This window comes from Janthinobacterium svalbardense, from assembly GCF_002327145.1.
Taxonomy (GTDB): Bacteria; Pseudomonadota; Gammaproteobacteria; order Burkholderiales; family Burkholderiaceae_D; genus Janthinobacterium; species Janthinobacterium tructae.
In genome coordinates, this window is sequence record NZ_CP023422.1 from 6,184,709 (window position 1) to 6,242,379 (window position 57,671).

Genomic DNA, 57,671 nt, shown 5'->3' on the forward strand with positions numbered 1-57,671 from the left:
TGATGATGTATTTCCAGGCAGGATAGCGATTCATAGTGATTCAGCGTTCAGTGTTGAGCGTCGGAGGCGTCGCGAGGGGCGGCGGGTAGCCGCCCCGGTGCATCATTGCCTAGGCAATGACAGCGAGAAATTACAGCGCCTTCAGGGTGCCTTTAGGCAGCAAGGTGGTAATGGAGCTCTTTTGCACCGTGACTTCGGTGCCGGTCGCCACTTCGATGGTGACGTAAGCGTCCACTACCTTGACAACACGGCCCAGCATGCCGCCAGCGGTGACGACTTCGTCACCCTTGGCCAGCGCGTCCATCATCGCCCGTTGTTCTTTGGCGCGTTTTTGCTGTGGACGGATCATCAGGAAATACATGACCACGAACATCAATACCAGCGGCAGGAAGCTGGTCAGGTTGCCGCCGAAGCCCAGGGCGTCGGTTGGGGCTTGCGCATAAGCGTTGGAAATGAAAAACACGGTGACTCCAGTTCTAATCAGTTTGAAAAAATAGCGCTGTATTCTAGCATTGGCTATACGTCATAACCCGAATTGCAGGCATGGCAACTTTAAGTGGGGCTAAAAAGGCATTATGCAATGCTTTATCGCCCCAGTCCAAGCACCAATACACAAAACTTCCAGCGCTGCCGCCGCCAGGGCTCAAGCTAAGCTTTTCTTAAGTTCCGCGTGCGCGTTCCGCATGGAATTGCAGGGTAAACGCGTGGAAACGGTCTTCGTCGAGCGCTTCACGCATCTGGCGCATCAAGTCCAGGTAGTAATGCAGGTTGTGGATGGTGTTCAGGCGCGCGCCGAGGATTTCCTTGGAACGGTGCAAATGGTGCAGGTAGGCACGCGAAAAGTTGCGGCAGGCGTAGCAGCTGCAGGTCTCATCGAGTGGCGCCTGGTCTTCCTTGTACTTGGCATTCTTGATCTTGATGTCGCCAAAACGGGTGAACAGCCAACCATTGCGGGCATTACGCGTCGGCATGACGCAGTCGAACATGTCGATACCGTTCGACACGCCAGCCACCAGATCTTCCGGCGTGCCCACGCCCATCAGGTAATGCGGCTTGTTGGCCGGCAGGCGCGGGCCCACGTGGGCCAGCATGCGCATCATGTCTTCCTTCGGCTCGCCGACGGACAGGCCGCCGATGGCGATGCCGGGGAAATCGATCTCTTCGAGCTTGGCCAGGGACTCGTCGCGCAGCATTTCAAACATGCCACCCTGCACGATGCCGAACAGCGCGTTCGGATTTTCGCCGCGATGGAACTCGTCCTTCGAGCGCTGCGCCCAGCGCAAGGACATGCGCATCGACTTGGCCGCTTCTTCAAGCGTGGCCGGGCGGCCTTCGATTTCGTACGGCGTGCATTCGTCGAACTGCATGACGATGTCGGAATTCAAGACGCGCTGCACCTGCATCGATACTTCCGGCGAGAGGAACAGTTTATCGCCGTTGATGGGCGAACTGAAATGCACGCCCTCTTCCGTGATCTTGCGCATGGCGCCCAGCGAAAACACCTGGAAGCCGCCCGAATCGGTCAAGATCGGCTTGTTCCAACCCATGAAACCGTGCAAGCCGCCGAATTTCTCCATGACGGTGTTGCCAGGACGCAACCACAAGTGAAACGTGTTGCCCAGGATGATCTGCGCGTCGATTTCATTGAGTTCCAGCGGCGACATGGCTTTCACGGTGCCGTAAGTGCCCACTGGCATGAAGATCGGCGTCTGCACGACGCCATGGTTGAGTTTCAAGGTGCCGCGGCGTGCGCGGGTCAGGCCGCTCGTGTCGGTCTTGAGTAGTGTAAATTCCAGCATGGTCAGTCTTTCACGGGAGTATCAAGGTTCAGTGCAGCGCGCGATTGCGTGGTCAGCAGCATCGCATCGCCATAGCTGAAGAAACGGTAGTTCTGCGCGATCGCATGCGCGTAGGCGTTGCGGATCGGCGCATAGCCGGCAAAGGCCGACACCAGCATCAGCAGGGTCGACTTCGGCAAATGGAAATTGGTGATCAGCCGCGTCACCGTTTTAAACGCATAGCCGGGCGTGATGAACAGGGCCGTATCGGCGCTGCCCGCCACCAGCTGGCCGCTTTGCGAAGCCGATTCCAGCGCGCGCAAGCTGGTCGTGCCGACGGCGACCACGTCGCGCCCGGCAAGTTGCGTGGCGCGCACGGCGTCGACGGTGTCCTGCGGCATGGTGTACCACTCGGTATGCATCTTGTGTTCGGCCAGCACTTCCGTGCGTACGGGCTGGAAGGTGCCGGCGCCCACGTGCAGGGTTACATAGGCAAAGTTGACGCCCTTGGCTTTCAGTTGATCGAGCAGGGCCTGGTCGAAATGCAGGCCCGCCGTGGGCGCGGCGACAGCGCCGGGCACCTTGTTGAACACGGTCTGGTAGCGCGTTTCATCGAACTCGTCGGCATCGTGCTCGATGTAGGGCGGCAGCGGCAAGCGGCCATGCGCCTCGATCAGCTCGAACACGTCGGCCTCGAAATGCAAGGTAAAGAATTCGCCGGCGCGCTGGCCCACCGTCACGTCGAAGGCGTCGGCCAGGCGGATGCGGCAGCCGGGCGGCGGCGACTTCGAGGCGCGCACCTGGGCCAGCACGGTGCGGTCATCGAGCACGCGCTCGACCAGCGCCTCGATCTTGCCGCCGCTTTCCTTCACGCCAAAGAAGCGCGCCTTGAGTACGCGGGTATCGTTCATCACCAGCAGGTCGCCCGCCTGCAACAGCCCGACGATATCGGCAAAGCTGCGGTCAACCAGGGCGTCGCCGTCCAGATGCAACAGGCGCGAAGCGCTGCGCTGGGCCAACGGAGTTTGCGCAATGTTTTCTTGCGGCAAATTAAAATCGAAATCGGAAAGCGAATACATGCGTTTTGCTTCAAAAGTACGTCAAAAATGATTAGGAGTGCGCAATGGAACATCTGGCACTATACTGTGCGCCTATACAGGCATTACAATAATCCGCCGCAACAATTTCCGACTGCGGTACGCACAGGGTGTGCCGGACAACCCTCTATTTTACGCTAGCGGCACCAAAACCTTGCATATGTCCGATCCAAAGCCCGATCTTCCTCCCACAGCCAAGCCTGCCGCGAAGCCGAAATCCGCCAAAAAAGTGGTCAGCACGGAAAGCCGGCTGGCCAAACTGGGCTTGCGCACGGATATGGATCTGGTGCTGCACTTGCCGATGCGCTACGAGGATGAGACGAAGGTCTACACGATACGCGACGCCTGCCTGCGCGGCGGCGAGTCGTGGCAAGTGGAAGGCGTCGTCACCAAATGCGAAGTCAATTTCAAGCCGCGCAAGCAATTGCTGGTGACGATCGCCGACGAAACGGGCAATTTGCTGCTGCGTTTCATGAATTTCTACGGCAGCCAGGTCAAGCAGCTGGCCGAAGGCACGCGGGTACGTGCGCGAGCCGAACTCAAACACGGCTTTTTCGGCGCCGAGATGGTGCACCCGACGTATAAAGTCGTCAACGAGGGCGCGCCCCTGCCCACGGCGCTGACGCCCGTGTATCCGTCCGGCGAAGGCTTGTCGCAGCACGTGCTGCGGCGCGAGATCGCCGACGCCATGCGCCGCATCGACTGGCACGATACCTTGCCTGACGAGCTGTTGCACCAGATGCAGCTGTCGCCGTTCCGCGCCGCCGTGCACCTGCTGCACTATCCGCCGCAGGACATCGATGAAAGCGCGCTGATGGACCGCTCGCACCCGGCCTGGGTGCGCATGAAATTCGATGAGCTGCTGGCGCAGCAGCTGTCGCTGAAACGCGCCCAGCGCGCGCGCCGTTCGAAAGGCGCCGCACAGCTAGCAGTCGTCGGCACCCTGTCGCATGCCTTCGGCGCCGCCCTGCCCTTCAAGCTGACGGGCGCGCAGGCGCGCGTGCTCGAGGAAATCCGCGCCGACCTGCACCAGCCGTATCCGATGCAGCGCTTGCTGCAAGGCGACGTCGGCAGCGGCAAGACAGTCGTCGCCGCCTTGTCCGCCACGCAGGCCATCGACAGCGGCTACCAGGCAGCGCTGATGGCGCCCACGGAGATCCTGGCCGAGCAGCACTTCCGCAAGATCGCCGCCTGGATGGAGCCGCTGGGCGTGAAGGTGGCCTGGCTGACGGGCAGCCTGAAGAAAAAGGAAAAGACGGCCGCGCTGGCCCTGATCGAATCGGGCGAAGCGCAGCTGGTGATCGGCACGCATGCGCTGATCCAGGACAATGTGCTGTTTGCCAAACTGGGACTGGTGATCGTCGACGAGCAGCACCGCTTCGGCGTGGGCCAGCGCCTGACCCTGCGCAACAAGGGCGACAGCGCGGCCGTGCCGCACCAGTTGATGATGTCGGCCACGCCGATCCCGCGCACCCTGGCCATGACGTATTACGCCGACCTGGAAGTGTCGGTGATCGACGAGCTGCCGCCCGGACGCAGCCCCATCGTCACGCGCGCCATCGACCAGAACCGGCGCGACGAAGTCATCGCCCGCGTGTATGCGGCCGCGCTGGAAGGCCGGCAAGTGTACTGGGTCTGCCCGCTGATCGAGGAATCGGAAGCGCTGCAGCTGCAAACAGCGACCGACACCTACATGATGCTGGCAGAAGCCTTGCCCGCGCTGCAGGTGGGCCTGGTGCATGGTCGCCTGAAGCCGGCGGAAAAACAGGCAGTGATGGACGCCTTCATCGCCGGCCAGATCCACGTTCTGGTGGCCACCACCGTCATCGAGGTGGGCGTCGACGTACCGAACGCCTCGCTGATGGTGATCGAGCACGCCGAGCGTTTTGGCTTGTCGCAGCTGCACCAGTTGCGCGGCCGCGTGGGGCGCGGCACGGCGGCCAGCGTCTGCCTGCTGCTGTACCAGGGCCCGCTGGGCGGCGTGGCGCGCCAGCGTTTGATGACCATGCGCGAGACGACGGACGGTTTTGAAATCGCCCGCCGCGACCTGGAAATCCGCGGCCCCGGGGAGTTTCTTGGCGCGCGCCAGTCCGGCCAGGCCATGCTGCGCTTCGCCGACCTGGAGACGGATCAATGGTTGGTCGATCAGGCGCGCGACGTGGCGCACGATCTGCTGCACGCCACCACGGCGGCGGCGGCGGCCACCGTGGAAGCGCATCTGGCGCGCTGGCTGGGTGGCAAGGAAGAGTTTTTGAAGGTCTAAGCGCTGTTCAAGGGCGCAAAAATCGCCTGCAAGTCGTCTTGCGTGATCGCCAGTGCTTGCGCGGGACCCTGGGCCAATACGGCATCGGCCAGTTCGGCCTTGCGGCGCTGCATTTCCTGGATTTTCTCTTCCAGCGTGCCTTTGGCGATCAATTTGTAGACGAATACCGGCTTGTCCTGGCCAATGCGCCAGGCGCGGTCGGTGGCCTGGTTTTCCACCGCCGGATTCCACCACGGATCGTAGTGGATCACGGTATCGGCCGCCGTCAGGTTCAAGCCGACGCCGCCCGCCTTCAGGCTGATCAAAAATAGCGGCACGCTGCCTTGCTGGAAGATGTCGACCTGCGCGCTGCGATCCCGGGTCTCGCCGGTCAGCAAGGCATACGCGATGCCGCGCTCGCGCAACTGCTCTTCGATCAGCGCCAGCATGCTGGTAAATTGCGAGAACACCAGCACTTTGCGCCCTTCGGCCAGCAACGCTTCGAGCATCTGCATCAATTCCACCAACTTGGCCGACGGCGCCATGCCTTTCTTGCCGGCGCCGGCCACCAGGCGCGGGTCGCAACAGACCTGGCGCAGCTTGAGCAAGGCGTCCAGGATCACGATCTGGCTGCGCGCCAGGCCCTTGGCGGCGATCGCCACGCGCACTTTTTCGGCCATCGCCAGGCGCACCGTTTCGTACAGATCGCGCTGCGCGCCGGCCAGTTCGACTTCGCGCACCATTTCTGTCTTGGCCGGCAACTCCTTGGCCACCGTGTCCTTGGTACGGCGCAGCAGAAACGGCTTGATGCGCCGTACCAGGAAAGCGTTGCGCGCGCCATCGCCGAGCTTTTCTATCGGTTTGCGGAACTCGGCGTTGAAGGTTTTTGATCGCCAAGCAAGCCTGGCATCAGAAAGTGAAACTGCGCCCACAACTCGCCCAGGTGATTTTGCAGCGGCGTGCCGGTCAGGCACAAGCGGTGCGTGGCCGGTAGCAGCGCCGCCGTCTGCGCGGCCTTCGAATTGCTGTTCTTGATGTATTGCGACTCGTCCAGGATCAGCAAATGAAAGTGCTGGCGGCGCAAGGCTTCCTCGTCGCGCGGCAGCAGCGCATACGTGGTCAGCACCAGGTCGTATTGCCCCATCTGCTCGAAATGCTGCGCGCGTTGCGGTCCGTGCAGCAGCAGCACTCTCAGGGCGGGCGCGAAGCGCGCCGCTTCGGCCTGCCAATTGCCCATCAGGCTAGTCGGCGCGACCACCAGCGCCGGCGACGTCAGCCGGCCCGCCTCCTTTTCCAGCAGGATGTGGGACAGCGTCTGGATGGTTTTCCCCAGCCCCATATCATCGGCCAGGATGCCGGCGAACTGGTACTCGCGCAAGAACTGCATCCATGCCAGCCCTTCGCTCTGGTAGGGACGCAAACTTGCCTGCAGGCCGGCCGGCACGGCAACCGGCGCCACGCCATCGAAACCGCACAGCCGGGCGCCCAGCTGGCGTAGCCTCTCGCCGCCCGTCCAGCGCAACTGCGCGCTCGCTTCCAGTTCCGCCAGGCGCGCCGCATCGAGCACCGGCAAGCGCACGCGGGCGCCGATACGCTCCTTGAAATACAGCTCGCCCAGGGTATGCAGGATGGGCTTGATGCGGCTCCACGGCAGGGCCACCCGCATGCCGCCAGGCAGACTGGCGATCAGGTGTTCGGCATCGTCGCGCAGCGCCAGCGCGGCCGGATCGAAGTGATCGGGCGCCTCGCGTATCCATTGCAGCAGCACCGGCAACAAGGGGACGCGCTGCCCATTGACGACGATGCCCAGTTCCAGCTCGAACCAGGCGTTGCCACCCTCGCCGTCTTCCGCCACCTCGGCATACCAATCGTCGACCGATGCCAGATCGTAGCGGTAGCCGGGACCGTATTCGACCAGCCAGCCCTGCTGGCGCAAGGCTGGCAAGCCCTGCGCCACGAAGGCTATCCAGGCGGCTTGCTCCGGCAACTGTTGCGCGCCCGCCAGCGAACGCAATGGCGAATCCTGCCCTGCGGCATCGGCGAAGCCCAGTGCGCGCAGCACGGCGACGGCCTGCGCCTCCGCGGCGCTGTCGCGTTTAATCACCTCGGTGCCGCCGGCGCCATGGCGCATGGCCGCCTGCGCCGGATCGGCCGAGACGCGTACGCCATCGTAGTCGAAGGCCAGCAGAGCAAAATCGTGCCATGCCGATTCGGCAGCGCCGTTGTCAAGGCTGGCGAGCAGCAGGAAGGGCGTGGCTTTGATATCGCTGCGCACCGTTTGGCGCGGCAGCGGCGGTGGCGGAATCACTCGCACCAAACCATGCGCCGCCAATTGTGTCGCTACCTGCTCACGAGCCGGACCGGCCACGCGCGGCGCCATCGCTACCAGCGACCGCAAGTCGCGCGCCGGGATCATGGCCGCGCCATCAGGAATGCCCAGCTCGCCAATGTCAGCACCCTGCACGTACATGGGAGGCTCGGTCGGCAGCATGTACTCCAGCGCCGCGCCATCGGCCAATTCCCAGCGCAGGCGCACGCCGCCATCGACGTCATCGGGCACAGACCATCCCAGGCGAGAGGCGCGCGCAGGCGACAGATGCAATGGCTGCAACTGTCCCGTTTTGAGCGCGTCGCGCGTGGCAGCGAAGTACAGTTGCCCCGCCTGCGCCAAATCACGCAACAACTGCGCACCAACAGCGCCATGCGGTTCGGCCGAGACTTTGCCATAGCCCCCCAAGCCGCTCAGCAGTCCAAACCGATAGTTTGCGTAACGGTCGGCCGGCGTCACATAGGCAGGCGGCTTCATCATTAAATCATAGCTGTAAGGCAGCATTGTCGCCGCTGCGATCATCGCGTCAGCGCGCAGGCGCGCACGGCACAAATACAGATCGAGGCGACCGACATCATTGGGCATCAAGACATAGACTACGCGATAGATAATCTTATCGGCAACAAGGCTGCTCTTCACTGTGGGCGCTTCAGTCAAGGCCTTGGCCACGGCCCCCATCCAGGAAGCGAGCGCATCGGACGCGCCAGCGGGAGTATTTTTGTTCAACTCCAAATAACGCAGCAGCAGCGCCGCCACATGCTTGCAGTTGTAATCCATGGGACAACTGCAATCACCATCGAAACGCACGCCGCGCAGGCCTGGCTTGAGCCGCACCGTTTGCCGGTAACGTTGACCGCCACTGCCGCTGACCTTGCCTTTGATCGCATCGCCATCGGCCGTGACGGCCAGCACCTTGCCGCGGCGCGCATAGTCGCGGCCGCGATTCAAGGTGCCCGCATCAAAACTGGCGGCAACATCAGCCGCAGTAAAATGGAAACTCAAATCATTCATCCTTCAATGGGGCTACATGCACATCCAGAAGCGGTTCGCCAGGTCCAGCATGAAATCTGGACGCAGATAGGCCAGGAAGACGATGGCCAGCAGCGCGGCGCCAGCCAGGCGCCACAGCCATGTGCGCCAACTGGCCATTACGCGGCCACCGCCACGCGCTTGACGGCGCGCTCGTCGATGGGCAGGTTGATCAGCGCGGCCATGAGCCCCAAGCCGATGGTGATCATCCAGACGATGTGGTAACTGCCCTGGTGCTCGTACAGATAGCCGCCCAGCCACGCGCCCAGAAAACTGCCCACCTGGTGCGAGAAGAACACCATCCCGGCCAGCATCGACAGGTGCTTGACGCCGAAGATGCCGGCGATGATCCCGTTCGTCAGCGGCACCGTCGACAGCCACAGCACGCCCATGCCGGCGGCAAACAGGTACACCGACCACGCCGACAAGGGCGCCAGCAGGAACAGTGTGATGACCACGGCGCGCGTCACGTAGATGGCCGACAGCAGGTAGCGCTTGGCGATCTTGCCACCGAGTTTGCCCGCGTAGTAGGAGCCGACGATGTTGAACAGGCCGATCAGCGCCAGCGCCGTGACGGCGATGTTCGGATTCATCAGGCCCTGGTCCTTCAGGTAGGCCGGCAAATGCACGCCGATGAAGACCAGCTGGAAACCGCAGACAAAATATCCTGCCAGCAGCAGCCAGAACGAGCGGCTGGCGATGGCTTCGCTGAAGGCCGCGCCAACGCTTTGCTGCGGGCCGCTGGCGTGCGAGACGGGCGGCTCACGCAGGTAGAAGGCCATCGGGATCATCGCCAGCAGCACCAGCGCAGCCAGCACATAAAAGGCGTTCTGCCAGCCCACGGCGGATATCAGCTGCTGCTCCACCGGCATCATCAGGAACTGGCCGAACGAGCCGGCCGCCGACGAGATGCCGAAGGCCCACGAGCGCTGCTCGGGCGGCGCGCTGCGCCCGATGATGCCGCTGATGGCACCAAAGGCAGTGCAGGCCAGCGCCAGGCCGATGAAGATACCGGAACCGGCGATGAACAGGACCGGTTGCGTCACGAGCGCCATCCACACCAGGCCCGCCATGTAGCTGATGGCACCGACGATGACGACGCGCATGGTGCCGAAGCGGTCGGCCGCCATGCCGGCGAACGGGCCGAAGACGCCCCACATCAGGTTTTGCATGGCCAGCGCCAGCGAATACGTTTCGCGCGTCCAGCCATTCGCTTGCGAGATCGGCTGCATCCAGAAGCCCAGGCCGTGGCGCACGCCCATCGCCAGGGTCAGCACGACGCCGCTGGCGATGAGGACGGTTTTCAGGCTGGGGCGGGATGAGGGCAATGTCATGGAGGATTCCTGTTTAGGCCTGTTCACGCCCGGTCGGCGCTGAGATCGGAGCGATACACCAGACCGATCTGGCCACGCATGGTGTCAAGGTTGTGCATCAGCGCCACGCTGTCCGCGTGCGGCATGACGGGACTTTCCAGCAGGCCGGCGCGGATGCAGCGCATCGCTTCGATCGCCTCATGCGCGTAGCCATTGCCCAGGTGGGGCATGGCGACGACGCGGCGTTCGCCATCCATCGTTTCGACGATCAGATGATCGGGCTTGTAAAAACGGTTGGGCAGGCGAATCCGCCCCAGGCTACCGGAAATGGTCATTTCCGTCGGCGTTTGCGCGCGCAGGCTGCAAGCGCAGGACGAGGTGCCACCACCCGCGTGCAGCAGGGAAAACACGACCTGCTCATCGACACCGGTGGCGCCCATTTCAGCCAGCGCCTGCACCTGCGATACCGGGCCGAGGAAAAACGCCGCCATCGACAGCGGATAGATGCCCACGTCGAGCAGCGCGCCGCCCCCCAGTTCGGGATTGAACATGCGGTGCTCGGGCGGGAAATTGGCGACAAAGCCGATATCGGCCTGCACTTGCTGCAGCACGCCGATTTCGCCGCTGGCGATGATGCGCTGCGCTTCCTGCACGGCTGGCAGGAAACGGCTCCACATGGCTTCCATCAAAAACAGTTTTTTGTCGCGCGCCAGATCGACCACGGCCTGCGCTTCGCGCGCGTTCATGGTGAACGGTTTTTCGCACACGACGTGCTTGCCGGCGACCAGGCACAGCAAGGCGTTTTCCGCATGCAGGGTGTGCGGCGTGGCGATGTAGATCACGTCCACGCCGGGGTCCATGGCCAGCGCCTGGTAGGAACCGTGGCAACGTTCGATGCCGAATTCGGCACCGAAGGCCTGCGCGCCGACATCGCTGCGCGAAGCGACCGCCACCAGTTGCGCGCCGGGCGCATCGCGCAAACCCTGGGCCATCGCGCGGGCGATCTTGCCGGTGCCGAGGATGCCCCAGCGGACGGTGTTTTCCATGCTATTGATCTCTTTCTGCGCCAGCAGCCTTGCGCTTCGGGCGGAACACCGCCGCGTCATTGTAAAAATCGTCGTCCTGCCCCTCGCACCAGCCGGGTAAACCCAGCACGGGTAGCGGCGTGAAGTCGGCTGTCGTCAAGCCATCACGGGCCAGGTCTTGCGCCACGCGCTCGTCGAGCCAGGCGCGGCGTGCCGCATCATCGAGTGCGAAGTAGGCGTCGCCGGCAAAGATCACGCGCGTGTGCGCCGTGATGGCCTTGCGCGGCGCTACCAGTTTTTCCATCAGCGCGTGGCCGAACAGCCAGACTTCGGCATCGCCGCCGGTGCCAAATTTCTCGCGCTGCGCAATGAACGCGCTGCGCCAGTCGTGCCCGCGCAGCGCCGCTTCCAGCGCGCGTCCGGCATCGCTGTCGCGCAGCACCAGCAAGGCGGAATTCTCATCGAAAATCGTCGCACCATCGCGTGCCGGACCACGCGATTTGCCGACGCCGGACAGGGCGATCTGCGCCGCCTGCAGCGCGTTCAGCTGCCGCTTGATGCGCGGGAAGGTGAGCCACACGAGCGCGTTGAAAAAATCGTGCAGATTGTCGCGCGTGGGCACGCCGCCCGTCGCGCCGATGAACTCTTCATAGGCCACGCCTTCGGGCAAGTCCGCTTGCGGTACGAAGGCCAGCGGCAGGCCGGTGGGATTGCACAAGTCCAGCGCCCGCGCCCGTCCGTTCAGCGCCACAATCACCGTGTCGCGCTGCAGGTCCAGCTGCCGTCGCGCCGGCAGCACCGTGGCAAACCAGGGACGGGTCCAGTCTATCGATGGCAGCATGGAGCGCTTAGACCATTTTCCAGTTGATCTGCTCGCCCGCGTTGAGCGGAATCACGTGGCTGTCGCCCAGCGGCAGCGAGGCTGGCAAGGTCCAGCTTTCGCGCTTCAAGGTGATGCTGTCCGTGTTGCGCGGCACGCCGTAGAAGGCCGGGCCGTGGAAGCTGGCGAACGCTTCCAGTTTATCCAGCGCGCCGGCCCGTTCGAACGCTTCGGCATACATTTCCATCGCGTGCAGGGCCGTGTAGCAACCGGCGCAGCCACAAGCCATTTCCTTGGCGCCTTGCGCGTGCGGCGCCGAGTCGGTGCCGAGGAAGAAACGCTCGTCGCCGCTGGCGGCGGCCGTCATCAGCGCCAGGCGGTGCTCTTCGCGCTTGAGGATGGGCAGGCAGTAGTAATGTGGGCGGATGCCGCCCTTGAAAATCTCGTTGCGGTTGTACAGCAGATGATGCGCCGTGATGGTGGCGGCGATCGGGCCTTCCGCTTCGGCCACATACTGCGCCGCATCCTTGGTGGTGATGTGCTCGAACACCACGGACAGGGCCGGGAAGGCGCTGCGCAGCGGACGCATCACGCGCTCGATGAAGACGGCTTCGCGGTCGAAGATGTCGATTTCCGGGTCCGTCACTTCGCCGTGCACGAGGAAGGGCATGCCCACTTCCTGCATCACTTCGAGCACCTTGTAGCAATTCTTCAAATCCGTCACGCCCAGGTCGGAATTCGTCGTGGCACCGGCCGGATACAGCTTCACAGCCTGCACGATGCCGCTGTCCTGCGCGCGGCGGATTTCGTCGGGCGAAGTATTGTTCGTCAGGTACAGCACCATCAGCGGATCAAAGTTCACGCCTTGCGGCACAGCGGCCAGGATGCGCTCGCGGTAGGCGCTGGCATCGGCCGTGGTGGTGACGGGCGGCTTCAGGTTCGGCATGACGATGGCGCGGCCAAACTGGCGCGCGCTGTGCGGCAGCACGCTGGCCATGACGGCGCCATCGCGCAGGTGCAGATGCCAGTCGTCAGGACGGGTGATGGTGATGGAAGATGGGACGGCGGCTGGGGTGTGATCGAGTGTGGACATGGCGGCTGCTCTCAGGCGGTCATTGCGAATAACGCCATTTTACCAGCCGCAGGGCAGCAGCACAGGCCAGGGGACGCGAGTGAGGAAGCTCAGGCGACAGCCAGTTTCAGGTGGCCGATAGCGTTGGCGGCCGGCTTGACGCTGATCTCGATGTCGTAACCGAGGCGGTTCAGGCAATCCATCAGTTTGCGTTCGGACAGACCGGAAAAATCGCCACGCAACATGCCCGAGACCTTGGGTTGCGCGATCCCCATGCACCGCGCCGCTTCTTCCTGCGTCAATTCCAGCTTGCGCATGGCATTGCGGATTTCCCCCACCAGGCCGGACTTGATTTGCAGCTTGTCGGCGCCGGGCAGGCCCAGGTCGGCAAAGACGTTACCGCTGGACAGTTCAAACTCGGTCTCATCGACGATATGTTTTTTCATGGCGTAACTCCTCGATCCATTGTTGTGCACTCTGCAGGCGGGCGCGCACCAGATCCATTTCCTGCTTCGGCGTCGCGATACCGCTCTTGCTCTTCTTTTGGAAACAGTGCAGCACGAACACCGCCTCCTCGAACTTCACCGTGTAGACGGCGCGATAGGTGCCACCCACACCATCGTCGATGATTTCCAGCACGCCAGCACAGCCAAAACCGTGCAATACCTTGGCGCTGTCATGGCGGTCACCGCGCTGCGCCAGGTCCAGCGCATGGCCGAAGAATGAACGGATGTCCACAGGCAAGGCCATCAACTCTTTCTTGGTGGAAGCAACCCACACCAGCGGCTTGTGAGGCTTTGGAGTGATCTTCATGAATTATACCTTTACTAGTATAAATTGGAAGGATTTGACTGGTAAAGAATCAGCGTACGGCGGATTGACTGGAGATCGTTTGCGGCAAACCAAGCGCGAGCGGCTGACAGACGGCAAAACGGCCGGTATCAACCGGCCGTTTTTACTAAAAGAGAACGCAGAAGATCAGGACTCGGCCGGCGCCGTCTCCTGCTGCGCCACCCAGGCGCGAATATCGGCCAGCATCTGGTCCAGCGCGGCGCGGTCGTACACGTGGCCACGGCTGACCACCAGGCGGATCTGGCGCGTGGCTTTGATGTCCTGCAGCGGGTTCGCGTCGAGCACCAGCAAATCGGCCGCCTTGCCGGCCGCCACGCTGCCGTAGCGCTCCAGCTTGCCCAGGAAGCGGGGACCGTTGATGACAGCCGACTGCAAGGCTTGCTGCGGCGTCAGGCCGTACTGCACGTACAGGCCGATTTCATCGTGCAGGGCCTGGCCCGGATAATCGAAGGAATTCAAAAAGCCCGCATCGGTGCCGGCGATGATGCTCACGCCCTGCTGCTGCAAAATCGGCAGCAGCTTTGCCGATTGCTCGAACTGCGCATGGCGCTGGACGATCGCGTCCGGGCCATCCTTGGCGGCGCGCTGCACGCGCCAGTCGTAGGTGGCGCGCAAGCCCTTGCCGATGTATTGCAGGGCGGGATCGTGCGTGTGGTCTTCGCGGTCCAGGTACGCCGTCACGCGCGAACCCCACAGGGTCGGCACGATGGCCGTGCCGCGTGCAGCCAGATAGCTGAAGGCCTTGCGCGCCGTCGGCTCGTCGTAGCTTTGCACGCTGGCGTGCATGGCTTCCTTGCCCGTCATCGCGCCGGCGGCCACCTTGGCCGTCAGCTCCTGTTCACGCGGCGTGGTGGCGCGCAGCAGGTACGATTGATGTTCGATCGTGCCCAGGCCCGCATCGGCCATCTGCTCCAGGGTCAGCTGCACAGGGATATGGCCCGAAGTGCGCATGCCCCGCTCGCGCGCCTGGCGCAGCGCTTCCAGGTACAGCTCCGGCTTCAGGGTATTTTCCGTGATTTTCACGAAGTCGACCTGCTGCGCCTGCAGGCCATCCAACGCGCGCGTGACCTCCTGCGGCGTGCCCACTTCGATGGTGCCCTTCCACAGCGGCTTGATGCCTTCGAGCTTGGCGCCGGAAGTAAAAATCGTCGGGCCTTGCAGCTGGCCCGCGTTGATCTGCTGGCGCCATGCCAGCACCGTGTCGGGCAAGTCGCCCGAGCAGTCGCGCACCGTGGTAATCCCATGCGCCAGGTACAAGGGCAGCAGCTGCTTGTTCTCGTCGATCAGCTCGGGGCCGCCGCCGAAATGCACGTGCGTATCCCACAGGCCCGGCATCAGGTATTTTCCGGGCAGGCGGATGGTCCGCTTCGGCGCGTAGCCGCGCAGCTGCGCGTCATCGACGACGGCGACGATGCTGTCGCCCTTGAGCAGCACGTTCTTGCCCTTGACGGTGCTACCGGCGGCAACGTCGATCAGGGTGGCGTCGCGCAGGGCGATGTCGACGGCGATCCTGTCGGCCGCGTGGGCATGCGCGAGCAGGCCCAGCGCCAGCATGGCACCGGCTATGTGTTTCATGTCAGGCATCCGTACTCTACTTCAAAAAATGAAAAATTAATGGATGATCTTGGCCAGGAAATCGCGCGCACGGTCAGAGCGCGTGGTGTTGAAGAAGTCATCCTTGCTGCAATCCTCGATGATCTTGCCCTGGTCCATGAAGACGATGCGGTTGGCCACGCGCCTGGCAAAGCCCATTTCATGGGTGACGACCATCATCGTCATGCCTTCCTGCGCCAGGCCCACCATCACGTCGAGCACCTCGTTGATCATCTCCGGGTCGAGGGCCGAAGTGGGCTCGTCGAACAGCATGGCGATCGGGTCCATCGACAGCGCACGCGCGATCGCCACGCGCTGCTGCTGGCCGCCCGACAGCTGGCCGGGGAATTTATCCTGCTGCGACAGCAGGCCCACGCGGTCCAGGTATTTCAAGCCCTTGGCATTGGCTTCGTCGGCGCTGCGACCGAGCACCTTGATCTGGCCGATGGTCAGGTTTTCGCGGATCGACAGATGCGGGAACAGCTCGAAATTCTGGAACACCATGCCGATGCGCGCGCGCAATTTCGACAAATTCGTCTTCGGGTCGTTGACGGTGATACCGTCGACGATGATCTGCCCCTGCTGTATCGGTTCGAGGCCGTTGACGGTCTTGATCAGGGTCGACTTGCCGGAGCCGGACGGGCCGCAAATGACCATCACGTCGCCCTTGGCGACCTCGGTGGTGCAGTCGGTCAGTACCTGGAACTGGCCATACCATTTGCTGACGTTATTGAGTTCGATCATCTTGTTCTTTCTTTTACGGTTAGCGAATGATGGCGACGCGTTTCTGCAGGCGTTTTACCAGGAACGACAAGGCATAGCACAGCACGAAATACACGACGGCGACAAACACATACATTTCCACCAGGCGGCCATCGCGCTGCGCGATTTTCGAGGCGGCGCCGACGAAATCGGGGATCGACAACACGTACACGAGCGACACGTCCTGGAACAGCACGATGGTCTGTGTCAGCAGCACGGGGATCATGTTGCGAAAGGCCTGCGGCAGCACGATGCTGCCCATGGTCTGCAGGTAATTCATGCCCAGCGCCTGCCCGGCCCATACCTGGCCACGGGGAATCGACTGTATGCCACTGCGCATGATCTCGCAATAGTAGGCCGCCTCGAACATGATGAAGGTGATCAGCGCGGAAGAAAACGCGCCCACTTTCACAGGCTCCTCGGCGCCGATGACCCAGGCGGCGATGTACGGCACCAGGAAATAGAACCAGAAGATCACCAGCACCAGCGGGATCGAGCGTATCAGGTTGACGTAGCTCGATGCCACGCCCGAGATGAGGCGGTTGCTGGACAGGCGCATCAGCGCCAGCAGTGTGCCCAGCACGATGCCGCCCACCATGGCCAGCGCCGTCAGTTTCAGGGTGAAGACCATGCCGGTCTGGAACAGGTAAACCCACGAGCGGGAGATGACATCGAAATCGAAGTTACCTAACATGTCAATGTCCTCCCGTCTTGGCGCCGGCGACGATGAAGCCCGGGATGGCGACCTTTTTCTCGATCAGGTGCATCAGTACCACCACCAGCAGATTGACGACAACGTAAATGATGGTGGCAGCCGAAAACGCCTCGAACACCTGGAAGGAAAACTCCTGGATGGCGCGCGCACTGGCCGTCAGTTCGATCAGGCCGATGGTCAATGCCACGGAACTGTTCTTGATGATGTTCAAGAATTCGCTGGTCAGCGGCGGCATGATGACGCGCGCGGCCATCGGCAGCAAGATGAAACGATAGGTTTGCGGCAGGGTCAGACCCAGCGCCGTGCCGGCCAGTTTCTGACCGCGCGGCAGCGCCTCGATACCCGTCGTGACCTGCACGGCCACGCGCGAGGAGGTAAAGAATCCCAGGCATAAAACGGCCGTGATGAATGGCGCGTTCGGCAGCGACTTGACCCACGCGCCCAGGTCCGGAGGCAGCAATTCCGGCATGACGAAGTACCACAGGAACATCTGCACCAGCAGCGGCACATTGCGGAACAGTTCAACGTAGGCATTGGCCACGCCCACCAGCCATTTGTTCGGCAGGGTACGGACGGTGCCGATCACCAGGCCCAGGATCAAGGCCATGATCCAGGCCGCACCGGCCGTCGCCAGGGTCCACACCAGGCCGGACCACAGGGTATCCATATACGTGCCCACGCCATCAGGGGACATCTCCCAGAAGATGCGCCAATTCCAGTTGTAATTCATGATCATCCTTCCCATGCAGCTCGAGGAAAGCGGCCAGCCGCCTACCCCGCAAATAAAACCGGGAGGCTTGCGCCCCCCGATTTGTTACGCACTCTTGTTACTTTTTCCGTTTATCCGAAGTCTTCTGCGCTTCGGGCACGGCCGCATACGCGGCCGGGTCACCGGAATCGGTCGGATTCGCAAACACGGCCTTCAATTGCGCCGGCATGGGGAATTTCAGGTTGATATTTTTCGGCGGGATAGGCGAGGTAAACCATTTCGCATAAATGCGGTTGATGTCGTCGCTCTTGTACAAGCGGATCAGCGCGTCGTCGACCACTTTCTTGAAGGCTGGATCGTTCTTGCGCAGCATGATGCCGTATGGCTCGACCGACAGCGCTTCCTTGGTGATTTCGTAGTCGTTCGGGTTTTTCGAGTTGGCCACTTGCGACGCCAGCAAGATGTCGTCGTTGGCTTCGGCCACCGCACGGCCCGTTTCCAGCATCAGGAACGATTCAGGATGATCCTTGCCGACGGCAATGGTCATGCCCAGGTTCTTTTCCTTGTTCAAAATCGTCATCTGCTTGATGGTCGACGTGCCGGCCGTGGCGACCAGGGTCTTGCCGCGCAAGTCTTCCAGCGTCTTGATGTTCGAGGTTTTTTTCGACAGCACGCGGTTGCCGATGACAAACATGGTGGGCGCGAATGCCACCTGCTGCTGGCGCTCCAGGTTGTTCGTGGTCGAGCCGCATTCGAGGTCAATGGTGCCGTTGGCCATCAGCGGAATGCGGTTGGCCGAGGTGACGGGGCTCATCACTACTTTCAGTTCGGTCAGGCCCAGGTGCTTTTGCAGGGCCGTGACGACTTTCATGCACAGGTCGATCGAATAACCCTGGTATTGCTGCTTGTCATCGAGATAGGAGAAGGGAACGGAGCCGTCGCGCACGCCGAGGGTGACGGAACCGGCTTTCTTGATCTTGGCCAAGGTGCCGGTCAATTCCTGAGCCTGGACTGGCGACATGCTGCTGATGACGCCGACGCTGAGCAGCGTGGCGATGATTTTGGTCAATTTCATAAATTCTCCTGGACGGACAAACCGGATACAAAGCCGGACGAAACAACTGTGGTGCAAACGCCACCAATGGAATTAATTTTATTTCATTTTCAGCGCCGAACCAGCCGTTTTCTGCGATTGCCGTCAAATAGGCGCTATACGCGCGCCGGAATCAGCGCGGCTGTAGCATTTTTCCTACTGATTTCGCCTCGCCGATTTATTTTGCCGGCGCCAGGCCCGCCAGCGCGTCGTCCTCTTCCGCCTCATCGTCCCGATTCGCCTGCTGGCGTTGCCACATCTGCGCATACAAGCCGTCAAGCGCCAGCAACTGCGGATGCGTGCCCCGCTCGACGATGCGGCCATGGTCGAGCACCAGGATTTGCTGGGCGTCGGCCACCGTCGACAGCCGGTGCGCAATCACCAGAGTGGTGCGGTTTTTGGCGATTTCCTTCAGTTGCGACTGGATCGCCTGCTCGGCCTTGGAGTCGAGCGCCGACGTCGCTTCGTCGAAGATCAGGATGGCCGGGTCCTTCAGCAAGGTGCGGGCAATGGCCACGCGCTGCTTTTCGCCGCCCGACAGCTTCAAGCCCCGCTCGCCCACCATGGAATTGTAGCCATCCGGCAAGCTTTCAATAAAATCATGGATCGACGCCGCTTTCGCCGCCGCCACGATGGCGTCCTTGCTGGCGCCCGGCTTGCCATAGGCGATGTTGTATTCGATGGTGTCGTTGAACAGCACCGTGTCCTGCGGCACGATGCCGATGGCGGCGCGCAAGGAATCCTGCGTGATACTGCGCAAATCCTGGCCATCGATGGTGATGCTGCCGCCATCGACTTCATAAAAACGGAACAGCAAACGCGACAGGGTTGACTTGCCCGAGCCGCTGTGACCCACCACGGCCGTCGTGGTGCCGGCCGGAATCTGGAAATCCACGTCGAACAAGATTTGCCGCTTGGCTTCATAGCTGAAATTCACATGCGCAAAGCGCACGGCCGCGCCCCGCGTGACGAGCGGCTTCGCGTCCTGCGTATCGGCGATTTCGCGGTTTTCGTTCAGCAGGGAAAACAGGCGTTCCATGTCGGCCAGGCTTTGCTTGATTTCGCGGTAAATAACCCCTAAAAAATTGAGAGGGATGTACAACTGGATCATGAAGGCGTTCACCAGCACCAGGTCGCCCAAGGTCATGCTGCCGTTGATCACGCCCACGGTGGCACGCCACAGGATCAAGGTGACGGCCGTGGCGATGATCAAGGACTGGCCCGTATTGAGCAGGGATAATGAAGTCTGCGATTTGACGGCCGCCGATTCATAGCGCTGCAAGCCTTCGTCGTAGCGCTTCGCCTCGTAATCCTCGTTGCCGAAATATTTCACGGTTTCATAGTTGATCAGCGAATCGATGGCCTTGGTATTCGCCTTGGAGTCGAGGTCGTTCATGGTGCGGCGGAAATGCGTGCGCCAGTTCGTCACCAAGACGGTAAACGCAATGTAGGACACCAGCGCCACCGCCGTGATCACGCTGAACCATATGTCGTAATGCAAGACCAGATAGCCGAGCACGAGGGTGATTTCCACCAGGGTCGGCAAGATGTTGAACAAAGTATAGGAAATGAGCGAGCCGACGCTGCGCGTGCCCCGTTCGATATCGCGCGTCATGCCGCCCGTCTGGCGATTCAAATGAAAACGCAGGGACAAGGCATGCAGGTGGCGGAACACTTGCAGCGCGATGGTGCGCACGGCCCGCTGCGTGACCCTGGCAAACAGGAATTCGCGCAATTCCGTAAACAAGGTGGTCGACAGGCGCAGCAAGCCATACGCCACCAGCAAGCCGACCGGTAACACCAGCAGCGCTTGCGGATGGGCCGCCGTGATCGTCATGGCGTCGACGAGTTTTTTCAGGATCAGGGGCACGCCCACGTTGGCCAGCTTGGCGCCCACCAGGCATAGCAGCGCCAGCAATACTCTCCATTTGTAGACCCATAGATACGGCAGCAAGGTCTTGATGGTGGCGAAATCGCTGTGGCTGGCGGAGGCTGGCGAGCGGGGCGGAGGAGGAGTCTGGGAACGGCGCATGGCGAAGGTCGGCTTTTTATGGTTCAATCGGGGCAATTGTAGCCTTTCATGAGAATAAAAGATGAGCACCTCCCCCGACCGTCCTGATAACTGCCTCGCCTCCGGCCTGCCCGCCGGAAAAATGCCGGAATTGCGCATGATGCCCGCGCCGTCCGACGCCAATGTGTACGGCGACGTGTTCGGCGGCTGGATCATGGCGCAAGTCGATATCGCCGGTTCCCTGCCGGCCACGCGGCGCGCCAATGGCCGTGTCGCCACCATCGCCGTCAATTCCTTCGTCTTCAAAAACCCCGTCTTCGTCGGCGATCTTCTCTCCTTCTACGCCGAAATCGTCAAGGTTGGCAATACCTCGATCACCGTCAATGTCGAGGTGTATGCCGAGCGCAACCGCCTGCAGGCGTGCATCGTGAAAGTCACGGAAGCGACCCTGATCTATGTGGCGACGGACTCCGACCGCAAGCCGCGCAAGGTGCCACCGATCGAGACCTTATTGTCGTCTTGATTGTCGCAATAATTCCACACTATGGATAGCCAGCGCCGCATCTTCTTGCTGAGCGCTGCGCGCATCACGGCGCTGGCCGCCGCCGGCAGCGTGCTGTCCGGCTCCAGCGCGAGCGCCGCCACGCGCAGCAATGGCAACGGCTATCCGTTTGCGCTCGGTGTCGCCTCCGGCTCGCCCTTGCCGGACGCCGTCGTGCTGTGGACGCGCATCTGCTACGACCCGCTGCAGGCAAGCGCCACGCCCGCCATCGCCCTGAACGTACGCTGGGAAGTGGCCGCCGATGAGGTTTTTCGGCGCGTCGTCGCCAAGGGGCAAGCCACGGCCACGCCCGCCCTCGCGCACAGCGTGCACGTCGACGTGGGCGGCCTGGCGCCCGGGCGCTGGTACTGGTACCGCTTTATGCTGGGCGACGCCGTCAGCCCCGTGGGCCGCACGCGCACGGCGCCCGCCGCCGACAGCCTGCCCTCCTCGCTGAAGCTGGCCGTGGCTTCGTGCCAGCACTGGGAATTCGGCGCGTATGCGGCGCACCGGCACATCGCAGCAGCCGCGCCCGATCTGGTGGCCTTCCTCGGCGATTACATTTATGAGTGGGGACCGTACCAGCTGCAGCACCCGAGCCGCGCCATGCGCACGCACGAAAGCTTTAGCCTGGACGAGTACCGCGCCCGCTACGCGCAATACAAGAGCGACCAGGATTTGCAGGGCGCCCACCTGGCTGCGCCGTGGATCGTCACCTGGGATGACCATGAAGTGGCCAACGATTACGGCAACGACCGCGACGAATTGCTCACACCCACCTTTTTGCAGCGCCGCGCGGCAGCCTATCAGGCGTTTTATGAACACATGCCGCTGCGTCTGTTGCCGCTGGGGCGACGCGGCTTTGTCGACATGCGCATCTACCAGCGCTATGACTGGGGTCGGCTGGCGCGCTTCCACGTACTGGACGACCGGCAATACCGCGCCTATCACGCGTGCGCCTGGCCGGGCCGCGGCGGCTCCAATTCCGTCACCACGCGCAACTGCCCCGACTTGCGCAAACCCGGCCGCAGCATGCTGGGTGAGGAGCAGCAGCGCTGGCTGCAAACCGGTCTCGATACATCCCCGGCGCACTGGAATATCCTGGCCCAGCAAACGCTGATGGCGCAATCGAGCCAGGTGCCCATCCTGCGCCCCGGCGACGAGCGCGTCTGGACCGATGGCTGGGACGGTTACCCGCTGGCGCGCCAGCACCTGCTCGACGCCCTGCACAGCAGCAAGGCCCGCAACCCGCTGGTGCTGTCGGGCGACGTACACACCTTTTATGCCACGGAACTGAGCCGCAACGCCATGCGCCCCACCGGCAAGAGCAATCCCGTGCTGGCAACCGAGTTTTGCGGTACCTCCATCACGTCCAGCTCCCGCCCGCAGGCGCGCACCGAGCAATATGTGGCGATGAACCCGCACATCCGCTACGGACGCAGCGACAAGCGCGGCTATATGTTAATGGAGATCACGCCAGAGAAAACCACGACCCTGTTCCAGGGCCTGGAGAATGTGCGCGACAGCGCATCGGGCATCGCGACACTGGCCCGCTTTACCGTCCAGGACGGCAAGGCGGGCTTGCAGCCCACTTAGCAGGTACTTTTCAAGGCATCGCGGTAGCGCCGGCTGACGGGTACTTCCCCGCCCGTGGATAGCACGGCGCGCGCATCGCCCGATTCCAGCGGCGTGATCGTCTGCACAAAATCGAGGTTGACGATATAGCTGCGGTGCACGCGCACAAAGCGCTTGCCGTCGAGGCGGCGCTCGATGGCGGCCATGGTCGAGCGCAGCGGATAATCGTGTCCGCGCACATGCAGGTTCACATAATTTCCCCAGGCCTGTATCCACTCGATATCGGCAGCCAGCAACAGAAAATCCTTGCCCAGCTTGCGCACCAGGAAGCGTTCCGGCTGCTGCACCGGCTCCACGGCTGGGCCTTCATCGGGTTCGCCCAGCAGTGTCGCCTCGCCTTGCCAGCGCATCAGCAACAACTGGTAAAAGCCCACGGCCAGCAGGACGAGGAAGTAAGCACGCACATCTTTCAGGTATTCATACGGCAACTCGCGCCACCAGTCGCCAAAATCATAGTGGCTGCCCTGGCTCCAATAAGCAATTTTGCGCAAGGCCACCATGGCCGCCACATGCACCAGGCTGTAGACGACTGACGCAGCCAGGTGCCAGCGCAGGTTCTGGCGCTGGAACACCAGGTGCAGCGGCCGGTACTGTCCCGCCAGCACGACCACGGGCACCAGCGCCAGCAACACCAGATTGCTGCTCCACTCCCACACGGCCACTTCCCAGAATGGCGTATTGACGCCGGCGCGCCGCAGGTCGAGCCACACGAGCCAGCTGTTAACGCTGGCCTGCAGCAGAGTCAGCACGATCCAGAATCCTGGCTCGGCCACGCGGCGCCAGCGTTGATAACGTTGCAACATGTCGGTGGAAGAGACGCGCATGGCTTCAGCAGGTAAATTAGTTGCACGATTGTAACGTCCCACACCCGTCCCAGGCGATCCATTCGTCACAAGCAGCCGTCCGCTGGTCACTTCGCGCTGGCTGCCAGCCCCGCCGCTGCCTATGCTGGGCCTTCCTTCACCACTCGCCTCCGATCATGAACCACGATTCCCGCCGTCACGATATTGATGCCCTGCGCTTTCTCGTCTTCAGCCTGCTGATCTTCTTTCACACGGCCCTGATGTACGTGGAAGGGACGGACTTTCATATGCGCAGCAGCTATGCCACCGATGCCCTGAACATGCCGCTGGTCTTCATCAACCGCTGGCGCATGGAAATCGTCTTTCTCATCTCCGGCGTGTCGTGCGCCATGATGACGCAGACCTCGCGCGGCGCCTTCCTCTGGCGCAGGACCAAGCGGCTGCTGTTGCCGCTGCTGTTCGGCATGGCCGTCATCATCCCCCTCCAGCCGTATTGCGAAGGCGTCAGCAACGGCCTGGTCGAACCCGGCTATGGACAGTTCTTGCTGCATTACTTTGGCGGCCATGCCTGGCCTGCCGGCGCCTTTGCAGGCTGGCAATATGGTTTTACGTGGAATCACTTGTGGTATCTGGTGTACTTGCTGCTGTACATCACCGTGCTGGTAGCGCTGCAGCCGCTGCTGGCGGCGCTGCGCCCCCTGTTCCAGCACTTGCGCGGCTGGCGCTTGCTGGTCTTGCCTGCGCTGCCCACCCTTGCCGCCACGGTGTTCCTGAAAATGCGCTATCCGGAAACCCATGCGGTGGTGCACGACTGGTATGCGCACAGCATCTATTTCACCATGTTCGTGTATGGCTGGTGGCTGGGTAATGACAAGGGATTGTGGGCAGAACTGACGCGCCTGCGCTGGCAGACGCTATGGCTGGGTCTGGGGGCGTTTGCCGTGTACATGGTATTTGACCAGATTTATTCGGAAAACCTGCTGACCTGGGCCTCGGCCGGCTCCTGGCCCATGCGCAACCTGTACATGTGGCTGGCCATCTGCGCCATCCTGGGCTGGTCGCATACGCTATTGAACCGCCCGTTTGCCTGGCTGCCTTGGGCCCGCCAGGCCGTCTTTCCCTGGTACATACTGCACCAGAGCGCGATCGTGCTGCTGGCCTACTGGCTGGTGCCCCTGAAGCTGGGCCCCGTGCTCGAACCGCTGCTGATATTGGCTGGCACGGTGGCGACCTGCTGGCTGGGAACCTCGCTGCTGATCAGCAAGGTGAACTGGCTGCGCCCCTGCTTCGGCTTGCCCGCCCGCCCAGGGAGGAACCTGGCGGCGGACACGGCCCTGGCGGCGAATTAGGCAACCTTCTTTTCGTCGCGCAATTGACGGCGCAAGATCTTGCCGACGTTGGTTTTCGGCAATTCATCGCGGAACTCGATGTATTTCGGTTTCTTGTAGGCCGTCAATTCATGCTTGCAATGCTCGCGGATCTGTTCCACCGTCAGGTTCGGATCCTTGCGCACGACAAACACTTTCACGGCTTCGCCCGCGTTGGCGTCCGGCACGCCGATGCACGCGCATTCCAGCACGCCCGGGCACGATGAAACCACGTCTTCCACTTCATTCGGATACACGTTGAAGCCGGAGACGATGATCATGTCTTTCTTGCGGTCCACGATCTTCACGTAGCCGCGCTCGTCCATGACGCCCACGTCGCCCGTCTTGAAGTAGCCGTCGGCCGTCATCGACTTGGCCGTTTCGTCCGGACGCTGCCAGTAGCCGGCCATCACTTGCGGGCCGCGCACGGCGATTTCGCCCGGTTCACCCAGCGGTACTTCCACGCCATCATCGTTCAAGATCGCCACTTCCGTCGACGGGAAAGGCAAGCCGATGGTACCCGTGAATTCCGTGATGTCGACGCGGTTGCCCGTCACCACGGGCGATGTTTCCGACATGCCATAGCCTTCGATCAGCGGGCAGCCCGTCAGTTTCAGCCAGCGTTCGGCCACGTTGCGCTGCAGGGCCATGCCGCCGCCATTGCACACCTTGTAGCTGGAGAAATCGAGCTTGGCAAACTCGGCATTGTTCAGCAGCGCGTTGTACAGGGTATTGACGGCCGGAAAGACGACGATCTTGTGCTTGGCCAATTCCTTGACGAAACCGGGGATGTCGCGCGGATTGGGAATCAGCACGCTCATGCCGCCCAGGCGCATGCCCATCAGGGCGCTGACCGTCAGCGAATAGATGTGATACAGGGGCAAGGCGCACATGAAGCCCATCGAGGTGGCGCGCATTTCAGGCGTCATCACGGGCGACATCCACGCCTCGTTCTGCAGCACGTTGGCGATCACGTTACGGTGCAACAGCATCGCGCCTTTTGAGACGCCCGTCGTGCCTCCCGTGTATTGCAGGAAGACGATATCGTCATGCCCCTGCTGCACCGGCTGCAAGGTCAGGCGCGTACCTTCGGCCAGCATCTTGTTGAAACTGATGGCGCCCGGCAAGGAAAACGCGGGTACCATTTTCTTGATCTTGCGCACGACGAAATTAACAATCGTGCCCTTCAAGCCACCCAGCAAATCGCCCATGGTGGCGACGATCACATGTTTGACCTGGGTATGCGGCAACACCTGCTCCACCGTGGTGGCGAAGTTTTCCAGCACGATGATCGCTTCGCTGCCCGAATCGATCAGCTGGTGCTGCAATTCACGCGGCGTGTACAGCGGGTTGACGTTCACCACCGTGTAGCCGGCGCGCAAAATCGCCGCCATGGCCACCGGATATTGCAGCACGTTCGGCAGCATGATCGCCACGCGCGCACCCCGTTGCAGGCCCTTGCTTTGCAGCCAGGCCCCCATCTGCTGCGACAACTGGTCGAGCTCGCGGTAGGTAAGGAATTTATCCATGCACACGAAAGCGTTGCGGTCCGCATATTTCTGGAATGACTCTTCCAGCAAATGTGTCACGGAACGGTATTGCGTGCAATCTATCTCTGCGGGAACGCTGTCCGGGTATGACTTCAACCAAATCTTGTCCATCTCGCCTCATCTTTATCTGTAAAAGGGATGCGCCTCCTGGCGCATCCACATTGTTTATGCTGCTATCTTTTTCTCGTCACGCAGGGCGCGACGCAAAATCTTGCCGACGTTGGTTTTCGGCAGTTCATCGCGGAACTCGATGTATTTCGGCCGCTTGTAGCCCGTGAATTGTTCCTTGCAATACGCGGCCAGCACGGCCTGGGTCAGGTCCGGGTCCTTGCGCACGACAAACACTTTCACGGCTTCACCCGAATGCTCATCGGGCACGCCCACGCAGGCGCACTCGAGCACGCCCGGATGGGCTGCGATAACGGCTTCGACTTCGTTCGGATACACGTTGAAGCCGGAGACGAGGATCATGTCTTTCTTGCGATCCACGATTTTCACGTAGCCGCGCTCATCCATGATGCCCACGTCGCCCGATTTGAAATAGCCGTCGGCCGTCATGACCTTCGCAGTTTCATCGGGACGGTTCCAGTAGCCCGTCATCACTTGCGGGCCACGGATGGCGATCTCGCCCGTCTGCCCCAGCGGCACTTCCTTGCCGTCATCGTCGAGAATCGCGATTTCGGTCGACGGAATCGGCAAGCCGATGGTGCCGGAAAACACCGTGCTGTCGGCGCGGTTGCACGTGGCGACGGGCGACGTTTCCGACAGGCCATAACCCTCGATGATGGACACGCCCGTCGCTTGCAGCCATTTGTCATTAACGGCTTGCTGCACCGCCATGCCGCCGCCATTGGCAATCTTCAAGCCCGAGAAATCGAGCCTGGCGAAGTCGGGGTGATTCACCAGCGCGTTATACAGCGTATTGACCGCCGGCAACAAGTTGAACTTGTACTTGCCCAGCTCCTTGATCAGGCCCGGGATATCGCGCGGATTCGGGATCAGGATATTCAGGGCGCCCACGCGCGTGCCCCACATTGCGCACGCCGTCAGGGCAAAGATATGGTACAGCGGCAAGGCGCAGACGATGATCAGCTGCTCGCGGCTGTTCGGATCGAGCGCCGCGCCCGACCAGGCTTCGCTCTGCAGCACATTCGCGATCACATTGCGGTGGCTCAAGGTCGCACCTTTTGACACGCCCGTCGTGCCACCCGTGTATTGCAGGAAGGCGGCGTCGTTGATGCTCAGCTCGACGGGCGTGAGTTTCATGCGGCTGCCCAGCGCCAGCGCCTGCTTGAAACGCATGGCGTTCGGCAAGGAATACGCAGGCACCATCTTCTTGACGTTGCGCACGACAAAATTGACGAGCATGCCCTTCAAACCGCCCAGCATCTCGCCCATGCTGGCGACGACGATGTGCTTGATGGCCGTCTTGCTCAACACTTGTTCCAGCGTATGGGCGAAGTTTTCCAGCACGATGATGGCTTCGCTGCCCGAATCGTTGAGCTGATGCTCTAGTTCGCGCGGCGTGTACAGCGGGTTGACGTTGACCACCGTGTAACCGGCGCGCAGCACGGCGGCGATGGCCACCGGATACTGCAGCACGTTTGGCATCATCAGGGCGACACGCGCACCCTTCTTAAGGCCACGGCTTTGCAGCCAGGCACCGAGCTGGCGCGAATAGGTGTCGAGTTCGGCATAGGTGAGAAATTTGTCCATGCAGACATAGGCATTGCGGTCTGCATATTTTTGAAACGCTTCTTCCAGCAAATGCACCAGCGAACGATATTGATCAGGATCGATGTCGGCGGGAACGCCGGGAGGATACGACTTCAGCCAAATTTTTTCCATCCTGTGCCTCTTGTCTCGAATAATCGTGGGGGAGCCGGCGCAGCCTGCCGGCGCGGATCATTGCTGCGGATTCTGTCGTCCTGCAGTCAGTTTGAGCATTTTGACGAGCAATTGCTCTATGCTACTAATGCGATGCTATCGGGCGCCGCGCTTCCATGCAAGCGCTTTCAACAGTATTCGAGCAGCAACTCTAAGGGCATTTTGTGCTGCACTGCAGCATGATAAATACACTGTTACCGAATCGCTTGCCTCGCCGTATGGGACAATCTTTACGGGTCAGGGGCTGGACAATTGTTCCAGCGCATGCCTGCGCTCAGGCTTCTTGATCTGGGCCATTGTGTGCACTGCAGCATAAAAAGCACGAAAGTTCTTTTTTTCTTCCAGCAATTTTTTGAAGGCAGGCAAAAATTCATTGTAGGTCGACACCGAAGCGAGGTGCGCATTGCTCAATGGCTGCTCGAACCAGCGGTCGTAACCGGCAAAACCACCCCAGTCTTGCTTCAATACCTGATACGCGTCTTGCAATGCCGCAAACACCTGCGCCTTGCGCGCGCGCTTGTCCGCCTCGCTGGCGCCGCTCGCATACACGGCCTCCAGCTTGCCCCGGTATGTCAGCAGCAAGGCCAGGAAATCCTGGCGCCGCGCCGCATACTGGGCGTATGACGCGCGCATGGCGTCATTGCCCTCGCGCGCCAGCCAGCGCTGCACGCCCGCCTCTTCCACCGCACTGGCAAACGACTCGTTGAAGGCCGAATCGCCGGGCACGTACACCACCTGGTGCGCCAGCTCATGGAAGATCAGGCGCGCCAGTTCCGCATCGTTGTAATTGATAAAGGTCGACAGCAGGGGATCATCGAACCAGCCCAGGGTGGAATACGCGGGCACGCCGCTCACCTGCACGTCGTAATGCTGGGCGCGCAACTCCTCGACATACGCGAGTGCCTCTTCCTTGCTGTAATAGCCACGATAGCTGACGCAGCCGGCGATGGGAAAACACCATTGCAGCGGCTGCAGCGACAATTCCGGCGTGGCCACCACGTTCCACAGCACAAATGGACGCCGCAGGGTAGCGTAGTTCTTGTAACTGCCATTGTCGGGCAAGTCCAGCTCGCTGACCGCAAAGCGGCGGATCTGCTGCGCCTTGGCCAGACGCACTTTCAGGCGCGGCTCGGTGGCCGGGTCGTCCAGCCAGGCATCGATGGGGCGCGCGCCGGACCACAAGGCATATTGTCCTTGCGCCGCTTGCGTGTAGTAACGCAGCTGCGTGCAGCCGCTCAGCAGCAGGCACACCGTGCCGACAAACAAGCAGGCCGGCCAGCGCAGCATGTCAGGCAACCTTTTCCACTTCGACCAGCGTATCGTAGAAGGTCGGCGCGCGGCCCATGTCCGTCAGGCGCTGGCTGGTCACTTCATTGGCGTTTTTGCCATCGCTGGCGAGTTTCTTCCACCACACGGACAAGCCCACCACCAGGCCCCGTCTCGCCTTGTCCGTGACCCTGGCCTTGGCAACAAAGCTGCCACGGTCATTGAAGATGCGCACCATGTCACCGGCGGCGATACCGCGTGCGGCAGCATCATCGGGATGAATATCGAGGTGCGGCTCGCCTTCGGCTGCGCGCAGGCTTTTCACGTTGACGAACGTGGAATTGAGGAAATTGCGCGCCGGCGGGGAAATCATGGCCAGCGGGAAACGCGCCGCCAGCGCGGGATTGCTGGCCAACGATTCGTGCGGCGCGATATACGTCGGCAAGGGATCGAGTCCCGCCTGCGCCATGGCGCTGGAATAAAACTCGCATTTGCCCGATGGCGTGGGGAAACCACCCTCGGCAAATGGCGCCTCGGGCATGGCCAGCTTTTGCCAGCCCGTGCGTTTCAGCGATTCCCAGTCGAAATGCACGGCGCGCGCATCCGTCGCATCGAAGGCCTTGGCCGCCAGCGCATCGTCGCTTTCCTGGAAGCACGGATCATCAAAGCCCATGTATCGGGCCAGCAGGCGGAAGATTTCCGTATTCGCCTTCGCTTCGCCCAGCGGCGCCACGGCCGCATTGTTCGCCATCATGTACAGGTGGCCGTAGGTGGAGTGCGCATCGACGTGTTCGAGCTGCGTGGTGGCGGGCAGCACGATGTCGGCGTAATCGACGGTGTCCGTCTGGAAATGTTCGAGCACGACCGTAAATAAGTCTTCACGGGCAAAGCCCTGCGCCACTTTCGAGGAATCGGGCGCCACCGCCAGGGGATTCGAGTTGTAGACGATCACGGCTTCCACTTGCGGGCCAAACTCGGGCGAGCTGGTTTTCAGCAGATCGTCGCCGATGGTGCTCATGTTGATGGTGCGCGGCGTGCCCTTGAGCAAATCCGGGCGCTGCAAGGCCTTGCGGTTGACGGGAAAGGAACCCGAGCTCGACAGCTGCATGCCGCCGGCAGGATGGCGCCAGGCGCCCGTCAGAGCCGGCAGGCAGGCGATATTGCGCACCGCCATGCCGCCGCCATGCACGCGCTGCACGCCGTAGTTGGTACGGATGGCGGCACCCTCGCCAGAGCGGCACGCCTGACCGTACAGGCGCGCCAGTTCCACCACTTCCGTAGCCGTGATGCCGCACACCTCGGCCACGCGCTCGGGCGGCCATGCCAGCGCGCGCTGTTTCAGTTCCGCATAGCCCACGGTGTAGCGGTCGATATAGTCCTGGTCAACCAGGTTTTCCGTGATCAAGACATGCATCAAGCCCAGCGCCAGGGCCGCATCGGTACCGGGCAGCAAGGCGATATGCTGGTGGCATTTTTCGGCCGTCAGCGAGCGATACGGGTCGATGGCGATCAAGGTCGCGCCGTTGCGCTTGGCCTCTTGCGCACGCATCCAGAAGTGCAGGTTAGAGGCGATCGGATTGCCGCCCCAGATGATGATCAATTTTGCGTTCTGGAATTGTTCCAGGTCCGTGCCGATGCTGGCGCCCACCGTGTAGCGGTAGCCGGTGGCGCCGGCCGAGGCGCAGATGGTGCGGTCCAGCAGGGAGGCACCGAGCTGGTTGAAAAAGCGCGACGACATCGACTCGCCTTGCACCAGGCCCATGGTACCGCAGTAGCTGTACGGCAAGATTGCCTGCGGATCGCGCGCGGCGATCGGTTTCAAGCGGGCCGCGATGGTCTGCAATGCTTCTTCCCAACTGATGCGTTCGAACTTGCCCTCCCCCTTCTTGCCCACGCGGCGCAGCGGATGCAGCAGCCGGTCCGCATGGTAGGTGCGTTCCGTGAAGCGCGACACCTTGGTGCACAGCACGCCAGCCGTGGTCGGGTGATCAGGATCGCCCTTGACGGCTGTTGCCACGCCATCGGTCACGGTGACCAGCAAGGCGCAAGTATCGGGGCAGTCGAGCGGGCAGGCGGCGCGCACTTGGGTGGTGGTCATGGTGCATTCCAAAAACGTTGGGGGAAGGCGATACTGTAAACCATTCCGCGCGCTTGCTGTTGGCGCCATGGCAAGCTGGTCCGTGCGCTGGATTTACACGGCAAACAAGGGCTACAATGCATGATTAGCCGAGCCTGTTTTTGATCAAACAGCGCGGTCCGGCGCGCCATACATTGCTGCGTGCCAGCATCCACAGGAGAGTTCCATGAAACTAGTTGATCCCATCTTGGCGTTTCAATCCGAGCTGCAAGGTATCCGCCGCGACCTGCATGCGCACCCCGAGCTGTGCTACGAAGAACAGCGCACCTCGGACGTGGTTGCCGCCAAACTGACGGAATGGGGCATTCCCGTGGTACGCGGCCTGGGCCGCACTGGCGTGGTCGGCATCATCCAGCATGGCACCTCGACACGCGCCATCGGCCTGCGCGCCGACATGGATGCCTTGCCGATGCAGGAAATGAATACTTTCGAGCATGCTTCACGCCACCCGGGGAAAATGCACGCCTGCGGCCACGACGGCCACACGGCCATGCTGCTCGGTGCCGCCCATTACCTGGCGCAACACCGCCATTTCGACGGCACCGTGTACCTGATCTTCCAGCCGGCCGAAGAGGGCGGCGCCGGCGCGCGCGAAATGATAGCAGACGGCTTGTTCAGCAAGTTTCCCATGGATGCCATCTACGGCATGCATAACTGGCCAGGCGCCGAAACAGGCACCCTGAGCGTGGTAGAAGGGCCGATGATGGCGTCGAGCAATGAATTCCACGTCACCGTCAAAGGCAAGGGCGCGCACGCGGCCCAGCCCCACAAGGGCATCGATCCCGTGATGGTGGCCGTGCAAATCGCGCAAAGCTGGCAAACCGTCATCACGCGCAACAAGAGCCCGCTCGATACGGCCGTGCTGTCCATCACGCAAATCCATGCGGGCAGCGCCACCAATGTCATTCCCGACGATGCCAGCCTGGTCGGCACCGTGCGCACCTTCACCACGCCCGTGCTGGACCTGATCGAAGAGCGCATGCGCCAGATCGCCGTGCACACGGCCGCCGCCTTTGGCGCCGAAGTCGAGTTCCACTTCAAGCGCAACTATCCGCCGCTGGTCAACCATGCGAAAGAAACGGCGTTTGCCGTCGAGGTGATGAAAAGCGTGGTGGGGGCCGACAAGGTCAACGCGAATGTTGAACCGACCATGGGCGCGGAAGATTTCGCCTTCTTCCTGCAAGAAAAAGCCGGCTGCTACATCTTCATCGGCAATGGCGATGGCGAGCACCGCGATGGCGGTCACGGCCTGGGGCCATGCGTTCTGCACAATGGCAGCTACGACTTCAATGACCAATTACTGCCGATTGGCGCCAGTTTCTGGGTCAAACTGGCCGAAGCGAGCCTGCCCATCGCTTAACTGAGCTTGTCCGGGCCGTCACCGAGGCGCTGGCCCGGATTCAACGCTTCCAGGGCCAGCAAGGCCGCCGCATGGTCGGCTGTCGGGTGGCTCGTGGCGAGGGTTTCATAGCGCTGCGTCACCAGTTGCGTCACCGGCAAGGTGACGTGCGCCGCTTCGGCCGCCGCGAGGATGTTGTGCATATCCTTGATCTGGCTCTTCACCTGCCCACCGGCAACAAAATTGCGCTCCAACATGCGCTGGCCATGTACCTCCAAAATCTTGCTCTCAGCAAAACCGCCGCGGATGGCTGCCCGTACGGCGCTCACATCGGCGCCGGCCGCCTGGGCCAGCAACAGCGCTTCGGCAACGATGGTCAAGGTGGCACCGACGATCAGCTGATTGCACAGCTTGGCCACCTGTCCGCTGCCGGGCGGGCCCACCAGAGCCGGTCGGCCCATGGCCGCCAGAATCGCCTCAACCCGCGCGTAATCGCTGGTGCTGGCGCCGGCCATGATGGCCAAGGTGCCCGCCTGCGCCCCGCCGACGCCGCCCGACACGGGCGCATCGATGAAGGCATGGCCTGCCGCCTGCAAGGTGGCATGAAATTGCTGGGCTTCCGATTGCTTGGTGGAACTCATATCGATCCACAACGCACCATCGGACAAGGCCGGTAACGCCTCTTGCAGCACCTGCGCCACGATGGGACCGGCTTCCAGCATCGAGATGACCACGTCCGCACCGCTGACCGCCTCAGCTATGGAAATGGCTGGCTGCGCCCCTGCCGCACGCAGGACTTCGGCCTTGCTGTGCGTGCGATTCCAAATTGTGACAAAATATCCAGCGCGTAGCAGGCACCGAACCATCGGATCCCCCATCAGACCGATACCGAGAAATGCGATTTTTGTAGAGAATGTCAATTGAACCCCTGATATCAACAAGTGGCGAGAGCGGCATGCAAAGCAAGGTGCCTGTACAACAATAGCCTATCGGCCAATTTTACGATGAAAGCCTCTATGTTCTTCAAGAAGAATCTCCTCAAATCCATCGCCGCCGTTACCGCGCTGATGGCGGCCAACGCCGGCTTTGCCGCCGACGACAAACTGATCGACTCCGTCTACGGCGAATATGCCAAGGGCGTGAAGGTACAAATGGTACGCGCCGGCGTGACCTCGAACTGGGATAAGGCCTGGTTTGTATCGAATGGTACGCAGCTGAGCGGTTACTGGGATGCCAGCATCGGCGGTTGGGATGGCAAGAGCTATCGCAACGTCCCTGGCCAGCATCAAAAACTGTGGGATCTGGGCTTTACTCCCGTGTTCCGCTTTGAAAACACAAACAAGCTGGGTTTCTATGCGGAAGGCGGTATTGGCGTACACATGCTGTCCAAGCTGTACGACAACGACGATAACCGTCTGTCGACCCACTTCCAGTTCGGCGACCATATCGGCGTCGGCTATATCTTCAATAACAAATGGGAAGTCGCTGCGAAGATCCAGCATTTCTCGAATGGCGGCTACAAAAAGCCTAACAGTGGCGTCAATTATATGAATGTCAAAGTCGCTTATCACTTTTAATGGGTTTGATAAATGACAAAGGCAGCGCGTAGCGCTGCCTTTTTTTACGCCTGTACGCTGTAAAACCTGCGCTTTTATAGTGACAAACGCGCCAGACGAAAAAAAACCCGACCATTGCTGATCGGGTTTTTCTCTACTGCGAATAACAAGCCTGACGATAACCTACTTTCACACTGGTTGCAGCACTATCATCGGCGCAAAGTTGTTTCACGGTCCTGTTCGGGATGGGAAGGGGTGGGACCAACTTGCTATGGTCATCAGGCATAACTTGTACTGGCATTTGTCCTCAATGGAGCGACAAAGCCTGAATCTGGAAGAAGCAAAGATTGGGGTAATGAATAGTAGTATCAACAAACGCACAACGTTGTACCGTCTTATCCTCTGTACCTGCTAAGGTTATAGGGACAAGCCGTACGGGCAATTAGTACTGGTTAGCTTAATGCATTACTGCACTTCCACACCCAGCCTATCAACGTCCTGGTCTCGAACGACCCTTCAAAGAGCTCAAGGCTCTGGGAAATCTCATCTCAAGGCAAGTTTCCCGCTTAGATGCTTTCAGCGGTTATCTCTTCCGTATTTAGCTACCCGGCAATGCCACTGGCGTGACAACCGGTACACCAGAGATACGTCCACTCCGGTCCTCTCGTACTAGGAGCAGCCCCCTTCAAATTTCCAACGCCCACGGCAGATAGGGACCAAACTGTCTCACGACGTTTTAAACCCAGCTCACGTACCACTTTAAATGGCGAACAGCCATACCCTTGGGACCGGCTACAGCCCCAGGATGTGATGAGCCGACATCGAGGTGCCAAACTCCCCCGTCGATATGAACTCTTGGGAGGAATCAGCCTGTTATCCCCAGAGTACCTTTTATCCGTTGAGCGATGGCCCTTCCATACAGAACCACCGGATCACTATGTCCTACTTTCGTACCTGCTCGACTTGTCAGTCTCGCAGTTAAGCACGCTTATGCCATTGCACTATCAACACGATGTCCGACCGTATCTAGCGTACCTTCGAACTCCTCCGTTACACTTTAGGAGGAGACCGCCCCAGTCAAACTGCCTACCATGCACTGTCCCCGATCCGGATAACGGACCAAGGTTAGAACCTCAAACAAACCAGGGTGGTATTTCAAGGTTGGCTCCACGAGAACTAGCGTCCCCGCTTCAAAGCCTCCCACCTATCCTACACAGATTGGTTCAAAGTCCAATGCAAAGCTACAGTAAAGGTTCATGGGGTCTTTCCGTCTAGCCGCGGGTAGATTGCATCATCACAAACATTTCAACTTCGCTGAGTCTCGGGAGGAGACAGTGTGGCCATCGTTACGCCATTCGTGCAGGTCGGAACTTACCCGACAAGGAATTTCGCTACCTTAGGACCGTTATAGTTACGGCCGCCGTTTACTGGGACTTCAATCAAGAGCTTGCACCCCATCATTTAATCTTCCAGCACCGGGCAGGCGTCACACCCTATACGTCCACTTTCGTGTTTGCAGAGTGCTGTGTTTTTATTAAACAGTCGCAGCCACCAGTTTATTGCAACCCTTTCACCCTCATGGAGTAAACCAATCAAGCTACCGGGGCGTACCTTTTCCCGAAGTTACGGTACCAATTTGCCGAGTTCCTTCTCCCGAGTTCTCTCAAGCGCCTTAGAATACTCATCTCGCCCACCTGTGTCGGTTTGCGGTACGGTCTCGTATGACTGAAGCTTAGAGGCTTTTCTTGGAACCACTTCCGATTGCTTCGTGCACAAGTGCACTCGTCTCAACCCCTTGAATTACGCACCCGGATTTGCCTAAGTGCCTTCTATGAGCCAAAAACCAACTATTCCAACAGTTGGACAACCTTCCGCGATCCGTCCCCCCATCGCATCATACGACGGTGCAGGAATATTAACCTGCTTCCCATCAGCTACGCATCTCTGCCTCGCCTTAGGGGCCGACTCACCCTGCTCCGATGAACGTTGAACAGGAAACCTTGGGCTTACGGCGTGGAGGCTTTTCACCCCCATTATCGCTACTCATGTCAGCATTCGCACTTCTGATACCTCCAGCATCCTTTACAAGACACCTTCGCAGGCTTACAGAACGCTCTCCTACCATATCCAATAAAGGATATCCGCAGCTTCGGTGACTGGCTTAGCCCCGTTACATCTTCCGCGCAGGACGACTCGATCAGTGAGCTATTACGCTTTCTTTAAATGATGGCTGCTTCTAAGCCAACATCCTGACTGTTTTAGCCTTCCCACTTCGTTTTCCACTTAGCCAATCTTTGGGACCTTAGCTGGCGGTCTGGGTTGTTTCCCTCTTGACGCCGGACGTTAGCACCCGACGTCTGTCTCCCAAGCTCGCACTCATCGGTATTCGGAGTTTGCAATGGTTTGGTAAGTCGCAATGACCCCCTAGCCATAACAGTGCTCTACCCCCGATGGTGATACTTGAGGCACTACCTAAATAGTTTTCGGAGAGAACCAGCTATTTCCAAGTTTGTTTAGCCTTTCACCCCTACCCACAGCTCATCCCCTAATTTTTCAACATTAGTGGGTTCGGACCTCCAGGGCGTGTTACCGCACCTTCATCCTGGCCATGAGTAGATCACTTGGTTTCGGGTCTACACCCAGCGACTGATCGCCCTATTCGGACTCGATTTCTCTACGGCTTCCCTATATGGTTAACCTTGCCACTGAATGTAAGTCGCTGACCCATTATACAAAAGGTACGCAGTCACGGAACAAGTCCGCTCCTACTGTTTGTATGCACACGGTTTCAGGATCTATTTCACTCCCCTTCCGGGGTTCTTTTCGCCTTTCCCTCACGGTACTGGTTCACTATCGGTCGATTACGAGTATTTAGCCTTGGAGGATGGTCCCCCCATATTCAGACAGGATGTCACGTGTCCCGCCCTACTTGTCGCATGCTTAGTTCCACACATCGCATTTCACGTACCGGGCTATCACCGTCTATGGCTCCTATTTCCAGAGGATTCTGTTATGCGTCATGCTAAAACATGCAGGCTCTTCCCATTTCGCTCGCCGCTACTTTGGGAATCTCGGTTGATTTCTTTTCCTGCAGCTACTTAGATGTTTCAGTTCGCCGCGTTCGCCTTGCATACCTATGTATTCAGTATGCAATCCCCTAAAAGGGTGGGTTGCCCCATTCGGAAATCTGCGGATCAAAGTGTGTTTGCTCACTCCCCGCAGCTTATCGCAAGCTACTACGTCCTTCATCGCCTGTAATCGCCAAGGCATCCACCATGTGCACTTATTCGCTTGTCCCTATAACGTTAGCCTCTCATCATTTGCATGAGGAAAGAGCGCTACAGGGATAAGAAAGTACAACGTTGTTGCTTGTTTGTTGATACATACAATCATTACCCATCGATTTGCTTTTTACGGCAAACCAATCAATAAATAATCTTTACTTCTTCCAGATTGTTAAAGAACATACAGCACTTGGTCTCGAAAAGACCAAACCTAAATTCAATCACCGATGTGATCAACTTACGTTTGAACTTTTGGTGGAGGATGACGGGATCGAACCGACGACCCCCTGCTTGCAAAGCAGGTGCTCTCCCAGCTGAGCTAATCCCCCTAGGGTATTTCCAGACTACAGAAACTGGTAGGGCTGGTTGGACTCGAACCAACGACCCCGCGTTATCAACACGGTGCTCTAACCAGCTGAGCTACAGCCCCAAATGCTGTTCTTTATTTTAACAGCCGATAAGTGTGAACATTTGATGCGTGAATCATTTCTGATTCGTGCAAACTCTAGAAAGGAGGTGATCCAGCCGCACCTTCCGATACGGCTACCTTGTTACGACTTCACCCCAGTCACGAATCCTACCGTGGTAAGCGCCCTCCTTACGGTTAAGCTACCTACTTCTGGTAAAACCCGCTCCCATGGTGTGACGGGCGGTGTGTACAAGACCCGGGAACGTATTCACCGCGACATGCTGATCCGCGATTACTAGCGATTCCAACTTCATGCAGTCGAGTTGCAGACTACAATCCGGACTACGATACACTTTCTGCGATTAGCTCCCCCTCGCGGGTTGGCGGCGCTCTGTATGTACCATTGTATGACGTGTGAAGCCCTACCCATAAGGGCCATGAGGACTTGACGTCATCCCCACCTTCCTCCGGTTTGTCACCGGCAGTCTCATTAGAGTGCCCTTTCGTAGCAACTAATGACAAGGGTTGCGCTCGTTGCGGGACTTAACCCAACATCTCACGACACGAGCTGACGACAGCCATGCAGCACCTGTGTACTGGTTCTCTTTCGAGCACTCCCTGATCTCTCAAGGATTCCAGCCATGTCAAGGGTAGGTAAGGTTTTTCGCGTTGCATCGAATTAATCCACATCATCCACCGCTTGTGCGGGTCCCCGTCAATTCCTTTGAGTTTTAATCTTGCGACCGTACTCCCCAGGCGGTCTACTTCACGCGTTAGCTGCGTTACCAAGTCAATTAAGACCCGACAACTAGTAGACATCGTTTAGGGCGTGGACTACCAGGGTATCTAATCCTGTTTGCTCCCCACGCTTTCGTGCATGAGCGTCAATCTTGACCCAGGGGGCTGCCTTCGCCATCGGTGTTCCTCCACATATCTACGCATTTCACTGCTACACGTGGAATTCTACCCCCTCTGCCAGATTCTAGCCTTGCAGTCTCCAATGCAATTCCCAGGTTGAGCCCGGGGATTTCACATCAGACTTACAAAACCGCCTGCGCACGCTTTACGCCCAGTAATTCCGATTAACGCTTGCACCCTACGTATTACCGCGGCTGCTGGCACGTAGTTAGCCGGTGCTTATTCTTCAGGTACCGTCATTAGCAAGAGATATTAGCTCTCACCGTTTCTTCCCTGACAAAAGAGCTTTACAACCCGAAGGCCTTCTTCACTCACGCGGCATTGCTGGATCAGGCTTTCGCCCATTGTCCAAAATTCCCCACTGCTGCCTCCCGTAGGAGTCTGGACCGTGTCTCAGTTCCAGTGTGGCTGGTCGTCCTCTCAGACCAGCTACTGATCGATGCCTTGGTAGGCTTTTACCCTACCAACTAGCTAATCAGATATCGGCCGCTCCACGAGCATGAGGTCTTGCGATCCCCCACTTTCATCCTTAGATCGTATGCGGTATTAGCGTAACTTTCGCTACGTTATCCCCCACTCTAGGGTACGTTCCGATATATTACTCACCCGTTCGCCACTCGCCACCAGAGCAAGCTCCGTGCTGCCGTTCGACTTGCATGTGTAAGGCATGCCGCCAGCGTTCAATCTGAGCCAGGATCAAACTCTTCAGTTTAATCTCTGTTTAATGTCATTTCTGACAGGTCGGACAGTATTACTACCATCCAAATCTTTTACATTGCAAAAGATTTGCTCACTCAAAAAACTGACAGGCTACTTCCGAAGAAGTATCCTATTTCATTATTTCTTGTGAACATTTGATATTTTAAGTTAGACGCCAATCCTAAGATTGGCGCTGCACTTACATCAAATGCCCACACTTATCGACTGTTAATTGTTAAAGAACGGTATTCGGTACTGCTTTCGCGCTATCGACAAAGCGTTGTGTTTGTCAGCTGCGAAGAAGGAAGATTATGAAGCTTTTTCAGCATTTCGTCAACCTTCTTTTTTTCCCACTTCACTCAGCATTTGCATGCATCGTTCAGCGAGGGGGCGAATTATAGCCCTGCCCCGCACACCCTGCAAGGGCTATTTTTCAGCTCCGAGAAACAGCCCTGGCACCGCACTTGCTTATACAGACATATGCACTACGCACTGATGGCAGCAACTCTGGGCCTCGCAGCAACACTGGGGACAGCCCGGTTCGCTTTGCTTTGCTCCCATCTGTGACAGGTGCTACATTATGGAACACTCTCGATATTCAAAAGAGCGCCGCAGTACAGGGCCCAACGGAGGCAACGAGATCATGTATCAACCGTCAGCTACTTACCGTAGCGCACCGTTTTCGTCCATCGCGGACGCGAACATTTTGCCGGCAGGACAAGACAACGTCCCCGTCATCATCGAAACGTCCCATCAGCGTTCAGTCGCCTTTGGCCTGTCGCCCACGGCCACGCCCGACTTTACGCCGGCCGGCAAATCCGATCTGTCCTTGCTGATCGAGCAAAACCGCATGCTGCACACGCACGCAGTGCCCGCCATGGAAACGCTGTACCAGCAAATCGTCAATACGCACAATATGGTGATCTTGACGGATGCCAACGGCGTCATCGTGCATTCGCTGGGCGACGATGATTTCCTGGAGAAAGCCAACCGCGTGGCCCTGCAGCCGGGCGTGGCATGGTCGGAACAAAGCCGCGGCACGAATGCCATCGGCACGGCCATCACGGAAAAAGTACCGACGTTGGTCCATGCGGACCAGCATTACCTGGCCGCCAATCATTTCCTGACGTGCTCCGCGGCACCGATCACCGACCACCGCGGTAATGTCATCGGCGTGCTGGACGTGTCCAGCGACCAGCGCAGCTTTCACAAGCATACGATGGCCTTGGTGCGCATGTCGGCGCTGATGATTGAGAATCAGCTGTTTTCCGCCACCTTCGAAGACGCCATCACCGTGCACTTCCACGCGCGGCCCGAATTCATCGGCACCTTGATGGAAGGCATCGCCTCATTCACGCCGGGCGGACGGTTTTTATCCGCCAATAAAAACGGTTTGTTCCAGCTGGGCCTGTCATTCGCCGCGCTGCAATCCCATACCTTCAGCTCCCTGTTCGGCTTGCCCGTGTCTGCCCTGTACGAACATTACCGCACGGCCTCACCCGGCTTGCTGAACCTGTGCATGCACAGCGGCGTGCGCGTGTATGGGCGCGCGCAGTTGCGCTTGTCCAATAGCGTCTTCCAGCACGGCTTTACTGCCAGCACCGACCATAGCGATATCAACGCCGTGCCGGCCCAGGTTCCCGCGCCAGCCAGCCATGCGGCCAACGCGGCGCGCCGCCTGTCGGGCCTGCGTTATCTGCGCACGGGCGATCCGCAACTGGAACTGGTGATAGAAAAGGTCAACAAGGTATTGGGACGCGATATTCCCATCCTCGTCATGGGCGAAACGGGCACCGGCAAGGAATTGCTGGCGCAAGCCATCCATAACGACTCGCCGCGCGCCATGGGACCGTTTATCGCCGTCAATTGCGCGTCGATCCCGGAAACCCTGATCGAGTCTGAACTGTTCGGCTATGAAGACGGGGCATTTACGGGCGCGCGCAAGAAGGGGGCCATCGGCAAGATCCTGCAAGCCAATGGTGGCACCCTGTTCCTCGATGAAATCGGCGACATGCCCTTTGGCTTGCAGGCGCGGCTGTTGCGCGTGCTGCAGGAACGCATGGTCACCCCGCTGGGCAGCAGCAAATCAATCACCGTCAATGTGGAACTCATTTGCGCCACGAATCACAACTTGCGCGAACGCATGGCCAAGGGACTGTTTCGCGAAGACTTGTATTACCGCCTGAATGGCCTGGTGGTCAAACTGCCGCCGCTGCGCGAGCGCACCGACCTGGACACGGTCGTGAAAAAAATCCTCGCAACGGAAGCACCCGATACGCGCTACACGGTGGCGCCGGACATCCTGCGCTTGTTCCACCAGCATAAATGGCCAGGCAACTTCCGCCAGTTGACCAATCTCTTGCGCACGGCCATCGTCATGGCAGGCGACGAGCATGAAATCTGTTTGCGCCACATGCCTGATGATTTCCTCGACGATATAGAGATGACGCAAGCGACTGCCGCCAGCGCCAGCACGGACCGCATGATCGCCGCCGGCGCCAACCTGGAAGAAATGGAACAAAGCGCGATCCTCAAGTCGCTCGATGCGCATGGCGGCAACGTCTCGGCCACGGCGCGGGCCCTGGGCGTGTCGCGCAACACGATCTATCGCAAGGTGCCGCATCTGAAATAGCCTAGAGCAGACGGGCAAAGCCAGGCGACATCTTGCGCTGGCCCGACTTGTCGATGGTCATCAGGTCGACGCCCTGCATGTGTGCGGCCATCGCATGCGCACGCGCGGCCCCCATCACCATGAAGGTCGTCGACAAGCCATCGGCCAGCAAGCCCGAGGGGGCCAGCACGGTCACGCTGGCCAGTTCGCCCGGCGAATCACCGTTCGCGGGGTCGAAGATGTGGTGATGCACGAAGTCGGGCGTAAACGTGCATTCGTAATCGCCTGACGTGGCCACGCTGCGCCCCTCCACTTTCAAGGTGGCCGCCAGGATTTCCCTGTCGCGCGGGTCCTGGATGCCCAAGGTCCACGGGCGGCGCAGAGAACGCTGTCCGCGCGCAATGAACTCGCCCGTGTCGAGCAGCGCGTGCCGTATGCCGCGCGCCTGTACGGCCGCCAGCGCCATGTCCGCCGCGTAGCCTTGCGCCAGGCCATTCAAGGTCAGCGCCATGCCGGGCTGAAGAAAATGCACTTCGCGGCTATCCCACGCCAGTTGCCGCCAGCCTACCCGCGCCTGCACCGCGCGACGCAATGTGTCCGTCGGCAAGCTTGCCTGCTCTGCCGCCGCGCGAAACAGCTGCCACAAGGGTTGCACGGTGATATCAAACGCCCCATCGCTCCATTGCGACAAGGCTTGCGCCTGCGCCAGCACGGCCAGCAGATGCGCGTCCGGCCGGGCCAGACGGCCATCACGGTTCAGCTGGAAGACTTGGCTGGCCGGGCTGTAAATACTCATCAGGCGGTCGATATTCCTGGCCGCATGCAAGGCGTCTTCAATCGCCAGTTCGGCCTGGTGCTGATCGTGGTGCAACACGGTGACGGCGATCGTCGTGCCAAACGCCAACGCGGCGCCTTGATAAGGCCGAACGCCGGACGCCGTGGCCGTGCCGCGCGCCATGCTGCCAGGCAAGGACAAGCCCGCCATGCCGGCCACGCTGCCGATCGCTGCGGAAATAAAGGTTCTACGCTGCATTGCTGCTCTCCTCTGCCGTGGCCCGGACGATGGGAATGGTACGGGCACGCTTGATTTCCAGCATCAAGGGTGCGCATTTTTCATCGCTGGCGTAAATCACCACGCAATCCATGCACTGGAAACACTCGCCGTAATCGACCTTCCCGCTGGGCGCGATGGCGTGATACTCGCAACGGTGGCGGCAAGTCTGGCAAGGCGTGCCGCATTCCTTGCGGCGGGGAATCCAGTTGAACAGGCGAAAGCGCCCCAGCAGCGCCAGCGCCGCGCCAAACGGACACAGGTAGCGGCAAAAGAATTTGTAGGAAACACTGCTGAGCAGCAGCAAACCCACGGCATACGCGACGAAGGGCCAGGCGCGCACGAAGTTCAGGGTGATGGCCGTCTTGAACGGCTCCAGCTCCACCAGCTTGTCCGTGATCTGGCTGGAAAACATGCTGCTGCCAAGAATGGCCGCCAGCAAGCCATACTTGATCCATTTCAAGCGCCCGTCCAGACGCGGCTTGATCTTCCACTGCGGCAAGCGCAGCCACTGGCCCAGCTTGCCCGTGAATTCCTGCAGCGCGCCAAACGGACACAGCCAGCCGCAAAACGTGCCGCGCCCCCAGATAAACAGACTGAGCAGCACAAAAGCCCACAGGATCACCGTCATCGGATCGAACAGGAAGAAGCCCAGACTGCGGCCCGCCAGCAGCGCCTGGATGACGCCCGTGATATTGACAATCGATAACTGCCCCTGCGCGTAGTAACCGATGAAAGCGCTGGTAAACACCAGGAACAGGCGGCGGAACCAGGTAAATTGCCGCCCCTCGCGCACCAGGCGTTTTTGCCAGGCCAAAGCGCCGGCCAGCAGCGCCAGCCCGGCCAGCAAGGTCAATAGCTCGGCCTTGCGGTTCTTCCAGGTGCCGCGCCATGTGGCATCGTCGCCTTGCGGTGCGCTATAAAAATCAGCCGGCAGGCGGAAGCTGAAATCCACGTTGCGGGCGATGCGTTCCGGATACACGATACCCTTGTTGCGCGTAATGGGGAGAGAAAACGCCAGCGGGCTGGCCGCATCGAGTCCCGCCTGGCTGATGATGCGAAACACGGCGATATTTTCCGTCGGCAACGCAGTCTCTTCCGACAAGCGCAATTCCAGGTTCAGGTCGCGCATGTCGATGGGCAAGCCATCCTGCTTCAGCAACAGCCTATCCGGCACGGTGCCGCGCACGAAATCGTCGCCCAGCACGCTGTAGCGCCCGCGCGACATGACGAGGATGGCGTGATCGCCCTCGTCGAGCCGGTTGCGCAATTTGTTCCAGCTGCGCTCCGTCAACAGATTGCGTCCCACCGTGGGCACGGACACATACGCCAGGTACAGGTCGATGAACACGCCGTCCGGCGCGCGCGTGGCTTCCACATCGAGTCCGGCGCCGGGACTGCCGGCAAACAGGGTTTCCACATCCTTGTTGCTCAGGCGTACATGCTGGATCAAGCCTTGTTTGAGCATCTGCGCCGCGCTGAGTTTCTCGAACACGTCCATGCGGATGCGGGCGATCTGGTCGGGGTCGCGGCCTTGCGCAAAACCCAGTTTTTTGCGCGACACTTTCAAGGCCGAGGCCAGCACGCTCTGGTTGATGATGCGCACGGAGGCCGTGGCCTTCGACACGCCGTCGATATCGGCGTGGGTCGCATCTGGCGCGCGTTTCTTCCTGGCATCGATGGCAATGTTCTGTTTCAGCGACAAGCCCTGGTACTGTTTGACGAATTGAAACAGGGGCGCTTCACCGAGGCCGTCGAGAAACACGGGTTCGTGTTGCGACAGCACGGATACGTCCAGAAAACTGCCTTTCGGATCGATGGCAATCAGCAGATTGACGGGCACGCCGGAAAAGCCGGGAATGGGCGCCAGGTCCACCGATTCAAACACGTAGCCGACCAGTTCGGTAGCCGTGGCGTTTTGCCGGAACAAGGGCCAGACGGGCAAGTCGGTCTCCTTGTCGCCGACGACGATGGGAGCAGGAAAACGCCGTGCCAGTTCGGCCTTGGTGAGCACGCCCGCCCACGCCTGCCCCAGAATGAGCAAAAATAACCAGCATCCAATGAACAACCGCATTATCCGCATGCACCGTGCTCCGTGCGGCGCCCTGTCGCAAGGCGCCGCGTTCATAATTAGAAGAAAATGATGCCGCCCAGCGACACGCCATTCATCTTCGCTTCGCCGCCCGTAAAGCCTTTTGAGCGCGTCTGGCCCAGTTCGCCCACCAGGGTGATCGCACTGTTGAGCGAGTAATACGCGCCCAGGGTCAGGTTGGCGTTCGACTTCAAGCCGCCCGTGCCGGCCGTGTTGTCGTCGTTCTTGCTGATGCCGTAGGACAAGCCCAGCTTCAGCTTGTCCGTCGTTTTATACGTGCCTTGCAGCAGCCAGTTCTTCGACTTGGTATCGCCCTGGTCCGCATCGGAGAGTATCCCCAATCCTTTGCCACCCTGGAAGTTGACCAGCACGCCAGCAGGCCCCATCTGGTACGAGCCGCCCACTTCCACGCCGCGCATGGTCAGGTCATCGACACCTGGCGTTTTCGAGGTGAATTTTTGCGACTTCACGCCCAGCCAGGCTTTCAAGCCTTCCTGCGCATACGTCACTTGCGCCTGCACTTGCGGACTCGACTTCGAGGAATAGGTCGAGCCTGCCACGATGGGCGTATCGGAGACGGGGCTGACCAGCGCCACATCGACGCCAAAGCCGCCGGACTTCGGCGAGCTGTACATGATCTGGCCATAGTTGCCCAGATAGGTGTAACCGGCGCCGATATGGCCCAGGGTCACCCGCCCCCGCTGCGTTGCCTGCACGGGTGCGCCCGAACCCAACAAGGTCATGTCGGACAAGATCGCATTCGCGCCGAAGATACCGTAGTCGCGGCCCAGCTTGAAGGTGCCCATTTCCGCATTGCCGAACGTGAAGAAGGCCTGGCGCACATCGACCACGCTGTTCTGGCTGATGGCGCTGTCTGTGGCCGTCGAGTTGTAGATGCCGATCAAGGCTTTCACGTCGTACTCGCCCAGGCGCGAGCTTGCCGAGGTGATCAAGCCATTCGGCAGCAAGCCGTTGCCAATCGTCGTGCGGTCCTTCTCGCCGCCGCAACCGAGCGCCTGGCCGCCCAGCGCCAGCCCACCCACCGCATCGCCCGAACACGACACTTGCGTGTAATAGGCGTTGACGATACCGCCCACCGACACGGTCCAGTCGCCCGCCTTGATATCGACGGCTTGTGCCTGCCCCATCGCTGCGATTGTCATGACACCCAGGCTCCCCAGCTTGATCAATGTGTTCATTGCGTCTCCTCTTTCTTCTCTGTTTTTAGTGTGCACACCAGTGATTGATGTACCTCAAGCTTTGGCAATAAGCGTGCCCAGCACGGCTCAGAGGGAGAAAGAAAAAAAGCGTATTTAACGTGTGCAGCAGCGGATCAATTGCCACAGATAGTGTTCATTTTTTGACCGCAAGTATGCGTAGCGGAGAGACAGGTAAACAAAAAACTGACGGCCTGGGCCGTCAGCAAAAAGAAAGCGCCCGGCGGACAGGGAGACACCCGTCCGAGTGGCCCGGGCGTTTCACCCCGTTACTTCGATGCCAGTTTAAAGACCCACACGGAGCCGCCCTGCTCCAGGAAGTTGACCTTCTTGGCCACTTCGCCGCCCCACAGCGGCACCGCGCCACCCCAGCCGGATACGACGGCTACATATTGCGTATCGCCATCCTGCCAGGTGACGGGCGGCGCCACGACGCCGGAACCCGTCTGGAATTTCCACAGTTCCTTGCCCGTCTTCGCGTCGACGGCTTTCAGGAAGCCTTCCGGCGTGCCGTAGAACACCAGATTGCCGGCCGTGCTCATCACGCCACCCCACAGCGGCGCATTGTTCTTGATTTCCCAGACGATCTTGCCCGTCTTCGGATCGATGGCGCGCATGGCGCCGATGTAGTCGTCAAACAAAGGCCGGATGGTAAAACCCGCACCGAGGAAGGCGCCGCCCTTCTTGTAGCTGATCGGCTCATTCCAGATGTCCATACCCCACTCGTTCGCGGGTACATAGAACAGCTTGGTTTGCGGCGAGTACGCCATCGGCATCTGGTTTTTTGCACCGAGGAAAGCGGGCGCGGCAAACACGGTCGTGCCTTTCTTGCCTTCTTCTCCCTTGGTCGGATCGCCTGGGCGACCGGCGGCGATGTAGTTCGGCCGTCCCGTTTTCAGATCGATGCTGCTGGCCCAGGTGATTTTTTTCACAAACGGAAACGCGTTCTGCAACTTGCCCGTGTTGGCGTCGATGACATAAAAGAAACCGTTGCGGTCGGCCTTGCCGCCGTAACGCTTGCCATCCATGTCGAAGGTGACGAACTCATTGGCGCCGTCGAAATCCCAGGCATCGTTGGGCGTGTTTTGATACGCCCACTTGATCTGACCCGTTTTCACGTCCAGCGCCACGGTGGACGAGGAATACAGATTGTCGCCGGGACGCAAATGGCTGTTCCATGGCGCCGGGTTGCCCGTGCCGAAATAGGCCAGCTTGGTTTGCGGATCGTAGGTGCCGCCCATCCAGGTCGAGGCGCCACCCGTTTTCCACAGGTCGCCCGGCCAGGTTTTGTTCACGGTGCCGGATACGCCGTTATCGATGGCCTTGCCGTCCTTGTCGTAGCGGTGGCCCATATGCCCCTCTACTGTCGGACGGCTCCATACCAGGTCGCCCGTCATGGGGTTGCGCGCTTCGACCCGTCCCACGATGCCGAATTCGCCACCCGACACGCCCGTCAGCAGCAAGCCTTCGGCGATCAGCGGCGCGGCCGTCATCGAGTACCCGGCCGCATAATCGTCGACCTTTTCCTTCCAGACGATCTTGCCCGTGTTCTGGTCCAGCGCCACCAGGTAGGCGTCGAGCGTGCCGAAAATCACCAGGTTGCCATACAGGGCGGCACCGCGGTTGACCACGTCGCAGCACGGCATGATGCCGTCCGGCAAGCGATGCTCATACTTCCACAGCTTGGCGCCCGTTTTCAAGTCGACAGCAAAGATGCGCGAGTACGATGCCGTGACGAACATCTTGCCGTTATGAATCAGCGGCTGCGATTCCTGGCCCCGTTGTTTTTCGCCGCCAAACGAGAACGACCAGGCCGGCACCAGCTTGGCCACGGTCTTGTCATTGATCTGCGTCAACGGCGAATAGCGCTGCCCCTGCGTGCCCATGCCAAACGACAGCACGCTGGCCGGATTCTTCGCCGTGTTGTCGAGCATGGCATTGGTGACATTGCCCACGTCGGCCGCCTGGACCAACGAGGCCAAGGATGCCAACCCCAAACCGACGACGATCCCCATGATTTTTTTCTGCACAATCATCTCCCTCTGTTTTATTAGTATGTGTATGTATTCAGTGTTACTGCTCAGGTCTTGCGGTGCTCATGCGGCTGGGCATGCAACAGCGCGCACTCTTCATCGGTGAACAGGCGCGAGCGCGTCAGGAAGCGCTTGCCCGTGCCGTTGTCGAGTGAAAACATGCCGCCATTGCCATCGACCACATCGATAATCAACTGGGTATGCTCCCAGTACTCGAATTGCTCGAGTCCCATGTAAAACGGTGTGCCATTCAAGTTGCCGAGATAGATATCGGTATCGCTGACATCGAACTCGCCCAGCGCATAACACATGGGCGCACTGCCGTCGCAGCAGCCGCCCGACTGGAAAAACATCAGCGGGCCGTGACGCTGGCGCAACTTGTCCATCATTTCCAGCGCCGCATCGGTGGCGACCACCCGGGCAATTGCTGCACTCATGGCATCCTTTCTGCGCGCCGCCCCCGGCTAAGGGCGCGGCGCCTGTTGCCGGTTTAGAAGAAGCCCAGGGCTTTCGGGCTATAGCTCACCAGCAAGTTCTTCGTTTGCTGATAGTGGTCGAGCATCATCTTGTGGTTTTCACGGCCGATACCCGATTGCTTGTAACCGCCGAAAGCGGCGTGGGCTGGATACAGGTGGTAGCAATTGGTCCACACGCGGCCCGCCTGGATGGCGCGTCCCATGCGGAAGGCGCGCGAACCGTCACGCGTCCACAAGCCGGCACCCAGGCCGTACAAGGTATCGTTGGCAATCGCCAGCGCTTCGGCCTCATCCTTGAAGGTGGTCACGGACACGACGGGCCCGAAAATCTCTTCCTGGAAGATGCGCATCTTGTTGTTGCCCTTGAACACCGTCGGACGCACGTAGTAACCGCCCTCCAGGTCGCCTGCCTGCGTATGGCGCTCGCCGCCGGCCAGCACTTCTGCGCCTTCCTGGCGGCCGATGTCGAGGTAGGACAGGATTTTTTCCAGCTGCTCCTGCGACGCCTGGGCGCCGATCATGGTGCTGGCATCGAGCGGATTGCCCTGCTTGATGGCGGCCACGCGCTTCAAGGCCCGTTCGATGAATTTCTCGTAAATCGATTCCTGGATCAGCACGCGCGATGGGCAGGTGCACACCTCGCCCTGGTTCAGCGCAAACATGGTGAAGCCTTCCAGGCACTTGTCGAAATAATCATCATCGGCATCCATCACATCTTCAAAGAAGATGTTTGGCGACTTGCCGCCCAGCTCCAGGGTGACGGGAATCAGGTTTTGCGCGGCATACCCCATGATCAGGCGGCCCGTGCCCGTTTCACCCGTAAAGGCGATCTTGGCGATGCGCTTGCTCGACGCCAACGGCTTGCCCGCTTCCAGGCCGAAACCGTTGATGATGTTCAACACGCCCGGTGGCAGCAAGTCGCCGATCAGCTCGATCAACACCATGATGGAGGCGGGGGTCTGCTCGGCCGGTTTCAAGACCACGCAATTGCCGGCGGCCAGGGCTGGCGCCAGTTTCCAGACGGCCATCAGAATCGGGAAATTCCACGGAATGATCTGGCCCACGACACCCAGCGGCTCATGGTAGTGATAGGCATAGGTTTCCGCGTCGATTTGCGCGACGGAACCTTCCTGCGCGCGGATGCAGCCGGCGAAGTAACGGAAATGGTCGATGGCCAGCGGAATGTCGGCATTCATCGTTTCACGGATCGGCTTGCCGTTGTCGATGGTTTCCGCCGTGGCGATCAGGCTCAGGTTCTGTTCGATGCGGTCGGCGATGCGGTTCAGGATATTGGCGCGCTCGGCAGGTGAAGTCTTGCCCCAGGCATCCTTGGCGGCATGCGCGGCGTCCAGCGCCAACTCGACATCTTCCGCCGTGGAACGGGCGATTTCGCAAAACGGCAAGCCCGTGATGGGCGTGATGTTAGGAAAGTATTCACCTTTTACTGGTGCAACGAATTTGCCGCCGATGTAATTGTCATAGCGTTGTTTGAAGGGATTGGCTACGCCCAGTTTGCTGATGTCTGCGAGATTCATGTCGTCCTCTATCGGGTTAATTAGAATGGAATTGCTTTAATTAAAATCAAACGTCCTGGTACAGATGGGGTGAGTACACGGAGTCTTCCGCAAATGCCGTGCCAGCTCGTCGTCCCCCTACCCAACTTAGCGGGTTTTACCTCTCTTGCAAGGGCATGGTGGCCATATCGGCGGGTTCGATTGCTGCCGTAGCGCGCCATCGCCGCTGCACAATGGAACAGGTGTACCAGACTGGAACACCTGTTCCAGCCTGCTTAGCGGATCACCACGCCCCATGGCAATTCACCTACGGCAATATCGGCCACCTTGCGCGCGCTGGCCGTGTCGATGACGGACACGCTGTTCGAGCGGCCATTGGCCACGTACAGCTTGCTGCCGTCTGGCGTGATGGCCATGTTCCACGGGCGTTTGCCGACGGCAATGGTGGCCGTCACCTTGTTGCTGGCCGTATCGATCACCATCACCGTGCCGTCCGTGCCGTTCGAGACATACACCTGCTTGCCGCCAGGGTGGACGGCGATGCCGTTGGCATTCTTGCCCGCTGGAATGGTGGCGATCGCCTTGCGCGCGGCCATGTCGATCACATACACGGCGTTGACCAGTTCGCATGCCACGTAGGCGCGGCCGGAGTCCGGACTGAAACCGATGCCGCGCGGACGCAGACCCACGGCGATGGAAGCAACCTGGCGGCGTTGCGCCACATCAATGACATCGACTTGCTCGGCCTCTTCCGCACTGACCAGCAGCCAGCGCCCATCCGGGCTGAACACGGCATGTTCCGGGTTACGCCCTTGCACCTTGATATCGGCGAGCAAGACGCCCGTCTGACCATCGAGCAAGGTCACGCTATTGTTTTCCTCGACGGCCACGGCCACGTAACGACCGTCCGGCGAAGCGCTGACGCCTTCGGGCGACTTGCCCAGCGCCACCGTGCGCACGGGCGTGCCGCTCGCGTTGTCGATCAGCAACAAAGCGCTACTGGCGGCATCGGTGACAAACAATTGCCGTCCGGTGGGGTCGGCGGCGATGCCACGCGGCCGCTTGCCTGCCGCGATCTGGCGCACCACCTGGTCGGTCGCCGTGTCGATCACGCTCAGGGTGCCCGATTTTTCATTGGGGACATAGGCAAAAGGAGCGGCCTGGAGAGCGCTGCTGGCAAGCACAGGCAGCAGCCAGCACACCTGGCGCAAGCGCGAGAAGAAGTTGGGCATAATCACCTTTTCAATGGCAAAACGAGGGGAAAGCGCGCGGTATCGGCGCATCTGAACATTGCTGCATGCAAACGCCGTGCCACTGACACGCGTATAATTTCAGCCCACCAATGGAGACATGGCAGGCATATTGCTTGATACAACTATGCAGACCTGCGCCGCTCACGCGCTCAAGCAGGCTTTTATTCACATTGGAGAACCCGCATGCAGCATCGTTTCCGCTTGAACACCATTGCCAGCCTGTTTGTCGCCGGCAGCGCCACCCTCGCCCCCCACGTTTTCGCCGCCGAGGCAGCTAATCTGGCCAACGGGCAACTCATGGATACGGTGGTCGTCAGCGGCAGCCGCATCGCCCACCCCAGCCAGGAAGTGCCGGCCTCGATCGACGTGGTCGACAGCGCCCGCATCCAGGATGGTCAAATCCGCGTCAACGCGTCGGAGGCGCTGGCCGCCGTGCCGGGCCTGGTTGTGCAGAACCGCCAGAACTACGCACAAGACTTGCAGATCTCGTCGCGCGGCTTCGGCGCCCGCTCGGCCTTCGGCGTGCGCGGCGTCAAACTGATCAGCGATGGCATTCCTGCCAGCATGCCCGACGGCCAAGGCCAGGCCGCCACCTTCAACCTCGATACGGCCGAGCGCATCGAAGTGCTGCGCGGACCGTTTTCTGCCATCTACGGCAACCATTCTGGCGGCGTGATCCAGCTGTTTTCCAAGGATGGGCAAAATCCCCCGTCCGTCGAGTTGAATGTGACGGGCGGCAGTTTCGGCACCAGCAAGGTGGACCTGACGGCACAAGGCCAGGCAGGCGGCATCGGCTACGTGCTAGACGGTTCGCGCTTCCGCACGGACGGCTTCCGCGACCACAGCGCCGCCACGCGCGAACAGGCGTTCGGCAAGATCACCGTCAAGCCCAATGCGGACAGCAAGCTGACCATCGTCGCCAACAGCCTGCACCAGGGCAACACGCAAGATCCGCTGGGCGCCACCTGGGCCACGTTTGCCGCCAACCCGCGTGCCGGCGAAATCGATGCGAGCGACACGCAAAACCCGAAACGCACCCTGGCCGAGCGCTACAACACGCGCAAGAGCATCGATCATCAGCAAATCGGCGCCACCTATGAACAAGCGTTTGGCGACGACCGCCTGCACGTGATGGTGTATGGCGGCAACCGCGATGTCATCCAGTACCAGGCTTTCACCAAGTTCCTGCAAAATCAAACTGTTAATGGAGTACTCAAACATTCGGGCGGCGTGGTCGATTTCCAGCGCCAGTTCTATGGCATCGACACCAACTGGCTGCACGTGAACCAGCTGGCTGGCGGCAAGCTGAGCACCACCATTGGCATCGATTACGGCCGCTCCAGCGATGACCGCACCGGCTATGAAAATTACATTGGTAATAGCTTTGGTGTAAAGGGCCAGCTGCGCCGCGACGAGCAGGATGTCGTCTCCAGCCTCGATCCGTATCTCCAGATGGAATGGCAAAGCGGGCCATGGCTGCTGAGCGCAGGTGTGCGCTACAGCAAAATGAAAGTGGAAGTTAACGACCATTTTCTCAGTAATGGCAACGACAGCGGCAGCCTGGAATTCAGCCACACGACACCGGTACTGGGCCTGCTGTATAAACTGACGCCGAACGTCAACGTGTACGCCAGCGCCGCGCGCGGCTTCGAAGCGCCTACCCTGAACGAATTGTTTTACTCGGGCGCGGGCAATGGATTCAATTTCAATCTGAAGCCTGCCACCAGCACCAACCTGGAAGCGGGCGTCAAGGCCAGCATCAATAGCAACACGCATGTGAATGCAGCCGTGTTCCAGATCAAGACGAATGACGAACTGGTAGTCGACAAGTCCAGCGGCGGGCGCACCAGCTATCGCAATGCGGGTAAAACCTTGCGCCAGGGTATGGAAGTGTCGCTGGATTCGAACCTGCCGTATGGCTTCACGGCAAAAGTGGCGCTCACCAGCCTGCACGCTGTGTACGACCAGGCCTTTGGTAGCGTGCGCGAAGGCAGCCGATTGCCGGGCGTACCCAGCGCCAACCTGTTCGCGGAACTGGCCTGGAAAGACACATTGGACCGTTTCGGCGCGGCGCTGGAAAGCGTGGCCAGCAACCAGGTCTACGCGGAAGACAGCAACAGCGAAAAGCCGGCGCCCGGCTACACGGTGTTCAATGCGCGCTTCAACGCCAAACAAAACGTAGGGAATTGGCGCTTCAAGGAGTTTGCCCGCCTGAACAATCTTTTCGACAAGACCTACGTGGGCTCCGTCATCGTCGGCGACAGCAACAAGCGCTACTATGAAGCGGCGCCAGGACGCAATTGGTTGTTGGGCGTTAGCGCGCAATACTCCTTCTAATAATAAAGCCCGCGCATCTTCCGATGCGCGGGCTTCATTGTCATTCAACATGGCCTGTTACGGCCGTGCTTCCTTCACCCCATATTTCTCAAAGATGGCTTTCAATTCGCCGCTGGCCGCCATCTCGTTCATGGCTGCCTGCAGCAACTTGCCCACGTCTAGCTGCTGGCGGCTGACGGCCAGGCCCACGGCCCAGCCGGCACGCGGCAAGCGGGCGAACGCCACTTCGCTCAAGGGGAAAGCGCGATCACTTTTCAGCACCGATTCGATTTCCGAACGATTCGCCAGCACGGCGTCGAGCTTGCCCGCCTGCAATTGCTGCAAGGCTTCGGCCGCCGTGTCGAAGATACGCACGTCGTCACGGTACTTGCCATTGTCTTCACCCAGCATCAGCATGGCCGCGATCGAGACCTTTTCCACGCCGATGCGCTTGCCGGCCAGCGAAGCGACGCCATCGAATTGCGGCACAGCTTGCGCGCTGCGCGCCAGGCGCACCGTTTCCACGTAGTACGGCGCAAAGATCTCGACCTTGTCGTTATCGGCCATCAACTTCTTGTCGACTGGCACATGCAGCATCACGTCGGCGGGACCATAACCGAGGTAATGGCCCTTCCACACCATATTGCGCAAATCGTCGTTCAGGTTTTCGCCGGCGGGAAATGGCAGCAAGCTCAGTTTCAAACCCAGCTTTTTGGCTAGCGCTTCGGCAATATCGATATCGATGCCCGCCCCCTTGTCGGAAAACGGCGCGAACTCGTTATACACAGCCACTTTCAGGCTGCCCGACTGCTGCACTTTCTGCCAGTCGGCACGCGCCGGCGCGGCTGCGCACAGCGCCAGGCAAGCGAGCGAGATCATCGCGCGCGCGCCCGGGAGTTGGAATGAACGCATGGGACTCCTTCTTGATCAGTTCGACTTAGTTGGCTTCGCGGCGGGTTTCCAGATAGGTCTTGATGGCCCACATGGCTTCCTGGTTGAACACGCCCTCGAACGGCGGCATGTACACGGCGCCATTGCGTACTTTACCGTGGCGGATGGTCGCCAGGAAATAATTGTCAGTTTCCTTGTAGCAAGCTTGTTTCTTTGTCTCATTTTTGATGCCGAAGCAATCGCGATCGAGCTGGCGCAAGTCCGGCGCAATACCGCCCGAGATGGCTTCGATGCCGTGGCAACGCGCGCAATTCTGGTTGTAAGCGGAAGTGCCCACCGTCAGGGCCAGCTTGTTGCCCCGATACGGGTTTTGCTCGAGCCACTTGTCGCCCACCTTGGGCAAGCCCGTGGTGTCGACGCCTTGCGGCGTGACATTGCCGTGCGCATAGGCATGCGGCAAGGTCAACAGGGAAGTGAGGGCGACGGCGCCGGCGGCTGCCACGCCGAGCAGGGTGCGAATGGAATAGGTCATGCTGGTCTCCTTGGTTTTTTAGTGAATATCCAAGAAGAGCAAATGCCATGCCATGCCTACATGCCCCACATCCGGCCGCCCATGTATCAATTTGGAACAGCTGCAACACCTATTTGTGTTACCGCGCGCGTCAGGCGGCGGCGTCGAACAGCATGTCCGGTGCAGGCCGCACGCTGTATGCCGTCTCGCGTGCCGCGAAAGCCAACCCGAATGATGCGGACAGGCTCAAGAAATTCCTTTGCGCGGCACCGGCGACACCGGGGGCAGACCCAGGCCCCGGCAAATATCCAGACGAAAAAAAACCCGACCATTGCTGATCGGGTTTTTCTCAAGGAGAAACAGCCGGGGGCTGTTTCACCAAATAACAAGCCTGACGATAACCTACTTTCACACTGGTTGCAGCACTATCATCGGCGCAAAGTTGTTTCACGGTCCTGTTCGGGATGGGAAGGGGTGGGACCAACTTGCTATGGTCATCAGGCATAACTTGTACTGGCATTTGTCCTCAGTGGAGCGACAAAGCCTGAATCTGGAAGAAGCAAAGATTGGGTAATGAATCGTAGTATCAACAAACGCACAACGTTGTACCGTCTTATCCTCTGTACCTGCTAAGGTTATAGGGACAAGCCGTACGGGCAATTAGTACTGGTTAGCTTAATGCATTACTGCACTTCCACACCCAGCCTATCAACGTCCTGGTCTCGAACGACCCTTCAAAGAGCTCAAGGCTCTGGGAAATCTCATCTCAAGGCAAGTTTCCCGCTTAGATGCTTTCAGCGGTTATCTCTTCCGTATTTAGCTACCCGGCAATGCCACTGGCGTGACAACCGGTACACCAGAGATACGTCCACTCCGGTCCTCTCGTACTAGGAGCAGCCCCCTTCAAATTTCCAACGCCCACGGCAGATAGGGACCAAACTGTCTCACGACGTTTTAAACCCAGCTCACGTACCACTTTAAATGGCGAACAGCCATACCCTTGGGACCGGCTACAGCCCCAGGATGTGATGAGCCGACATCGAGGTGCCAAACTCCCCCGTCGATATGAACTCTTGGGAGGAATCAGCCTGTTATCCCCAGAGTACCTTTTATCCGTTGAGCGATGGCCCTTCCATACAGAACCACCGGATCACTATGTCCTACTTTCGTACCTGCTCGACTTGTCAGTCTCGCAGTTAAGCACGCTTATGCCATTGCACTATCAACACGATGTCCGACCGTATCTAGCGTACCTTCGAACTCCTCCGTTACACTTTAGGAGGAGACCGCCCCAGTCAAACTGCCTACCATGCACTGTCCCCGATCCGGATAACGGACCAAGGTTAGAACCTCAAACAAACCAGGGTGGTATTTCAAGGTTGGCTCCACGAGAACTAGCGTCCCCGCTTCAAAGCCTCCCACCTATCCTACACAGATTGGTTCAAAGTCCAATGCAAAGCTACAGTAAAGGTTCATGGGGTCTTTCCGTCTAGCCGCGGGTAGATTGCATCATCACAAACATTTCAACTTCGCTGAGTCTCGGGAGGAGACAGTGTGGCCATCGTTACGCCATTCGTGCAGGTCGGAACTTACCCGACAAGGAATTTCGCTACCTTAGGACCGTTATAGTTACGGCCGCCGTTTACTGGGACTTCAATCAAGAGCTTGCACCCCATCATTTAATCTTCCAGCACCGGGCAGGCGTCACACCCTATACGTCCACTTTCGTGTTTGCAGAGTGCTGTGTTTTTATTAAACAGTCGCAGCCACCAGTTTATTGCAACCCTTTCACCCTCATGGAGTAAACCAATCAAGCTACCGGGGCGTACCTTTTCCCGAAGTTACGGTACCAATTTGCCGAGTTCCTTCTCCCGA

Annotated in this window: 40 protein-coding genes, 2 tRNA genes, 5 rRNA genes and 1 pseudogene (2 of these 48 running past the window's edge); 8 read left to right on the forward strand and 40 right to left on the reverse strand. The window is 59.9% G+C overall.

Going from position 1 to position 57,671, the window contains the following annotated elements; translation table 11 throughout:
* The 4 genes from secD to queA form a co-directional block, all read right to left on the reverse strand.
* Window positions 1-34, reverse strand: partial view of a protein translocase subunit SecD gene (gene secD, locus CNX70_RS27540; RefSeq protein WP_096238150.1) — the start only. It extends 1,832 nt beyond the left edge of the window; only the first 34 of its 1,866 coding nucleotides appear in the window; the start codon lies at window positions 32-34; its stop codon lies off the left edge, out of view.
* Between the two features lie 96 nt (window positions 35-130).
* On the reverse strand, window positions 131-463 hold the full coding sequence (yajC, locus tag CNX70_RS27545) for a preprotein translocase subunit YajC (protein ID WP_096238151.1): 333 nt from the start codon (window positions 461-463) through the stop codon (window positions 131-133).
* Between the two features lie 196 nt (window positions 464-659).
* Complete coding sequence (tgt, locus tag CNX70_RS27550) at window positions 660-1,799, reverse strand: tRNA guanosine(34) transglycosylase Tgt (RefSeq protein WP_096238152.1); 1,140 nt, start codon at window positions 1,797-1,799, stop codon at window positions 660-662.
* A gap of 2 nt (window positions 1,800-1,801) precedes the next feature.
* Window positions 1,802-2,857 carry a tRNA preQ1(34) S-adenosylmethionine ribosyltransferase-isomerase QueA gene (queA, locus tag CNX70_RS27555; RefSeq protein WP_096238153.1) on the reverse strand — a complete coding sequence of 352 codons (1,056 nt, stop codon included), beginning with the start codon at window positions 2,855-2,857 and terminating at the stop codon, window positions 1,802-1,804.
* 178 nt (window positions 2,858-3,035) lie between these two features.
* Between queA and recG the strand changes: the two genes are divergently transcribed.
* Window positions 3,036-5,138, forward strand: coding sequence for an ATP-dependent DNA helicase RecG (gene recG, locus CNX70_RS27560; RefSeq protein ID WP_096238154.1), 2,103 nt, complete (start codon window positions 3,036-3,038; stop codon window positions 5,136-5,138).
* Here recG and CNX70_RS27565 read toward each other — a convergent pair.
* From CNX70_RS27565 to CNX70_RS27625, 14 genes and pseudogenes are all read right to left on the reverse strand, one after another.
* Window positions 5,135-8,457 (reverse strand): annotated as a pseudogene (locus CNX70_RS27565) (DEAD/DEAH box helicase). The gene recG and the pseudogene CNX70_RS27565 sit on opposite strands and share 4 nt — an antisense overlap.
* Before the next feature lie 12 nt (window positions 8,458-8,469).
* Complete coding sequence (locus CNX70_RS29175; RefSeq protein ID WP_257620246.1) at window positions 8,470-8,595, reverse strand: hypothetical protein; 126 nt, start codon at window positions 8,593-8,595, stop codon at window positions 8,470-8,472.
* Window positions 8,595-9,809, reverse strand: coding sequence for an MFS transporter (locus CNX70_RS27570; RefSeq protein ID WP_096238155.1), 1,215 nt, complete (start codon window positions 9,807-9,809; stop codon window positions 8,595-8,597). The genes CNX70_RS29175 and CNX70_RS27570 overlap by 1 nt, the downstream gene beginning before the upstream one ends.
* A 23-nt stretch (window positions 9,810-9,832) precedes the next feature.
* On the reverse strand, window positions 9,833-10,834 hold the full coding sequence (locus CNX70_RS27575; protein ID WP_096238156.1) for a Gfo/Idh/MocA family protein: 1,002 nt from the start codon (window positions 10,832-10,834) through the stop codon (window positions 9,833-9,835).
* A 1-nt stretch (window position 10,835) separates the two neighbouring features.
* Window positions 10,836-11,654 carry a DUF3025 domain-containing protein gene (locus CNX70_RS27580; protein ID WP_096238157.1) on the reverse strand — a complete coding sequence of 273 codons (819 nt, stop codon included), beginning with the start codon at window positions 11,652-11,654 and terminating at the stop codon, window positions 10,836-10,838.
* A 7-nt stretch (window positions 11,655-11,661) separates the two neighbouring features.
* Window positions 11,662-12,726 carry a dihydroorotase gene (gene pyrC, locus CNX70_RS27585; RefSeq protein ID WP_096238158.1) on the reverse strand — a complete coding sequence of 355 codons (1,065 nt, stop codon included), beginning with the start codon at window positions 12,724-12,726 and terminating at the stop codon, window positions 11,662-11,664.
* Between the two features lie 89 nt (window positions 12,727-12,815).
* On the reverse strand, window positions 12,816-13,151 hold the full coding sequence (locus CNX70_RS27590; RefSeq protein ID WP_096238159.1) for a helix-turn-helix domain-containing protein: 336 nt from the start codon (window positions 13,149-13,151) through the stop codon (window positions 12,816-12,818).
* Window positions 13,129-13,518: a type II toxin-antitoxin system RelE/ParE family toxin gene (locus tag CNX70_RS27595; protein WP_096238160.1), complete on the reverse strand. Its 390-nt coding sequence runs from the start codon at window positions 13,516-13,518 to the stop codon at window positions 13,129-13,131. Before CNX70_RS27595 ends, CNX70_RS27590 begins: the two co-directional genes overlap by 23 nt.
* 165 nt (window positions 13,519-13,683) lie before the next feature.
* Window positions 13,684-15,132 (reverse strand): amidohydrolase family protein, encoded by a 1,449-nt coding sequence (locus CNX70_RS27600; RefSeq protein WP_244198977.1) that lies wholly within the window; start codon window positions 15,130-15,132, stop codon window positions 13,684-13,686.
* Window positions 15,133-15,168: 36 nt separating this feature from the next.
* Complete coding sequence (locus CNX70_RS27605; protein WP_096238162.1) at window positions 15,169-15,894, reverse strand: amino acid ABC transporter ATP-binding protein; 726 nt, start codon at window positions 15,892-15,894, stop codon at window positions 15,169-15,171.
* A gap of 19 nt (window positions 15,895-15,913) precedes the next feature.
* Complete coding sequence (locus tag CNX70_RS27610) at window positions 15,914-16,606, reverse strand: amino acid ABC transporter permease (RefSeq protein WP_096238163.1); 693 nt, start codon at window positions 16,604-16,606, stop codon at window positions 15,914-15,916.
* 1 nt (window position 16,607) lies between these two features.
* Entirely contained in the window at window positions 16,608-17,357 is a 750-nt protein-coding gene (locus CNX70_RS27615) for an amino acid ABC transporter permease (protein WP_096238712.1), read from the reverse strand.
* Window positions 17,358-17,454: 97 nt separating this feature from the next.
* A complete protein-coding gene (locus CNX70_RS27620; protein WP_096238164.1) occupies window positions 17,455-18,411 on the reverse strand; it encodes an amino acid ABC transporter substrate-binding protein in 957 nt (318 codons plus the stop codon).
* 196 nt (window positions 18,412-18,607) lie between these two features.
* The gene (locus CNX70_RS27625; RefSeq protein ID WP_096238713.1) at window positions 18,608-20,461 is read right to left on the reverse strand and encodes an ABCB family ABC transporter ATP-binding protein/permease; all 1,854 of its coding nucleotides are present in this window, start codon (window positions 20,459-20,461) and stop codon (window positions 18,608-18,610) included.
* A 136-nt stretch (window positions 20,462-20,597) separates the two neighbouring features.
* Here CNX70_RS27625 and CNX70_RS27630 point away from each other — a divergent pair, with 136 nt between their 5' ends.
* Window positions 20,598-20,963, forward strand: a complete 366-nt coding sequence (locus CNX70_RS27630) for an acyl-CoA thioesterase (protein WP_010401930.1) — start codon at window positions 20,598-20,600, stop codon at window positions 20,961-20,963.
* A gap of 21 nt (window positions 20,964-20,984) precedes the next feature.
* Entirely contained in the window at window positions 20,985-22,577 is a 1,593-nt protein-coding gene (locus tag CNX70_RS27635; RefSeq protein ID WP_096238165.1) for an alkaline phosphatase D family protein, read from the forward strand.
* Here CNX70_RS27635 and CNX70_RS27640 read toward each other — a convergent pair.
* The gene (locus CNX70_RS27640) at window positions 22,574-23,440 is read right to left on the reverse strand and encodes a LytR/AlgR family response regulator transcription factor (protein ID WP_096238166.1); all 867 of its coding nucleotides are present in this window, start codon (window positions 23,438-23,440) and stop codon (window positions 22,574-22,576) included. The genes CNX70_RS27635 and CNX70_RS27640 overlap by 4 nt on opposite strands.
* Window positions 23,441-23,595: 155 nt before the next feature.
* On the opposite strand from CNX70_RS27640, the gene CNX70_RS27645 reads away from it, so the two are divergent.
* Window positions 23,596-24,768, forward strand: coding sequence for an acyltransferase family protein (locus tag CNX70_RS27645; protein ID WP_096238167.1), 1,173 nt, complete (start codon window positions 23,596-23,598; stop codon window positions 24,766-24,768).
* Here the strand turns inward: CNX70_RS27645 and CNX70_RS27650 are convergent.
* The 4 genes from CNX70_RS27650 to CNX70_RS27665 all read right to left on the reverse strand — a co-directional run bounded on the left by CNX70_RS27650 (window position 24,765) and on the right by CNX70_RS27665 (window position 31,587).
* A complete protein-coding gene (locus CNX70_RS27650; RefSeq protein WP_096238168.1) occupies window positions 24,765-26,447 on the reverse strand; it encodes a long-chain-fatty-acid--CoA ligase in 1,683 nt (560 codons plus the stop codon). The genes CNX70_RS27645 and CNX70_RS27650 overlap by 4 nt on opposite strands.
* A gap of 54 nt (window positions 26,448-26,501) precedes the next feature.
* Window positions 26,502-28,184, reverse strand: coding sequence for a long-chain fatty acid--CoA ligase (locus CNX70_RS27655; protein ID WP_096238169.1), 1,683 nt, complete (start codon window positions 28,182-28,184; stop codon window positions 26,502-26,504).
* A gap of 276 nt (window positions 28,185-28,460) precedes the next feature.
* Window positions 28,461-29,510 (reverse strand): aminopeptidase, encoded by a 1,050-nt coding sequence (locus CNX70_RS27660; protein ID WP_096238170.1) that lies wholly within the window; start codon window positions 29,508-29,510, stop codon window positions 28,461-28,463.
* A gap of 1 nt (window position 29,511) precedes the next feature.
* Entirely contained in the window at window positions 29,512-31,587 is a 2,076-nt protein-coding gene (locus CNX70_RS27665) for a molybdopterin-containing oxidoreductase family protein (RefSeq protein WP_096238171.1), read from the reverse strand.
* 205 nt (window positions 31,588-31,792) lie between these two features.
* On the opposite strand from CNX70_RS27665, the gene CNX70_RS27670 reads away from it, so the two are divergent.
* Window positions 31,793-32,986 (forward strand): M20 aminoacylase family protein, encoded by a 1,194-nt coding sequence (locus CNX70_RS27670; protein WP_096238172.1) that lies wholly within the window; start codon window positions 31,793-31,795, stop codon window positions 32,984-32,986.
* Here the strand turns inward: CNX70_RS27670 and CNX70_RS27675 are convergent.
* A complete protein-coding gene (locus CNX70_RS27675; protein ID WP_425269215.1) occupies window positions 32,983-33,885 on the reverse strand; it encodes an NAD(P)-dependent oxidoreductase in 903 nt (300 codons plus the stop codon). The genes CNX70_RS27670 and CNX70_RS27675 overlap by 4 nt on opposite strands.
* An 84-nt stretch (window positions 33,886-33,969) precedes the next feature.
* Here CNX70_RS27675 and CNX70_RS27680 point away from each other — a divergent pair, with 84 nt between their 5' ends.
* Entirely contained in the window at window positions 33,970-34,542 is a 573-nt protein-coding gene (locus CNX70_RS27680; RefSeq protein WP_226939462.1) for an acyloxyacyl hydrolase, read from the forward strand.
* Between the two features lie 149 nt (window positions 34,543-34,691).
* Here the strand turns inward: CNX70_RS27680 and rrf (CNX70_RS27685) are convergent.
* The 5 genes from rrf (CNX70_RS27685) to CNX70_RS27705 all read right to left on the reverse strand — a co-directional run bounded on the left by rrf (CNX70_RS27685) (window position 34,692) and on the right by CNX70_RS27705 (window position 39,844).
* Window positions 34,692-34,804: ribosomal RNA gene (rrf, locus tag CNX70_RS27685) — 5S ribosomal RNA — on the reverse strand.
* A 138-nt stretch (window positions 34,805-34,942) separates the two neighbouring features.
* Window positions 34,943-37,818: ribosomal RNA gene (locus tag CNX70_RS27690) — 23S ribosomal RNA — on the reverse strand.
* A 240-nt stretch (window positions 37,819-38,058) separates the two neighbouring features.
* Window positions 38,059-38,134, reverse strand: a tRNA-Ala gene (locus CNX70_RS27695).
* Between the two features lie 25 nt (window positions 38,135-38,159).
* A tRNA-Ile gene (locus CNX70_RS27700) sits at window positions 38,160-38,235 on the reverse strand.
* 79 nt (window positions 38,236-38,314) lie between these two features.
* Window positions 38,315-39,844: ribosomal RNA gene (locus tag CNX70_RS27705) — 16S ribosomal RNA — on the reverse strand.
* The 16S, 23S and 5S rRNA genes sit together here with 2 tRNA genes alongside, the layout of an rRNA operon.
* 630 nt (window positions 39,845-40,474) lie before the next feature.
* On the opposite strand from CNX70_RS27705, the gene CNX70_RS27710 reads away from it, so the two are divergent.
* On the forward strand, window positions 40,475-42,463 hold the full coding sequence (locus CNX70_RS27710) for a sigma-54-dependent Fis family transcriptional regulator (protein WP_244198978.1): 1,989 nt from the start codon (window positions 40,475-40,477) through the stop codon (window positions 42,461-42,463).
* A gap of 1 nt (window position 42,464) precedes the next feature.
* Here CNX70_RS27710 and CNX70_RS27715 read toward each other — a convergent pair whose 3' ends face one another.
* From CNX70_RS27715 to CNX70_RS27745, 7 genes are all read right to left on the reverse strand, one after another.
* Window positions 42,465-43,475 (reverse strand): FAD:protein FMN transferase, encoded by a 1,011-nt coding sequence (locus CNX70_RS27715; RefSeq protein ID WP_096238174.1) that lies wholly within the window; start codon window positions 43,473-43,475, stop codon window positions 42,465-42,467.
* On the reverse strand, window positions 43,465-45,537 hold the full coding sequence (locus CNX70_RS27720) for a 4Fe-4S binding protein (protein ID WP_244198979.1): 2,073 nt from the start codon (window positions 45,535-45,537) through the stop codon (window positions 43,465-43,467). Before CNX70_RS27720 ends, CNX70_RS27715 begins: the two co-directional genes overlap by 11 nt.
* A gap of 86 nt (window positions 45,538-45,623) precedes the next feature.
* Window positions 45,624-46,784, reverse strand: coding sequence for a porin (locus CNX70_RS27725; protein ID WP_071075149.1), 1,161 nt, complete (start codon window positions 46,782-46,784; stop codon window positions 45,624-45,626).
* Window positions 46,785-47,071: 287 nt separating this feature from the next.
* A complete protein-coding gene (locus tag CNX70_RS27730) occupies window positions 47,072-48,817 on the reverse strand; it encodes a PQQ-dependent methanol/ethanol family dehydrogenase (RefSeq protein WP_096238715.1) in 1,746 nt (581 codons plus the stop codon).
* A 65-nt stretch (window positions 48,818-48,882) separates the two neighbouring features.
* Window positions 48,883-49,272: a DUF779 domain-containing protein gene (locus CNX70_RS27735; protein ID WP_034756816.1), complete on the reverse strand. Its 390-nt coding sequence runs from the start codon at window positions 49,270-49,272 to the stop codon at window positions 48,883-48,885.
* A 53-nt stretch (window positions 49,273-49,325) separates the two neighbouring features.
* Window positions 49,326-50,846, reverse strand: a complete 1,521-nt coding sequence (gene adh / locus CNX70_RS27740; protein ID WP_096238176.1) for an aldehyde dehydrogenase — start codon at window positions 50,844-50,846, stop codon at window positions 49,326-49,328.
* Between the two features lie 254 nt (window positions 50,847-51,100).
* Window positions 51,101-52,057, reverse strand: a complete 957-nt coding sequence (locus CNX70_RS27745; RefSeq protein ID WP_096238177.1) for a beta-propeller fold lactonase family protein — start codon at window positions 52,055-52,057, stop codon at window positions 51,101-51,103.
* A gap of 204 nt (window positions 52,058-52,261) precedes the next feature.
* On the opposite strand from CNX70_RS27745, the gene CNX70_RS27750 reads away from it, so the two are divergent.
* A complete protein-coding gene (locus CNX70_RS27750) occupies window positions 52,262-54,415 on the forward strand; it encodes a TonB-dependent receptor family protein (protein ID WP_096238178.1) in 2,154 nt (717 codons plus the stop codon).
* 57 nt (window positions 54,416-54,472) lie between these two features.
* Here the strand turns inward: CNX70_RS27750 and CNX70_RS27755 are convergent, their stop codons facing one another.
* From CNX70_RS27755 to CNX70_RS27775, 4 genes are all read right to left on the reverse strand, one after another.
* Window positions 54,473-55,306, reverse strand: a complete 834-nt coding sequence (locus CNX70_RS27755) for a substrate-binding periplasmic protein (protein WP_244198981.1) — start codon at window positions 55,304-55,306, stop codon at window positions 54,473-54,475.
* Window positions 55,307-55,331: 25 nt separating this feature from the next.
* Entirely contained in the window at window positions 55,332-55,817 is a 486-nt protein-coding gene (gene pedF / locus CNX70_RS27760) for a cytochrome c-550 PedF (RefSeq protein WP_096238179.1), read from the reverse strand.
* Window positions 55,818-56,185: 368 nt separating this feature from the next.
* Window positions 56,186-56,298, reverse strand: a 5S ribosomal RNA gene (gene rrf / locus CNX70_RS27770).
* Between the two features lie 137 nt (window positions 56,299-56,435).
* A 23S ribosomal RNA gene (locus CNX70_RS27775) occupies window positions 56,436-57,671 on the reverse strand; it runs 1,654 nt beyond the window's last position.

Coding starts and splice junctions, on each gene's coding strand:
- CNX70_RS27640 (WP_096238166.1), bottom strand. CDS start 23,440: ATGCGCGTCTCTTCCACCGACATGTTGCAACGTTATCAACGCTGGCGC.
- CNX70_RS27750 (WP_096238178.1), top strand. CDS start 52,262: ATGCAGCATCGTTTCCGCTTGAACACCATTGCCAGCCTGTTTGTCGCC.
- CNX70_RS27625 (WP_096238713.1), bottom strand. CDS start 20,461: ATGCGCCGTTCCCAGACTCCTCCTCCGCCCCGCTCGCCAGCCTCCGCC.
- CNX70_RS27665 (WP_096238171.1), bottom strand. CDS start 31,587: ATGACCACCACCCAAGTGCGCGCCGCCTGCCCGCTCGACTGCCCCGAT.
- CNX70_RS27710 (WP_244198978.1), top strand. CDS start 40,475: ATGTATCAACCGTCAGCTACTTACCGTAGCGCACCGTTTTCGTCCATC.
- CNX70_RS27590 (WP_096238159.1), bottom strand. CDS start 13,151: ATGAAAAAACATATCGTCGATGAGACCGAGTTTGAACTGTCCAGCGGT.
- CNX70_RS27730 (WP_096238715.1), bottom strand. CDS start 48,817: ATGGGGATCGTCGTCGGTTTGGGGTTGGCATCCTTGGCCTCGTTGGTC.
- pedF (WP_096238179.1), bottom strand. CDS start 55,817: ATGACCTATTCCATTCGCACCCTGCTCGGCGTGGCAGCCGCCGGCGCC.
- CNX70_RS27600 (WP_244198977.1), bottom strand. CDS start 15,132: ATGAAACACATAGCCGGTGCCATGCTGGCGCTGGGCCTGCTCGCGCAT.
- CNX70_RS27660 (WP_096238170.1), bottom strand. CDS start 29,510: ATGCTGCGCTGGCCGGCCTGCTTGTTTGTCGGCACGGTGTGCCTGCTG.
- CNX70_RS27655 (WP_096238169.1), bottom strand. CDS start 28,184: ATGGAAAAAATTTGGCTGAAGTCGTATCCTCCCGGCGTTCCCGCCGAC.
- pyrC (WP_096238158.1), bottom strand. CDS start 12,726: ATGTCCACACTCGATCACACCCCAGCCGCCGTCCCATCTTCCATCACC.
- CNX70_RS27725 (WP_071075149.1), bottom strand. CDS start 46,784: ATGAACACATTGATCAAGCTGGGGAGCCTGGGTGTCATGACAATCGCA.
- CNX70_RS27605 (WP_096238162.1), bottom strand. CDS start 15,894: ATGATCGAACTCAATAACGTCAGCAAATGGTATGGCCAGTTCCAGGTA.
- queA (WP_096238153.1), bottom strand. CDS start 2,857: ATGTATTCGCTTTCCGATTTCGATTTTAATTTGCCGCAAGAAAACATT.
- CNX70_RS27595 (WP_096238160.1), bottom strand. CDS start 13,518: ATGAAGATCACTCCAAAGCCTCACAAGCCGCTGGTGTGGGTTGCTTCC.
- adh (WP_096238176.1), bottom strand. CDS start 50,846: ATGAATCTCGCAGACATCAGCAAACTGGGCGTAGCCAATCCCTTCAAA.
- CNX70_RS27715 (WP_096238174.1), bottom strand. CDS start 43,475: ATGCAGCGTAGAACCTTTATTTCCGCAGCGATCGGCAGCGTGGCCGGC.
- CNX70_RS27645 (WP_096238167.1), top strand. CDS start 23,596: ATGAACCACGATTCCCGCCGTCACGATATTGATGCCCTGCGCTTTCTC.
- CNX70_RS27680 (WP_226939462.1), top strand. CDS start 33,970: ATGAAAGCCTCTATGTTCTTCAAGAAGAATCTCCTCAAATCCATCGCC.
- recG (WP_096238154.1), top strand. CDS start 3,036: ATGTCCGATCCAAAGCCCGATCTTCCTCCCACAGCCAAGCCTGCCGCG.
- tgt (WP_096238152.1), bottom strand. CDS start 1,799: ATGCTGGAATTTACACTACTCAAGACCGACACGAGCGGCCTGACCCGC.
- CNX70_RS29175 (WP_257620246.1), bottom strand. CDS start 8,595: ATGGCCAGTTGGCGCACATGGCTGTGGCGCCTGGCTGGCGCCGCGCTG.
- CNX70_RS27615 (WP_096238712.1), bottom strand. CDS start 17,357: ATGAATTACAACTGGAATTGGCGCATCTTCTGGGAGATGTCCCCTGAT.
- CNX70_RS27575 (WP_096238156.1), bottom strand. CDS start 10,834: ATGGAAAACACCGTCCGCTGGGGCATCCTCGGCACCGGCAAGATCGCC.
- CNX70_RS27735 (WP_034756816.1), bottom strand. CDS start 49,272: ATGAGTGCAGCAATTGCCCGGGTGGTCGCCACCGATGCGGCGCTGGAA.
- CNX70_RS27620 (WP_096238164.1), bottom strand. CDS start 18,411: ATGAAATTGACCAAAATCATCGCCACGCTGCTCAGCGTCGGCGTCATC.
- CNX70_RS27650 (WP_096238168.1), bottom strand. CDS start 26,447: ATGGACAAGATTTGGTTGAAGTCATACCCGGACAGCGTTCCCGCAGAG.
- CNX70_RS27755 (WP_244198981.1), bottom strand. CDS start 55,306: ATGCGTTCATTCCAACTCCCGGGCGCGCGCGCGATGATCTCGCTCGCT.
- CNX70_RS27570 (WP_096238155.1), bottom strand. CDS start 9,809: ATGACATTGCCCTCATCCCGCCCCAGCCTGAAAACCGTCCTCATCGCC.
- CNX70_RS27745 (WP_096238177.1), bottom strand. CDS start 52,057: ATGCCCAACTTCTTCTCGCGCTTGCGCCAGGTGTGCTGGCTGCTGCCT.
- CNX70_RS27610 (WP_096238163.1), bottom strand. CDS start 16,606: ATGTTAGGTAACTTCGATTTCGATGTCATCTCCCGCTCGTGGGTTTAC.
- CNX70_RS27630 (WP_010401930.1), top strand. CDS start 20,598: ATGATGCCCGCGCCGTCCGACGCCAATGTGTACGGCGACGTGTTCGGC.
- CNX70_RS27635 (WP_096238165.1), top strand. CDS start 20,985: ATGGATAGCCAGCGCCGCATCTTCTTGCTGAGCGCTGCGCGCATCACG.
- CNX70_RS27580 (WP_096238157.1), bottom strand. CDS start 11,654: ATGCTGCCATCGATAGACTGGACCCGTCCCTGGTTTGCCACGGTGCTG.
- CNX70_RS27670 (WP_096238172.1), top strand. CDS start 31,793: ATGAAACTAGTTGATCCCATCTTGGCGTTTCAATCCGAGCTGCAAGGT.